46 protein-coding genes, 2 tRNA genes and 1 pseudogene (2 of these 49 cut by a window edge) are annotated in these 57,671 nt (G+C 73.6%); 17 read left to right on the forward strand and 32 right to left on the reverse strand.

From position 1 onward, the window contains the following. Positions 1-962: the final stretch of an FUSC family protein gene (locus ACZ7C5_RS33550; protein WP_470324139.1), read on the forward strand. Its footprint begins 1,036 nt before the window's first position; only the last 962 of its 1,998 coding nucleotides appear in the window; its start codon lies beyond the left edge, outside the window; the stop codon is at positions 960-962. 97 nt (positions 963-1,059) lie between these two features. Here the strand turns inward: ACZ7C5_RS33550 and ACZ7C5_RS33555 are convergent, their stop codons facing one another. From ACZ7C5_RS33555 to rsmI, 7 genes are all read right to left on the reverse strand, one after another. Continuing rightward, positions 1,060-2,907: an ABC-F family ATP-binding cassette domain-containing protein gene (locus ACZ7C5_RS33555; protein WP_470324140.1), complete on the reverse strand. Its 1,848-nt coding sequence runs from the start codon at positions 2,905-2,907 to the stop codon at positions 1,060-1,062. Between the two features lie 120 nt (positions 2,908-3,027). Then, on the reverse strand, positions 3,028-3,945 hold the full coding sequence (locus ACZ7C5_RS33560) for a 4-(cytidine 5'-diphospho)-2-C-methyl-D-erythritol kinase (protein ID WP_401091550.1): 918 nt from the start codon (positions 3,943-3,945) through the stop codon (positions 3,028-3,030). Beyond that, a complete protein-coding gene (gene rsmA, locus ACZ7C5_RS33565) occupies positions 3,942-4,850 on the reverse strand; it encodes a 16S rRNA (adenine(1518)-N(6)/adenine(1519)-N(6))-dimethyltransferase RsmA (protein ID WP_401091552.1) in 909 nt (302 codons plus the stop codon). Before rsmA ends, ACZ7C5_RS33560 begins: the two co-directional genes overlap by 4 nt. 71 nt (positions 4,851-4,921) lie before the next feature. After that, on the reverse strand, positions 4,922-5,797 hold the full coding sequence (locus ACZ7C5_RS33570; protein WP_401091554.1) for a TatD family hydrolase: 876 nt from the start codon (positions 5,795-5,797) through the stop codon (positions 4,922-4,924). 1 nt (position 5,798) lies between these two features. After that, a complete protein-coding gene (metG, locus tag ACZ7C5_RS33575) occupies positions 5,799-7,421 on the reverse strand; it encodes a methionine--tRNA ligase (protein WP_401091556.1) in 1,623 nt (540 codons plus the stop codon). Between the two features lie 84 nt (positions 7,422-7,505). Further along, a complete protein-coding gene (locus tag ACZ7C5_RS33580) occupies positions 7,506-7,931 on the reverse strand; it encodes a hypothetical protein (RefSeq protein ID WP_401091558.1) in 426 nt (141 codons plus the stop codon). Positions 7,932-8,166: 235 nt separating this feature from the next. Next, complete coding sequence (gene rsmI / locus ACZ7C5_RS33585; protein WP_401091559.1) at positions 8,167-9,036, reverse strand: 16S rRNA (cytidine(1402)-2'-O)-methyltransferase; 870 nt, start codon at positions 9,034-9,036, stop codon at positions 8,167-8,169. Positions 9,037-9,142: 106 nt separating this feature from the next. Here rsmI and ACZ7C5_RS33590 point away from each other — a divergent pair, with 106 nt between their 5' ends. Then, positions 9,143-10,924, forward strand: a complete 1,782-nt coding sequence (locus tag ACZ7C5_RS33590; protein WP_470324141.1) for a dolichyl-phosphate-mannose--protein mannosyltransferase — start codon at positions 9,143-9,145, stop codon at positions 10,922-10,924. Positions 10,925-11,110: 186 nt separating this feature from the next. Further along, positions 11,111-12,877: a penicillin-binding transpeptidase domain-containing protein gene (locus ACZ7C5_RS33595; RefSeq protein WP_470324142.1), complete on the forward strand. Its 1,767-nt coding sequence runs from the start codon at positions 11,111-11,113 to the stop codon at positions 12,875-12,877. A gap of 90 nt (positions 12,878-12,967) precedes the next feature. On the opposite strand, the gene ACZ7C5_RS33600 is transcribed toward ACZ7C5_RS33595, so the two are convergent. From ACZ7C5_RS33600 to ACZ7C5_RS33630, 7 genes are all read right to left on the reverse strand, one after another. Continuing rightward, entirely contained in the window at positions 12,968-14,401 is a 1,434-nt protein-coding gene (locus tag ACZ7C5_RS33600; protein WP_470324143.1) for a glycosyltransferase 87 family protein, read from the reverse strand. Between the two features lie 128 nt (positions 14,402-14,529). Then, the gene (locus tag ACZ7C5_RS33605) at positions 14,530-16,029 is read right to left on the reverse strand and encodes an amino acid permease (protein ID WP_401091567.1); all 1,500 of its coding nucleotides are present in this window, start codon (positions 16,027-16,029) and stop codon (positions 14,530-14,532) included. A gap of 246 nt (positions 16,030-16,275) precedes the next feature. Further along, positions 16,276-17,784: a penicillin-binding transpeptidase domain-containing protein gene (locus ACZ7C5_RS33610; protein WP_401091569.1), complete on the reverse strand. Its 1,509-nt coding sequence runs from the start codon at positions 17,782-17,784 to the stop codon at positions 16,276-16,278. Beyond that, positions 17,784-19,133 carry an FtsW/RodA/SpoVE family cell cycle protein gene (locus tag ACZ7C5_RS33615; protein WP_470324144.1) on the reverse strand — a complete coding sequence of 450 codons (1,350 nt, stop codon included), beginning with the start codon at positions 19,131-19,133 and terminating at the stop codon, positions 17,784-17,786. The genes ACZ7C5_RS33610 and ACZ7C5_RS33615 overlap by 1 nt, the downstream gene beginning before the upstream one ends. 116 nt (positions 19,134-19,249) lie before the next feature. Beyond that, positions 19,250-19,753: a DUF1269 domain-containing protein gene (locus ACZ7C5_RS33620; protein ID WP_401091573.1), complete on the reverse strand. Its 504-nt coding sequence runs from the start codon at positions 19,751-19,753 to the stop codon at positions 19,250-19,252. 172 nt (positions 19,754-19,925) lie between these two features. Further along, positions 19,926-20,612 (reverse strand): ABC transporter, encoded by a 687-nt coding sequence (locus tag ACZ7C5_RS33625; protein ID WP_401091574.1) that lies wholly within the window; start codon positions 20,610-20,612, stop codon positions 19,926-19,928. Next, entirely contained in the window at positions 20,609-21,463 is an 855-nt protein-coding gene (locus ACZ7C5_RS33630) for an ATP-binding cassette domain-containing protein (RefSeq protein ID WP_401091673.1), read from the reverse strand. Before ACZ7C5_RS33630 ends, ACZ7C5_RS33625 begins: the two co-directional genes overlap by 4 nt. Before the next feature lie 165 nt (positions 21,464-21,628). Between ACZ7C5_RS33630 and ACZ7C5_RS33635 the strand changes: the two genes are divergently transcribed. Beyond that, entirely contained in the window at positions 21,629-22,957 is a 1,329-nt protein-coding gene (locus ACZ7C5_RS33635; RefSeq protein WP_401091576.1) for a VWA domain-containing protein, read from the forward strand. Positions 22,958-22,959: 2 nt separating this feature from the next. Next, on the forward strand, positions 22,960-23,832 hold the full coding sequence (locus tag ACZ7C5_RS33640) for a peptidase (RefSeq protein WP_470324145.1): 873 nt from the start codon (positions 22,960-22,962) through the stop codon (positions 23,830-23,832). Here ACZ7C5_RS33640 and ACZ7C5_RS33645 read toward each other — a convergent pair. The 9 genes from ACZ7C5_RS33645 to ACZ7C5_RS33685 all read right to left on the reverse strand — a co-directional run bounded on the left by ACZ7C5_RS33645 (position 23,808) and on the right by ACZ7C5_RS33685 (position 31,671). After that, positions 23,808-25,073, reverse strand: coding sequence for a glycosyltransferase 87 family protein (locus ACZ7C5_RS33645; RefSeq protein ID WP_470324146.1), 1,266 nt, complete (start codon positions 25,071-25,073; stop codon positions 23,808-23,810). The two genes, ACZ7C5_RS33640 and ACZ7C5_RS33645, sit on opposite strands and share 25 nt — an antisense overlap. 380 nt (positions 25,074-25,453) lie before the next feature. Then, positions 25,454-25,527, reverse strand: a tRNA-Ala gene (locus ACZ7C5_RS33650). Between the two features lie 82 nt (positions 25,528-25,609). Then, positions 25,610-26,623: a divisome protein SepX/GlpR gene (sepX, locus tag ACZ7C5_RS33655; protein ID WP_470324147.1), complete on the reverse strand. Its 1,014-nt coding sequence runs from the start codon at positions 26,621-26,623 to the stop codon at positions 25,610-25,612. 150 nt (positions 26,624-26,773) lie between these two features. Then, positions 26,774-27,358 (reverse strand): GNAT family N-acetyltransferase, encoded by a 585-nt coding sequence (locus ACZ7C5_RS33660; protein WP_401091584.1) that lies wholly within the window; start codon positions 27,356-27,358, stop codon positions 26,774-26,776. Positions 27,359-27,396: 38 nt separating this feature from the next. Next, positions 27,397-27,900: a MogA/MoaB family molybdenum cofactor biosynthesis protein gene (locus tag ACZ7C5_RS33665; protein WP_401091586.1), complete on the reverse strand. Its 504-nt coding sequence runs from the start codon at positions 27,898-27,900 to the stop codon at positions 27,397-27,399. Further along, the gene (moaC, locus tag ACZ7C5_RS33670) at positions 27,897-28,337 is read right to left on the reverse strand and encodes a cyclic pyranopterin monophosphate synthase MoaC (RefSeq protein WP_470324170.1); all 441 of its coding nucleotides are present in this window, start codon (positions 28,335-28,337) and stop codon (positions 27,897-27,899) included. The genes ACZ7C5_RS33665 and moaC overlap by 4 nt, the downstream gene beginning before the upstream one ends. A gap of 127 nt (positions 28,338-28,464) precedes the next feature. Further along, positions 28,465-29,799, reverse strand: coding sequence for a molybdotransferase-like divisome protein Glp (glp, locus tag ACZ7C5_RS33675; protein WP_401091588.1), 1,335 nt, complete (start codon positions 29,797-29,799; stop codon positions 28,465-28,467). 34 nt (positions 29,800-29,833) lie between these two features. Beyond that, positions 29,834-30,754 carry a UTP--glucose-1-phosphate uridylyltransferase GalU gene (gene galU / locus ACZ7C5_RS33680; protein WP_188297928.1) on the reverse strand — a complete coding sequence of 307 codons (921 nt, stop codon included), beginning with the start codon at positions 30,752-30,754 and terminating at the stop codon, positions 29,834-29,836. 59 nt (positions 30,755-30,813) lie between these two features. Then, complete coding sequence (locus tag ACZ7C5_RS33685) at positions 30,814-31,671, reverse strand: GGDEF domain-containing protein (RefSeq protein WP_470324148.1); 858 nt, start codon at positions 31,669-31,671, stop codon at positions 30,814-30,816. Between the two features lie 62 nt (positions 31,672-31,733). On the opposite strand from ACZ7C5_RS33685, the gene ACZ7C5_RS33690 reads away from it, so the two are divergent. Beyond that, a complete protein-coding gene (locus tag ACZ7C5_RS33690; RefSeq protein ID WP_470324149.1) occupies positions 31,734-32,309 on the forward strand; it encodes a 5-formyltetrahydrofolate cyclo-ligase in 576 nt (191 codons plus the stop codon). A gap of 66 nt (positions 32,310-32,375) precedes the next feature. Here ACZ7C5_RS33690 and ACZ7C5_RS33695 read toward each other — a convergent pair whose 3' ends face one another. Then, a complete protein-coding gene (locus ACZ7C5_RS33695) occupies positions 32,376-35,093 on the reverse strand; it encodes a penicillin acylase family protein (RefSeq protein ID WP_470324150.1) in 2,718 nt (905 codons plus the stop codon). 241 nt (positions 35,094-35,334) lie between these two features. Between ACZ7C5_RS33695 and ACZ7C5_RS33700 the strand changes: the two genes are divergently transcribed. The 5 genes from ACZ7C5_RS33700 (at position 35,335) to mscL (ending at position 39,942) form a co-directional block, all read left to right on the forward strand. After that, positions 35,335-36,819 carry a potassium/proton antiporter gene (locus ACZ7C5_RS33700; protein WP_470324151.1) on the forward strand — a complete coding sequence of 495 codons (1,485 nt, stop codon included), beginning with the start codon at positions 35,335-35,337 and terminating at the stop codon, positions 36,817-36,819. Between the two features lie 297 nt (positions 36,820-37,116). Further along, a complete protein-coding gene (locus tag ACZ7C5_RS33705) occupies positions 37,117-38,508 on the forward strand; it encodes an MFS transporter (RefSeq protein WP_470324152.1) in 1,392 nt (463 codons plus the stop codon). A gap of 126 nt (positions 38,509-38,634) precedes the next feature. Then, positions 38,635-38,943, forward strand: coding sequence for an FmdB family zinc ribbon protein (locus tag ACZ7C5_RS33710; RefSeq protein ID WP_188296412.1), 309 nt, complete (start codon positions 38,635-38,637; stop codon positions 38,941-38,943). 279 nt (positions 38,944-39,222) lie between these two features. Beyond that, positions 39,223-39,492: a hypothetical protein gene (locus ACZ7C5_RS33715; RefSeq protein WP_401091598.1), complete on the forward strand. Its 270-nt coding sequence runs from the start codon at positions 39,223-39,225 to the stop codon at positions 39,490-39,492. 30 nt (positions 39,493-39,522) lie between these two features. Continuing rightward, positions 39,523-39,942, forward strand: coding sequence for a large conductance mechanosensitive channel protein MscL (gene mscL / locus ACZ7C5_RS33720; RefSeq protein ID WP_401091600.1), 420 nt, complete (start codon positions 39,523-39,525; stop codon positions 39,940-39,942). Between the two features lie 64 nt (positions 39,943-40,006). Here the strand turns inward: mscL and ACZ7C5_RS33725 are convergent, their stop codons facing one another. Together ACZ7C5_RS33725 and ACZ7C5_RS33730 are read right to left on the reverse strand one after the other, a co-directional pair. Beyond that, the gene (locus ACZ7C5_RS33725) at positions 40,007-40,270 is read right to left on the reverse strand and encodes a hypothetical protein (protein WP_470324153.1); all 264 of its coding nucleotides are present in this window, start codon (positions 40,268-40,270) and stop codon (positions 40,007-40,009) included. 144 nt (positions 40,271-40,414) lie between these two features. Further along, positions 40,415-41,386 (reverse strand): sigma-70 family RNA polymerase sigma factor, encoded by a 972-nt coding sequence (locus tag ACZ7C5_RS33730; protein ID WP_470324154.1) that lies wholly within the window; start codon positions 41,384-41,386, stop codon positions 40,415-40,417. A gap of 446 nt (positions 41,387-41,832) precedes the next feature. On the opposite strand from ACZ7C5_RS33730, the gene ACZ7C5_RS33735 reads away from it, so the two are divergent. Beyond that, positions 41,833-42,684: a phosphatase PAP2 family protein gene (locus ACZ7C5_RS33735; RefSeq protein WP_401091606.1), complete on the forward strand. Its 852-nt coding sequence runs from the start codon at positions 41,833-41,835 to the stop codon at positions 42,682-42,684. A 118-nt stretch (positions 42,685-42,802) separates the two neighbouring features. Next, positions 42,803-43,246: pseudogene (locus ACZ7C5_RS33740) on the forward strand (carbon-nitrogen hydrolase family protein); the annotation flags it as partial. Positions 43,247-43,401: 155 nt separating this feature from the next. On the opposite strand, the gene ACZ7C5_RS33745 reads toward ACZ7C5_RS33740, so the two are convergent. The 3 genes from ACZ7C5_RS33745 to ACZ7C5_RS33755 form a co-directional block, all read right to left on the reverse strand. Further along, positions 43,402-45,870, reverse strand: coding sequence for an FtsX-like permease family protein (locus ACZ7C5_RS33745; protein ID WP_401091608.1), 2,469 nt, complete (start codon positions 45,868-45,870; stop codon positions 43,402-43,404). 265 nt (positions 45,871-46,135) lie between these two features. Then, positions 46,136-47,860: a hypothetical protein gene (locus ACZ7C5_RS33750; protein WP_470324155.1), complete on the reverse strand. Its 1,725-nt coding sequence runs from the start codon at positions 47,858-47,860 to the stop codon at positions 46,136-46,138. A 228-nt stretch (positions 47,861-48,088) separates the two neighbouring features. Next, a tRNA-Arg gene (locus tag ACZ7C5_RS33755) sits at positions 48,089-48,161 on the reverse strand. Between the two features lie 167 nt (positions 48,162-48,328). Here ACZ7C5_RS33755 and ACZ7C5_RS33760 point away from each other — a divergent pair. Beyond that, positions 48,329-49,864, forward strand: a complete 1,536-nt coding sequence (locus ACZ7C5_RS33760; protein ID WP_470324156.1) for a glycosyltransferase family 39 protein — start codon at positions 48,329-48,331, stop codon at positions 49,862-49,864. 192 nt (positions 49,865-50,056) lie between these two features. Here the strand turns inward: ACZ7C5_RS33760 and ACZ7C5_RS33765 are convergent, their stop codons facing one another. Further along, positions 50,057-52,372, reverse strand: coding sequence for a hypothetical protein (locus ACZ7C5_RS33765; RefSeq protein WP_470324157.1), 2,316 nt, complete (start codon positions 52,370-52,372; stop codon positions 50,057-50,059). Between the two features lie 297 nt (positions 52,373-52,669). On the opposite strand from ACZ7C5_RS33765, the gene ACZ7C5_RS33770 reads away from it, so the two are divergent. The 3 genes from ACZ7C5_RS33770 to ACZ7C5_RS33780 all read left to right on the forward strand — a co-directional run bounded on the left by ACZ7C5_RS33770 (position 52,670) and on the right by ACZ7C5_RS33780 (position 55,073). Next, positions 52,670-53,410, forward strand: coding sequence for a GOLPH3/VPS74 family protein (locus tag ACZ7C5_RS33770; protein WP_401091616.1), 741 nt, complete (start codon positions 52,670-52,672; stop codon positions 53,408-53,410). 587 nt (positions 53,411-53,997) lie between these two features. Beyond that, positions 53,998-54,861, forward strand: a complete 864-nt coding sequence (locus tag ACZ7C5_RS33775; RefSeq protein ID WP_188300397.1) for a helix-turn-helix domain-containing protein — start codon at positions 53,998-54,000, stop codon at positions 54,859-54,861. Continuing rightward, positions 54,858-55,073, forward strand: coding sequence for a DUF397 domain-containing protein (locus tag ACZ7C5_RS33780; protein ID WP_188300396.1), 216 nt, complete (start codon positions 54,858-54,860; stop codon positions 55,071-55,073). The genes ACZ7C5_RS33775 and ACZ7C5_RS33780 overlap by 4 nt, the downstream gene beginning before the upstream one ends. A gap of 103 nt (positions 55,074-55,176) precedes the next feature. Here the strand turns inward: ACZ7C5_RS33780 and ACZ7C5_RS33785 are convergent, their stop codons facing one another. Together ACZ7C5_RS33785 and ACZ7C5_RS33790 are read right to left on the reverse strand one after the other, a co-directional pair. Further along, on the reverse strand, positions 55,177-56,292 hold the full coding sequence (locus ACZ7C5_RS33785) for an ADP-ribosylglycohydrolase family protein (RefSeq protein WP_401091620.1): 1,116 nt from the start codon (positions 56,290-56,292) through the stop codon (positions 55,177-55,179). 202 nt (positions 56,293-56,494) lie between these two features. Further along, positions 56,495-57,671 carry the 3' portion of a bifunctional FO biosynthesis protein CofGH gene (locus ACZ7C5_RS33790; protein WP_470324158.1) on the reverse strand. It continues 1,412 nt past the right edge of the window, so only the last 1,177 of its 2,589 coding nucleotides appear in the window; the start codon falls outside the window, past its right edge; its stop codon occupies positions 56,495-56,497.

Raw genomic sequence — 57,671 nt, forward strand, 5'->3', positions numbered from 1 at the left:
TCGGCTCGGCGGTCACCGCCAACTACCCGCTCAGCAAGAGCTACTGGGTGCCGATGACGATCGCCTTCGTGCTCAAGCCCGATCTCGGCTCGGTGTTCCTTCGCGCGGTGAGCCGGTCGATCGGCACCGTGCTGGGGGTGGCCGTGACCGCGGGGCTGCTCCTGGCCACCACCGACGAGTGGGCGCTGACGGCGATGGCCGCGGTCTGCGTGGCCCTGCTCCCGTACGCCACGGCGGCGCACTACGGGCTGAACACCGTGGTGATGACGCCGATGGCGCTGATCCTGCTCCAGCTCGGCGGGCAGAGCAGCGCCGCCGAGTTCTGGCCCCGGGTCCTGGACACCGTGCTGGCCAGCGTGATCGTCCTGCTCTTCGGATACCTGCTGTGGCCGGAACGCCCGCGCCACCGCATCGAGCCCAGGCTGGTCGACGCGACGACGGCCCTGCGGGCCTACCTCGACGCCGTCGTCGAGGACGCCACCACCGGGGCCGGCAGCGCCGGGACCGCCATCACCCCCGAGGACGCAATTGCCGAGGACGCCGCCACCGGGGCCCCCGCTACCGAAAGGAGCACGGCCGCCCGGACCGGCAGCGCCCAGGTGTGGCTGCGCCGCACGGCCTACCGGTCGCTGGCGGACGCCCGCCAGGAGGTGCAGCAGGGGCTGGCCGAACCGCCCCCGACCGGCCGGCTGGCCGAGCGGTGGCTGCCGGCGACAGCGGCGCTGGAGCGGCTGGGCGGCGCGGTGGCGGCCTTCGCGGCGCAGATCCGGTACGGCGGCCGGGTGCCGGACCCGGCCGAGGTCGACCGGGTGCGGCACGCTCTGGACGAGCTGACCGCCGCCGCCCACGCGCACCGCCCGCCGACGAACCAGGCGGCCCGTCCGACGGCCCCGCACGACCCGACCCGCAGCGCGCTGGGCCCCGCGGCGGAGGAACTCGAAACACTCCTCCGCCACGACTGAGCGACTGAGCGACTGAGCGACTGAGCGACTGAGCGACCAACGACCGAACGACTGGACCGCCGAACGACTGAACGACCGAACTGCCGAACGCCCGGTCTCAGACCTGCTCGGCCAGCTCCAGCCAGCTCATCTCCAGCTCCTCCTTCTCGTCCCGGACGGCACGCAGCTGCCCGTCCAGCTCCGCGACCTTGGAGAAGTCGGCGGCGTGCTCGGCGAGTTGGGTGTGCAGCTTGGACTCCTTCTCGTCCAGCTTGGCGATCTGCCGCTCCAGCTTCTGCATCTCCTTCTTCGCCGCCCGCAGGTCCCCGCCGGACAGCGCGGGAGCAGCGCCCCCGTCGTCGGAGGCGCCCGCGGCCGTCGAGGAGGCGGAGGCCGCGGAGGCGGCCGAAGCCGCCGAAGCAGCGGCGGCGGCCATCCGGGCGCGGCGCTCCAGGTACTCGTCCACGCCGTTCGGCAGCATCCGCATCTTCCGGTCGCCGAGCAGCGCGTGGACGGTGTCCGTGGTGCGCTCGATGAAGAAGCGGTCGTGGCTGATGACGATCATCGAGCCGGGCCAGCCGTCGAGCAGGTCCTCCAGCTGGTTGAGCGTCTCGATGTCCAGGTCGTTGGTGGGCTCGTCCAGGAACAGCACGTTGGGCTCGTCCATCAGCAGCCGCAGCAGCTGGAGCCGGCGCCGCTCGCCACCGGACAGGTCACCGACCGGCGTCCACTGCTTGTCCTTGCCGAAGCCGAACTGCTCGCACAGCTGGCCGGCGCTCATCTCCCGGCCCTTGCCGAGGTCGACCCGCGAGCGGACCTGCTCGACGGCCTGGAGCACCCGGATGGCCGGGTCCAGCTCGACGACCTCCTGCGACAGGTAGGCCAGTCGCACGGTCTTGCCGACCTTGATGACGCCCGAGGCCGGCTGGACGTCGCCCTCCGAGGCGTACGCGTCCCGCAGGGCGCGCAGCAGCGAGGTCTTGCCGGCGCCGTTGACGCCGAGCAGGCCGATCCGCTCGCCGGGGCCGAGCTGCCAGGTGAGGTTGTCCAGCAGCAGCTTCGGGCCGGCCTTGACGGTCACGCCCTCCAGCTCGAAGACCGTCCTGCCGAGCCGCGCGTTGGCGAACTTCATCAGCTCGGACTTGTCGCGCGGCTCCGGCACGTCCGCGATCAGGGCGTTGGCCGCCTCGATCCGGTAGCGCGGCTTCGAGGTACGGGCGGGGGCGCCGCGGCGCAGCCAGGCCAGCTCCTTGCGGGCCATGTTCTGGCGCTTCTGCTCCTCGACGGCCTCGATCCTGGAGCGCTCGGCCCGGGCGAAGACGTAGTCGGAGTAGCCGCCCTCGTACTCGTGCACCTCGCCGTTCTGGACGTCCCACATCCGGGTGCAGACCTGGTCGAGGAACCAGCGGTCGTGGGTGACGCAGACCAGCGCGGAGCGGCGCTTCCTGAGGTGGTCGGCGAGCCAGTTGATGCCCTCGACGTCGAGGTGGTTGGTGGGCTCGTCGAGGACGACCAGGTCGGGCGAGCCGAGCAGCAGCTTGGCGAGGGCGATCCGGCGGCGCTCGCCGCCGGAGAGCGGGCCGATCACGGTGTCCAGGCCGTCGGCGAAGCCGGGCAGGTCGAGGCCGCCGAAGAGGCCCTCGATGATGTCGCGGATCCGGGCGTCGCCGAGCCACTCGTGGTCGGCCCGGTCGGCGATCACCTCGTGCCGGATGGTGGCCTCGGGGTCGAGCGAGTCGTGCTGGGTGAGGACGGCCATCTGGAGCCCGCCCGAGTGGGTGATCCGGCCGCCGTCGGGCTCCTCCAGCTTGGCGAGCATCCGGATCAGGGTGGTCTTGCCGTCGCCGTTGCGGCCGACGACGCCGATCCGGTCGCCCTCGCTGACGCCCAGGCTGACCGCGTCCAGCAGAGCGCGGGTCCCGTAGACCTTCGTGACGGACTCGATGGTGGCGAGGTTGACGGCCACGTGTGCAGCGCTCCTGGGTTCGGCGGTCGCGGGGCGGCCCGCCGCTCGACGGCCGGGCGCCCCTCTCGGGACACCCCGATCTCCCCAGCCTAATGGGCCTGCCGGAACACCATCACCGCGTCAGCCCGCCACGGACGCCCCCGGCACCGGCCCGTGCGTGGCGTGCGCGGTCCGGCAGGTGCCGGAGGCCCGCAGCGCCTCGGCCACCGCGGCGGCCGCCTCGGCGTCCTTGACCAGGAAGGCGCAGGTCGGCCCGGATCCGGAGACCAGCGCCCCGAGCGCGCCCGCCTCGGTGCCGGCCCGCAGGGTGGCCCTGAGCGAGGGGCGCAGCGACAGTGCGGCGGGCTGGAGGTCGTTGGTGAGCGCGGTGGCCAGGGCGACGGCGTCGCCCTCGGCGAGCGCGGCGAGCAGCGCCGGGTCGGCGTCCGGGGTGGGGACGTCGGTGTCGCCGGAGCCGGTGCCGGCCTCCTCGCGCAGCCGGTCGCACTCGCGGAACACGGCGGGGGTGGACAGGCCGCCCTCGGCGACCGCGAAGACCCAGTGGAAGGTGCCCTCGACGGCCAGCGGCTCCAGGATCTCGCCCCGGCCGCGGCCCAGCGCGACACCGCCGACCAGGGCGAACGGCACGTCGGAGCCGAGTTCGGCGGCCAGCTCCAGCAGCGTCTCGACGGGGGTGTCCAGCTGCCAGAGCGCGTCGCAGGCGAGCAGGGCCGCCGCGCCGTCGGCGCTGCCGCCGGCCATGCCGCCGGCCACCGGGATGGCCTTGGCGATGTGCAGGTGCACGCCCGGGTCGGCGATGCCGTGGCGGGCGGCGAGCAGCCGGGCGGCGCGGGCGGCGAGGTTGCTGTCGTCGAGCGGGACGACGGCGGCGTCGGGACCGGTGCAGCTCAGCGTCACGCCCTCCCCCGGGGAGGCGGTGACCTCGTCACCGAGGGCGACGGCGAAGAAGACGTTGGCCAGGTCGTGGAAGCCGTCGGCGCGCAGCCCGCCGACCCCCAGCTGGACGTTGACCTTGGCCGGTACCCGTACGGTGATCACGCGTCCCCGGCCTTCGGCTTGTGCTCGGCGATCGCGGCGAACTGCTCCACCGTCAGCATCTCGCCGCGCAGCTTGTGGTCGATGCCGGCGGCCGCGAGCGCCTGCTCGGCCCCGGCGGCGGAGCCCGCCCAGCCGGCCAGCGCGGCGCGCAGGGTCTTGCGCCGCTGGGCGAACGCGGCGTCCACGACGGCGAACACCTCCGCGCGGCTTGCGGTGGTCTGCGGCGGCTCGCGGCGGATCAGCGAGACCAGCCCGGAGTCGACGTTGGGGGCGGGCCAGAACACGTTCCGCCCGATGGCGCCGGCCCGCTTCACCTCGGCGTACCAGTTGGCCTTGACCGACGGGATGCCGTACACCTTGCTGCCCGGCTTGGCGGCGAGCCGGTCGGCGACCTCGCTCTGCACCATCACCAGGGTCCGCTCGATGCTGGGGAAGGTCGCCAGCATGTGCAGCAGGACGGGCACGGCGACGTTGTACGGGAGGTTGGCGACCAGCGCGGTGGGCGCCGGGCCGGGCAGCTCGGTGACCTCCATGGCGTCGCTGAACACCAGGTCGAAGGAGTCCGCCTTGCCGGGCATCCGGGCCGCGACGGTGTCCGGCAGGTGCTGCGCCAGGACCGGGTCGATCTCGACCGCCGTCACGTGCCGCGCCACTTCCAGCAGCGCGAGCGTCAGTGAGCCGAGCCCGGGCCCGACCTCCACCACCGCGTCCTGCTCCGTCACGTCGGCGGCCCGGACGATCCGCCGCACGGTGTTGCCGTCGATGACGAAGTTCTGCCCGCGCTGCTTGGTCGGCTTCACGCCGAACGCTGCCGCCAGCTCCCGGATGTCGGCGCTGCCCAGCAAGGGGGTCCCCCCGGCCGGAGGCTGGGGGCTGCTGTCAGGGGTGGGGTCGGTGGTGCTCACGCGCCAAGGATACGGGCGCACGGGGTGCCGCCCGGACCCGCCGATCCGGAACGGCCCCCTCGGAGCGGTGCTCAGTACCCGAAGGCCCGCGCCGTGTTCGCCGCGATGGCCGCGGACAGCTCGTCCTCGGCCAGCCCCAGGGTGGCGGCCATCGCGCGCACCGTGACCGGGATCAGGTACGGGGCGTTGGGGCGCCCGCGGTAGGGGTGCGGGGTGAGGAACGGGGCGTCGGTCTCGACCAGGATCCGGTCCTGCGGGGTGGCGAGCAGGGCGTCGCGCAGCGGCTGGTTGGCCTTGAAGGTGACCGGGCCGGCGAAGGAGAGGTACCAGCCGTGCTCGGCGCAGGTCCTGGCCATCTGCGCGTCGCCGGAGTAGCAGTGGAAGACCGTCCGCTCCGGGGCGCCCTCCTCCAGGAGGACGGCGATGACGTCCTCGTGGGCGTCCCGGTCGTGGATGACCAGGGCCTTGCCGTGCCGCTTGGCCATCTCGATGTGCCGGCGGAACGACTCCTTCTGGATCTCCACGCCCTCGGGGCCGGTGCGGAAGTAGTCCAGGCCGGTCTCGCCGACCGCCACCACCTGGGGCAGCGCGGCGAGCCGGTCGATCTCGGCGAGCGCCTCGTCCAGCGCGGCGGCGCCGCCGGCCTTCCGCCGCTGCCCGGACCAGTCGTCCGGGTCGCCGAGGAAGATCCGCGGCGCCTCGTTGGGGTGCAGCGCGACGGCCGCGTGCACCTGTTCGTACTGCGCCGCCAGGTCGGCGGCCCAGCGCGAGCCGGGCACGTCGCAGCCCACCTGGACCACCGTGGTGACCCCGACCGAGGCGGCCTTCGCCAGGCCCTCGGCCGGGGTGCCGGACTGCATGTCCAGGTGGGTGTGGGAGTCGGCCACCGCCACCGCCAGGGGTTCCGGCAGCGGCGGCGGGGTCGACCGGTCGTCCTTGGCCGCCATGTCAGGCGGTCGGCTTCTCTTCGAGGCGCGGGAAGAGGATCTCGCCCTTGGTGACGGTGGCACCGACGGGCAGCCGGCCCCAGTCCGCCACGGTGGCGACGGTCTGCGCGGAGAGCGCGCCCAGCCCGGCGGCCTCGGCGCCCAGCGAGTCCCACAGCTTCTCGGCGGTGGTCGGCATCACCGGGTTGAGCAGCACGGCGGTGGCGCGCAGCGCCTCGGCGGCGGTGTAGAGGATGGTCGCGAGGCGCGCCCGGCCCTCCGCCGAGTCGTCCTTGGCGACCTTCCAGGGCTCCTGCTCGGTGAGGTAGCCGTTGACCTGCTTGACGAACTCGAAGATCGCCGCGAGGCCGCCGGCGAAGTCCAGCTCCTCGCCGATCTTCCGGTCGGCCGTCCCGACAGCCCTGGTCAGCCCGTCGGCCACGGCCTGCTCGGCGTCACCGGCGGCGGTGGCGGCGGGCAGCACCCCGTCGAAGTACTTGCCGACCATCGCGGCGACCCGGGAGGCCAGGTTGCCGAAGTCGTTGGCCAGCTCGGAGGTGTACCGGGCGGTGAAGTCCTCCCAGGAGAACGAGCCGTCGGTGCCGAACGGGATGGCGCGCAGGAAGTAGTAGCGGTACGCGTCCACGCCGAAGTGCGAGGTCAGGTCGGTGGGCGCGATGCCGGTCAGGTTGGACTTGGACATCTTCTCGCCGCCGACCATCAGCCAGCCGTTGGCCACGACCCGCTTGGGCAGCGGCAGCCCCGCGGCCATCAGCATGGCGGGCCAGATCACCGCGTGGAACCGCAGGATGTCCTTGCCTACCAGGTGGACCGAGGCCGGCCACAGCTCGGCGAAGCGCTCCGGGTCGCTGCCGTAGCCGGCCGCGGTGATGTAGTTCTGGAGGGCGTCCACCCACACGTACAGGACGTGCTTCTCGTCCCAGGGCAGCGGCACGCCCCAGTCGAAGGTGGAGCGGGAGATCGACAGGTCCTTGAGGTCCTGCTCGACGAAGCGCAGCACCTCGTTGCGGGCCGAGGCGGGCTGGATGAAGTCCGGGTTGGCCGCGTAGAACTCCAGCAGCCGCGGGCCGTAGGCGGAGAGGCGGAAGAAGTAGTTCTCCTCCTCCAGCCACTCGACCGGCCGCTTGTGCACGGCGCAGAGCTTCTCGTCCGCGGTCGCGCCGTCGAGCAGCTCGGCCGGGAGCTTGAACTCCTCGCAGCCGACGCAGTACGGGCCGGAGTAGCCGCCCTTGTAGATCTCGCCCTTGTCGAACAGGTCCTGGACGAACTCCTGCACCCGGGCGGTGTGCCGCTCCTCGGTGGTGCGGATGAAGTCGTCGTTGGCGATCTCCAGGTGCCGCCAGAGCGGCTTCCAGGCCTCCTCGACCAGCTTGTCGCACCACTCCTGCGGGCTGACGCCGTTGGCCTCGGCGGTCCGCATGATCTTCTGACCGTGCTCGTCGGTGCCGGTCAGGTACCACACCTTCTCGCCGCGCTGGCGGTGCCAGCGGGTGAGGACGTCGCCCGCCACGGTGGTGTACGCGTGGCCCAGGTGCGGGCGATCGTTGACGTAGTAGATCGGGGTGGAAACGTAGTACGCCGGGGCGCTCGCCCCGGTGGTGCTGTGGTCTGCAGTGGCCGCCATGGTCGGAAAGTTTAGTCGGGCGCGCGGACCGCCCTCGACCGAGTTGTTTCCCGGCCGGGGGCGGTCCTCCTCGTCGCCCCGGTGTCAGCCCAGCAGCCGCGACCAGAACCGGGCCCAGCGTCCGCGCGGCCGGACGGGTTCGGGCACCGGGGGCGTCCCGGCCGGCTCGGCGTGCGCCGGGTAGCCGGGGGCGTGCTGCCAGGCCTGGTCGGCGGAGGCCACCCGGCCCTCGCGCATGATCCGCACGGTGTGGCCGCCGCACCCGGGGCAGGTGGGCTTGAGCAGCGGGGACGGCACCCGGACGCCGTTGGCGTGGTACTCGAACACGACGTGCCCGTCCTTGGCCACGTGGTGCTCGATGTCGTACGCCTGCTCCCAGCCGTACCCGCAGCGCAGGCACGCGAAGGAGTAGGCCTCCCGTACGGTCTCGACGGGAGCGTGCGGCCTGCCGGCCAGGCCGGCGGTGCTCAGTGCGCTGCCGCTTCGGGGGCTACCGACAACTTCGCTCATAGCCGTCTCCCAGCGCCCGCCGGACGCTCGTCCGGCTGGGTCTTTCCCTACCAGGAAATGCCCGGACCGCCTCGGCCGATGCCCCACTTGTGAAGACTTGGATGCGGGTTGGGAAGCCCTATACGCAGGGCCTCTCCAGGACCGCCAACCGCGACCGAAACTTCAGCTCGGTGGGTGTTTACCGGGGCCTTCTCTCCACGGTACGACTCCCCGTGAGCAACGCAACCCCCGGAATTCACTCCTTTCCCGGGCCTCCCCCCAGGCCTTCCCGCTTCGCCGCCACGACCGCGTCGAAGACCTCCCGCTTGGGCAGCGAGAGCTCCGCCGCGACGGCCGCGATGGCCTCCTTGCGCCGCTCCCCGGCCTCCTCCCTGACGGCCACCAGCCGGGCCAGCTCGGCCGGGGTCAGCTCCTCGGGCGCGGCCGGCGGGGCGCCCGCGACGACGACGGTGATCTCTCCCCTGACGCCCTCGGCCGCCCAGGCCGCCAGCTCGCCGACGGGCCCGCGCTTGACCTCCTCGTAGGTCTTGGTGAGCTCGCGGCAGACGGCGGCCGGCCGCTCCGGCCCGAACGCCTCGGCCATCGCGGCCAGCGCCTCGGCGATCCGGTGCGGCGCCTCGAAGAAGACCATGGTGCGCGGCTCGGCGGCGACCGAGGCGAGCTGCCTGGCCCGGTCCCCGGTCTTGCGCGGCAGGAAGCCCTCGAAGGTGAAGCGGTCCACCGGCAGTCCGGACAGCGCGAGCGCGGTGAGCACCGCCGAGGGGCCAGGCACCGCGGTGACCTTGACGTCGGCGGCCACGGCGGCGGCGACCAGCCGGTAGCCGGGGTCGGACACCGAGGGCATGCCGGCGTCGGTGACCAGCAGCACCCGGGCGCCGCCGAGCAGCGCCTCGACCAGTTCGGGGGTGCGGCCGACCTCGTTGCCCTCGAAGTACGAGACCACCCGCCCGGTCGGGGTCACGCCGAGTGCCTGGGTGAGCCGGCGCAGCCGCCGGGTGTCCTCGGCCGCGATGACGTCCGCCGTGGACAGTTCGTCGACGAGCCGGGGCGGGGCGTCCGAGACGTCGCCGATGGGGGTGCCTGCGAGAACGAGTACTCCTGTCACGGGCCCCATCCTTGCAGCTCCCCGCCGGCGGGGGCTTTTGGTGACGATTCGGTCAGCTTCCGAGGGAGCGGACACACGTGCGAGGAGCGCCCCTACGATGTGGCGGATGAACGGCGACACGGCGGCGCAGACGCCCACTGGTACAGACCACTCCGCGCACGGCGGCGTCGGCCTGCCGTCCCCGCGCCCGCCACAGGCCGGGCCCGCCGGCTGGCGCGAACGCCTGGCCCGGTACGGCTACGCGGCCCGCCCCGTCGCGACGCTCACCGAACGCCTGGTGCCGCCGATGCCGGACGGCCCCCGGACGACGCCCCCGGACGTGCCGCAGTCGCCGCTGCTGCTGCGGCTGGGCGTCTCGCTGCCGCAGGGCCTGTGGTACTTCCTCTGCCGCTGGGCCGGCTGGCTGGGCCCGGTCGCGGTGGCGGTGTTCGCCGGCCTCCTGCGGTTCACCGGCCTCGGGCAGCCGCACGCGATCATCTTCGACGAGACGTACTACGCCAAGGACGCCTACGCGCTCTGGCACGGCGGCTACGAGATCAGCTGGCCGGAGGACGCCAACGCCACGATCATGACGCCGGGCGCGGCCGTCCCGTACCGGGCGACGCCCTCGTACGTGGTGCACCCGCCGGTGGGCAAGTGGATCATCGGCGCGGGCGAGCAGCTGTTCGGCATGAACCCCTTCGGCTGGCGGTTCGCGGTGGCCCTGCTCGGCACCCTGTCGGTGCTGATGGTGGCCAGGATCGCCCGCCGGATGTTCCGCTCCACCCTGCTGGGCTGCGTGGCGGGCCTGCTGCTCGCGGTGGACGGCCTGCACCTGGTGCTCAGCCGGGCCGCCCTGCTCGACCTGGTGGTGATGTTCTGGACCCTCGCCGCCTTCGGCTTCCTGCTGCTGGACCGCGACCGCACCCGCGGGGTGCTGGCCGCCCGGCTCGGCGGGATCGCGGACCCGGGGCCGGCCCAGCGGCTGAACCTGGGCTGGCGCCCGTACCGGATCGCGGCCGGCGTCTGCATCGGGCTGACCTGCGCCACCAAGTGGAGCGGCCTGTACGTGATGGCGGCCTTCGGCCTGCTGACCGTGCTCTGGGACGTCGGCGCCCGCCGCCTGGCCGGCGCCCCGCGCCCGTTCCTGGCGGTGCTCGCCCGGGACGTGGTGCCGGCCTTCGTGTCGGTCGTCGTGGTCTCGATCGCGGTCTACGTCGGGTCCTGGTGGGGCTGGTTCGCCAGCAGCACCGCCCCCGGCCAGGGCGGCTGGGGCCGGGACTGGGCGGTCGGCCGCTCCACCGACTTCCCGTGGATACCCGAGGGCCTGCGCGCCCTGTGGCACTACCACTCGACGGTCTACGACTTCCACGTCGGCCTGAGCGACCCGCACACCTACCAGTCCAACCCGTGGTCCTGGCTGGTGCTGGGCCGCCCGGTGTCCTTCTCCTACGAGTCCCCCAAGTTCGGCCAGTCCGGCTGCACGGCCGCCGACTGCGCCCGCGAGGTGCTGGGCATCGGCACCCCGCTGCTGTGGTGGACGGGCATCGCGGCGCTGGCCTACTGCCTGTGGCGCTGGGCGGCCCGGCGGGACTGGCGGGCCGGGGCGCTGCTCTGCGGCCTGGCGGCCGGCTACCTGCCCTGGTTCGCCTACCAGCAGCGGACGATCTTCCTCTTCTACGCGGTGGTCTTCGTCCCGTTCCTGGTGCTCGCGGTGACGATGCTGATCGGCGCCCTGATCGGACCGGCCGGCGCCTCCCGGGACCGCCGGATCATCGGCTCCACGGCGGCCGGTCTGCTGATCCTGCTGATCGTCTGGAACTTCCTGTTCTTCTACCCGCTCTTCACCGGGCAGACCATTCCGCTGGAGGACTGGCGCCGCCGGATGTGGTTCAACACCTGGATCTGATCCGGGGCCGGTGAACACCGGATTCCCGCGAATCGTCCGCATGCGGTGCACGACACGTACCAGATCCGTCACAAGTCCCCGGCGATTCGCCGACGCACCGATCCGCGCTGCCTAGGGTGGGGGGGTACCGCGTTTCCGGCACCGGCCGGTTGCGCCCCGCCGCGAGACCCCTGGGGGAGCTGCACCATGCGCAGTGGCGCGAAGATCGGCATCATCACCGGCGTGTCCATCGCCGTCCTCGCGGGCGGCGGCTACGGCGCGTACAGCCTGATGAGCGACTCGGGCGGGTCCGGCGGCAAGAAGCCCCGGACGGTGGTCGCCGATCCCCCGTCGGCCGATCAGGCGACAGCCGGTCTGAAGGACTTCCTGACCGCCTGGGCCGCCGGAGACATCGCCAAGGCCGCCTCGCTGACCGACGACCCGGCCGCGGCCACCGCCGGTCTCACCGCGTTCAGGGACCAGGTCAAGCCGAGCGCGCTGACCCTCACCCCGTTCGGTCCGACCACCCAGCAGGTCTTCTCCGCCGCCACCGGCACCCCGGCCCCGGCCGCCAAGCCGTCCGCCGGGGCCTCCGCGACGCCGGGCGCGAGCGGCACGCCGGGCGCCGGTGACTCGCCGTCCGCCACCGCCACGCCCGGGCCCACCGGCACGCTGATGTCGTACAAGGCGCGCGCCGAGTTCGCGGGCACCAGCCGGGCCTGGGACTACCAGGGCTTCCTGGGCGTCGTGAAGATGAGCGACGACACCCCGGCCGTGCACTGGGCCCCGTCGGTGGTCCACCCCCACCTGTCCGGCAACGAGACCATCGCCGTCCAGCCGGTCTTCGCCCCGCCGTCCACCGTGGTCGACCGCAACGGCAAGGCGGTCCAGGGCGCCTCGATCACCCCCGCGCTGATGAGCACCCTCCAGGACAACGCCAACAAGCTGCTGCCGCCGGACCCGAACAAGGACCAGGACGCGGGCAGCGCCGTGGTGATCTCCGACCCGGCCGGCAAGGGCGCCCAGGACAAGCTGTTCACCATCGTCGAGCCGAAGCCCGGCAAGCCGTTCAAGCTGACCATCGACAACACCCTCCAGGCCGCCGCCGAGAAGGCGATGACCGACCTGGGCGGCAAGCCCGGCTCCGTCGTCGCGATCGAGCCGAGCACCGGGCAGGTGCTGGCCTTCGCCAACTCTCCGGCCAACGGCCAGAACCGGGCCTTCACCGGGCTGCTCGCGCCGGGCTCGACGATGAAGATCGTCACCTCGGCGGCACTGCTGGAGGCCGGGGTCAACCCGGACACCGTGGTGGCCTGTCCGGAGAAGAGCAGCAACGCGCACCCGATCCCGAACTCGTTCCCGGGTGCCTTCCCGAACAACACGCTCCAGCAGGACTTCATGATGTCCTGCAACACGGCCTTCATCAACCAGGGTCTGACCAGCCTCAAGCCCGAGTCGCTGTCCGGCATCGCCAAGGACGTGTTCGGCATCGGCCTGGAGTGGAAGACCGGCCTGCCGAACGCCGACGGCAAGGTGCCGGCGACGCCGGGCAGCAAGGACGAGCAGGCGATGAACTACATCGGCCAGGGCAAGGTCCAGATGAACCCGCTGGCCATCGCCTCGGTCACCGCCACCGTGCAGAACGGCGAGTTCAAGCAGCCGATCCTGGTCGCCGACCTGCCGCAGCAGAAGGCCGCCCGCCCGCTCTCCCCGGACGTGGCCGGCAAGCTGAAGGCGATGATGGCGGCCACCGCCACCGGCGGCACCGCCCAGGGCGTGATGGCCGGGATCACCGACAACGCGGGCGCCAAGACCGGCTCCGCCGAGGTCGCCGGGGTCGACGTCACCAACAGCTGGTTCACCGCCTACCGCGGCAACCTCGCGGTGGCCTCCGAGGTGCAGGGCGGTGGCCACGGCGTGGACGCGGCCGGCCCGGCCGTCGCCTCCATCCTGAAGGCCGCCGGCGGCCGCTGAGCCCCGGAGCCACGGCTCCTCCCGGCCCGCCCGGCCCCTCGGCCGGGCGGGCCCCGGCCTTTCCCGCTCGGCCCTCGGACCCTCGGGCCCTCAGGCCCTCGGCACGGCGGGCTGCGGTCTCCCCCGCACCCGGTCCGGCGGGGCGGGGCGCCGACTGCTCCAGCGTCCGGCCGCCAGCCGGGGCCAGATCACCAGCACCACCGGCAGGGCCAGGTACCCGAACCGCCCGGCCGGGGCGAGCATGAAGGCGATCGCGAGTCCGGCGGCCAGCAGGTCGGCCGCGCCGATCGCGGAGACCGGCGGCCGGGCCAGCAGCCAGATCGCCACCCCGACCAGGGCCACGGTCATCAGCGCGAGCGAGATCGCGTGCCCGGTCGGCCCGACGCCGGCCAGCACCTTGCCGGGCAGCGGGCTGCCCGCCGGGGTGCGGATCGCGGTCATCCCGAGCGGGAAGCGCACCACCTGCTCGCGCAGCGCGCCCGCATGGGCCAGCGCGGAGGGCAGGATCACGACGGTGCTCACACCGGCGCCGATCAGCGCGGTCCTGGCGGCGGGCCGGCGGCCGTACAGCCGCCAGAGCAGCAGGACGGCCACCGGCAGCGCGGGCCAGGCCGTCCACTTCAGGGTGCAGGCGAGGGCGAGCACCAGTCCGGCGCCGACCGTACGGTCCCGCTCGGCGAGCGCCATGGCCAGGCAGCAGACCCCGATCAGCGGCAGGTCCACCCCGCCGACCGCCAGGGCCAGCGCGATCAGCGGCGAGGCGGTGAGGACGGCCAGCGGCAGCAGCGGCGCGCGCGGGTCGCCGCTGCCGGGTCGGGCGGGCCGCAGCAGCCGCCAGGCGGCCAGCAGGCAGGCGAAGAAGGTCAGCGCGAACCAGATCCTGGCGTCCCCGGCGACCCGCGCGAAGGCGGTGGAGTCGCCGAGCAGCTGGCGCGGCATCCCGAACAAGGACATCGCCGGCAGGTACGGGTTGTAGTCGGTGACCACCACCGGGTGCGGCAGGTACGGGGTGCCGGTGGTGAGCAGCAGGTGGGCCGAGCGCTCGACCACCATGACCTCGGACTGGTGGCGGCCGGTCAGGGCGAGCAGTCCGAGCGGGGCCAGCACGGCGCCGGCCAGGGCGACCCCGGCGGCGGCACGGGCCGCGAAGCGCCGCGGCAGGGTCACGCAGAGCAGTCCGGCCAGGGCGTAGGCGGGGGCCGCGATCAGGCCCCACTGCCGCTGGTTGGGCAGGTCGGAGACGAGCGGGAAGGCGGCGGCCCAGCCGGCCGCGACCAGGCAGCCGAGCAGGTGGACGGTCCGCATCGAGGCGAGCCGGGCGAGTCCGGCGGCACTCAGCCGGTTGGGCGTGGGCGGAAACGTGCTCTCGCCGCGCTGCCGGGGGAAGGGCCGCACGGAGAAGCCGCGCGGCCGCCGCCCGGGTCCGGAGGACGCCTCGGTCGCGGGGGTCTGGGCCGGTGTTCTGCCCCGGCCGGTGAAGCGGCCGCGCGGGCGGAGGTAGCCGGGCGTGCGGGTGCTCACCATGGTGGAAGGTTATGGGCGGGGGCGGGGCGCTGTCGCCATGGTCTCGGACACCGGTCCGGCGATGGCGCGAAAAGGGCCGCCGGGTGTCGTGGCGGTCGGCGGCCCTTCACGTGGGATTCGTCTGCCGGTCAGTCGGCGGTGCGGTCGGAGCCGTCCGCGGGCACCGCCTGCCGCTCGGTCTGCCCCAGCCGGGAGTGCTTCATGCTGTACCCGAAGTAGACCACCACGGCGACGACGAGGGCGATCGCGCCGGCCCGGAAGGTGTCGGCGTGCAGGCCGGTGATCAGGTAGACGCAGAAGCCGATGCTGAGCAGCGGGACGACCGGGTAGCCGGGCACCCTGAAGCCGCGCGGCAGGTCGGGCTGGGTGCGGCGCAGCACGATCACGCCGACGGAGACCACCGAGAAGGCGATGAGCGTTCCGAGGCTGGTGATGTCGGCCAGGACCCGCAGCGGGATGAACGCGGCCAGCGCGCCCACGCCGAGGCCGACCACGATGGTGTTCCAGACCGGGGTGCCGGTGCGCGGGGAGAGCTCGGCGAAGCGCTTGGGCAGCATGCCGTCGCGGCCCATCGAGTACAGGATGCGGGTCTGGCCGTAGATCACCACGAGGGTGACGCTGAAGATCGAGAGGACCGCGCCGATCGCGAAGAGCATCGCGGGCCAGCTCTGGCCGGTGATGTTCTGGAGGATCTGGGCGAGGCCGGCCTCCTGGCCGTCGAACTTCTGCCAGGGCTGGGCGCCGACCCCGGCGAGCGCGACCAGGATGTAGAGCAGGGTCACCACGACCAGCGAGATGATGATCGCCAGCGGCAGCGTGCGGCGCGGGTTCTTGACCTCCTCGCCGGCGGTGGACACCGCGTCCAGGCCGATGAACGAGAAGAAGATGCTGGACGCGGCGACCTGCACGCCGCCGATGCCGAGCGGCATGAACGGGGTCAGGTTGCCGGACTGGAAGCCGGTGAGCGCGATGCCGATGAACAGCAGCAGGATCACGATCTTGGTCGCGACCATGGCCGCGTTGACCTTCACCGACTCGCTCACGCCGCGGACCAGCAGGACGCAGACCATGAGGACCAGCAGCAGGGCCGGCAGGTTGAACCAGTGGGTGGCGTCCGGCGCGCCGGACAGCTGCTCGGGGATGCTGACCCCGAAGGCCAGGTCGAGGAACTTGTTCAGGTACTCGGCCCAGCTGACCGCGATCGCGGAGGCGGAGACGCCGTACTCCATCAGCAGGCAGATGCCGACGCCGAAGGCGACGCCCTCGCCGAGGGTGGCGTAGGCGTAGGAGTACGAGGAGCCGGAGACCGGGATCGCGGAGGCCATCTCGGCGTAGCAGAGCGCGGTGAGGCCCGCGGTGACCGCGGCGATCACGAAGGACAGGATGACGGCCGGGCCGGCCGAGGGCACCGCGGTGTTCAGCACGAAGAAGATGCCGGTGCCGATGGTGGCGCCGATGCCGATCGAGGAGAGCTGCCACAGGCCGATCGAGCGGCGCAGGTGGATGCCGGAGCGCCCGCCCTCCTCGGGCGCACCGGCCGGGAGGGCGTCCCTGCCTTCGGATTCCGCGATCAGTGTCGAGACGGGCTTGCGTCGCAGCAGACGCGCACCGATGGTGTTGCTGGCCAAAACTGCGGTCCTTCTGGGCGGGGAGGGTGTCCTGGCATTCGGTCACCCGACGTGCCAGGGGGTGTCATCGGGGACCAACCGAACAAACATGGGACAGTACCCCGCGAAAACACCAGTGTCGCAAACGAACAGTCCCAACCGGCGCATTGTCCGAATTGGCGCATATCGATGTGCATATCGGACACTTCGTAGACGGCATATTCACCTCCAGGACGTTAAAGCAGCAGCTCAGCCCGCCGGTGGAGGTCATCCGCCGAGCACCGCCCGCATCACCGACCGGGCGATCGGCGCGGCCAGCGCGCCACCCGTGACGTCCGTGGCGTCACTGTCCGCGACCACCACGGCCACCGCGACGGGCGGCACCGCGGCCGAGCCGGCCGGCGCCGCCCAGGAGATGAACCAGGCGTACGGCGTCCCGCTGTTGTCCACCCCGTGCTGGGCCGTCCCGGTCTTGCCGCCGACCACGGCCCCGGCGATCCTGGCGTTGCCGCCGGTGCCGTTCTCCACCACGTCGGTCATCAGCTTCCGCACCTGTCCGGCCACCGCCGGGGTCGTCGCCCGCCGGTACACGGACGGCTTCATCAGCTGCACGGTGGTGCCGTCGCTCCTGGTCAGCCGGTCCACGAGCTGGGGACGCATGACCGTCCCGTCGTTGGCGATCCCGGCCGCGACCATCGCCATCACCAGCGGGGTGGCCGCCGTGTCGAACTGCCCGATCGAGGAGAGCGCCAGCTGCGAGTCGTCCGTCCGGGTGTCGAAGTTCGACCGGGCCGCGCGCACCGGGACGTCCAGCTTCGCGTCGTTGAAGCCGAAGTTCCCGGCCGTCTCCGCCATCCGGTCCGACCCGGTCCGCACCCCCAGGTAGCCCAGCACGCTGTTGCAGCTGGCGGTCATCGCGGCGGCCAGCGACAGGCCCGCCCGGTCGCAGGACGAGGTGTCGTTGACCAGCGGCGTGGTCGTCCCCGGCAGCACGTACGGGAAGGGCGCCCCGGTCGGCGCGTCGAGGTCGGTGACCACCCCGCCGGCCAGCGCCGCCGCGGCGGTGACCACCTTGAAGGTCGAGCCCGGCGGGTAGGTCTGGCGCAGCGCCCGGTTGAGCATCGGCTCGTCGGCGTCGGCCTGGAGGCGGTTCCAGGCCTCCTGGTCGGCGGCGCCGTGCCCGGCGAAGGCGCCCGGGTCGTAGGAGGGCGTACTGGCCAGCGCCAGGATCCGCCCGGTGGCCGGCTCGATCGCGGCGACCGCGCCCTTCTGGCTGCCGAGCCCGCTCATCGCGGCCTCCTGGGCGGCCCGGTCCAGCGTGGTGTACACGTCCCCGCCGGGGTTCTGCCGGCGGGCGACCGCGTCCCAGACCGACCAGCCCGCCAGCCGGCCGTCGGTGCCGGTCAGCAGCTCGTCCTCGGTCCCCTCCAGCTGGGTGGTGCCGTACGCCTGCGAGGCGAAGCCGGTGACCGCCGCGTACGTCGGGCCGTCGGAGTAGCGGCGCTTGTACGCGTACCGGCCGCCGGTCGGCTCGGAGCCGGTGACCGGTTCCGTACCGACCACGATGTCGCCGCGCGGCTGGGCGTACCGCTCGATGGTCAGCCGCTGGTTGGCGCTGTTGCGGCCGAGGTCCCTCGCCTGGAACACCTGCACCCTGGTGGCCTGCGCGCACAGCGCCGCGACCAGCAGCAGGCAGAAGGTGCCCGCCCGGCGCCCGGTGACCGAGATGCCGGGCAGCCCCTGCGGGCCGTTGCCCCCGGGCCTGGTGCGCGCCATCAGGCCTCCCCCGGCACGGGCCTGCGCGCGATGTCGCTCATCCTCACCAGCAGCGCGACGATGATCCAGTTGGTGACCACCGAGGAGCCGCCCTGGGCGATGAACGGCATGGTCATCCCGGTCAGCGGGATCAGCGCGAGCACCCCGCCCGCCACCACGAACACCTGGAGGCCGACGATCGCGGCCAGCCCGATCGCCAGCAGCCGGCCGAACGGGTCACGCAGCGCGATGCCCGTCCTGAAGCCCCGCGAGACCAGCGCCGCGTACAACAGGAACACCGCGATCAGCCCGGCCAGCCCGAGCTCCTCGCCGATGGTGGCCAGGATGAAGTCCGACTTGGCGGCGAAGCCGATCAGCACCGAGTGCCCGTTGCCGAGCCCGGTGCCCAGCTCGCCGCCCCAGGCGAACGCGAACAGCGACTGGGCGATCTGGTTGGCGCCCTTCCCCGCCGCGATCGAGCCCAGCGGGTCCAGCCAGTCCGCGACCCGGCTGTGCACGTGCGGCGAGAGCCACCCCACCGTCACCGCCCCGACCGCGGCCAGGCCCAGCCCGATCGCGATCCAGCCGGTGCGCGCGGTGGCCACGTAGAGCATCACCACGAACAGGCCGAAGAAGAGCAGCGAGGTGCCGAGGTCCGTCTCCAGCACCAGGACGCCGACGAACGCCGCCCAGATCAGCAGCACGGGCCCCAGCACCCGCCCGCGCGGCAACTGCCAGCGCCAGACCCGGCGGCCGGTCAGCGCCAGCGCGTCCCGGTGCACCGCCAGGTAGGCCGCGAAGAAGACGGCCAGCAGGATCTTGGCGAACTCCCCCGGCTGGAAGGAGAACGGCCCGGCCACGATCCAGATCCGGGAGCCGTACACCGGCGGGAAGAAGATCGGCAGCACCAGCAGCACCAGCGCCACCAGCGCCCCGCTGTAGGCGTAGCGCCGCAACCGCCGGTGGTCCCGCACCAGCAGCACCACCGCGATGAACAGCGCGACCCCCAGGGCCGACCAGAGCAGCTGGGTGGAGGCGGCGCCCCGCCCCGGGGTGGCCCGGTCGAGCCGGTAGATCACCACCAGCCCGATCCCGTTCAGCAGCACCGCGATCGGCAGCAGCAGCGGGTCCGCGAACCCGGCCCGCCACCGGACGACGGCGTGCGCCGCCAGGGCGAGCACCCCGAGCGCCGCGCCGTACTCGGCCGCGTCGGCCGGGACGCGGCCGTCCAGGTTGACGCCGACCTCGACGTAGCCGAACACGGCGGTCAGGACGGCGGCGACCACCAGCACCAGCTCGGTGGTGCGCCTGGTCGGCACCGGACGGCGCGGCCCGGCGGCGGATCTCGGCGCGGTGGAGGGTGTCGCCACGGACCGTCCTGGGGGAGCGAAGGGCCCGGCGCCGCCGGCCGGGGGATGCCGGTCGGGGCGGACCGGGCGACGGGGGCCGGTCCGCCCCGACGGGAGCGGCGGTCAGGCGGAGCGGGTCAGACGGCGGTCTGGGCGCGGGAGGCGTCGACGGTCGCCTTCAGTTCGGCCTCGGCCTCGGCCGAGAGCGAGGTCTGGATGATCCGGCCCCCGTGGCGGGCCAGCGCCGGGACGACCTTGTCGGCGGTCGCCTTGCGCACCAGCAGGAAGACGGCGGCGGTACCCGGCTGGAGGTGCTCGCCCACCTGGCGCATGAAGTCGTCGTCCACCCCGATGTCGGTGGAGGCGCCGATCGCCGCCCCGGTGGCGCCGCCGACCGCCGCGCCCACCAGGGGCATGAAGAAGAGCAGGCCGATGACCCCGCCCCAGAGCGCCCCGCTCGCGGCGCCCGCACCGGTGGTGCTGACCTGCTGGTGCAGCTTGATCCTGCCGTCCGGGCGACGCTCGACGACGACCGCGTCCTCCAGCTCGATCAGCTTCTGCTTCTGCAGCCCGACCGCTTCGTCGCGCACCGCCTGGGCGGTGGCGAGGTCCGGGTAGGCGATCGCGAAGAGGTTGCTCACTGCGGGGTCCTTCCAGGGTGTCGGACAGGCCGGCCGGGTCCGGCCGCCGAGGCGGTGGCACCGGTGGCCTGATTCATCACCCTAACGAGTGCTATGCATATGTATCGACTCTTCGCTGCGGTGTGTCCGCCATTGCCGGAATCGGCCGCTCCCGCCGACTCCTGCCGGACCGTCACTCCGGCCGCCGCCCGGCCAGCACCGCCACCCCGGCACCGGCCGCGGCCAGCAGGACGACGGCGAGCAGCAGGCTCGTCCACGGCACGGCGATCCGGCCCGTCCTGGCCGCCGACACCAGGCCGCTCACCGCCGCGTTGGCCGGCGAGGCCGGCACCACCACCAGCAGCGTGGCCAGCGCCAGCGTCGCGGGGATGCCGTACTGCGGACGGACCGGCACCGGACGGTTCGCCAGCGCCCCGGCCAGCACCCCCAGCAGCGCGCAGACCACCGAGGCCGTCAGCCCGGCGAGCACCGCCGACCAGGCCTCCGGGTGCCGCGGCGCCCCCGGGTCGGCCACCGCCCCGCTGGTCCACCACACCACCGCCACCTGACCGACCGCCGGCACCAGCGACGCCGTCAGCGCCGCCAGCAGCGCGCCCAGGTGCACCCGGACCGGGCCCGCCGCCGCCACCAGACAGGCCCGCGAGGCCGGCGGCTCCGCACCCAGCACACCGCGCACGTACCAGGCACTCACCGGCAGCAGCGCCCCCGCACCGAGGCCGAGGCTGCCCAGCAGCGGGTCGCCCGCCGCCACCCCGACCACCATCAGCAGCGCGTACGCCAGGAACGGCGGCAGCCAGGCGTGCGAGCGCAGCAGGAGCTCCAGGTGGTACCGGGTCAGCGCGCCGATCCGCGCCGTCACCGCTCCCCCTCCCCGAGCCGGCGCACCGCCAGCACCCGGACGGCCGGGCGGCCCAGCAGCAGCCGGCGCAGCAACGCGTCCGAGTGCGCGGCCGGCACCACCAGCCGCACCGCCGTCCCGGCCAGCGCGGTGACCTCCGGCGCCCCCGGCAGCGGCGCGGACAGCGGGGCACCGTCGGGGACGTCCACCTCGACCGCCATCACCGGTCCGCCGTCCCGCACCGGCTCCGCCGCCCGCGCCTCGACGGCCCGCACCGCGCCGTCCGTGCCGACCAGGTAGGCGGCGCTGGTCAGCCCGGCCAGCCGGGCCGGGTCGTGATCGACGAACAGCACCGTGCCGCCCGCCGCCGCCCGCTCGGCGGCCGCCTCGTCCAGCACCGCCCTGGCCTCCGGGTCCAGCCCGGTCCAGGCCTCGTCCAGCAGCAGCACCCGCGCCTCGGGAAGCAGCGCCTGGGCGACCGCGACCTTCTGGCAGGTGCCCTTCGACAGCCGGCTCAGCGGCGTGCCCGCCCGGTCCGCGATGCCGAACCGGTCCAGCCACTCCCCCGCCCGCTGCCGGGCCCGCTCCGCCGACAGCCCGTGCACCCGGCCCACCCGCAGCAGGTAGGAGGCGGCGTCGAACGGCAGCGCCGGAGGGAAGCGCTCGGGCACGTACGCCGTCGCTCCCGGCCGCACCACCCGGCCCGTGCTCGGCCGCTCGATCCCGGCGGCCAGCCGCAGCAGCGTCGACTTGCCGCTCCCGTTCCGCCCGGCGATCCGCACCAACTCACCCGGCCCGACGGCCAGGTCGACCCCGCGCAGGATCCAGGGCCCGCCCCGCCCGTACCGTTTCCCGACCGCTGTCAGCTCCATCACGCCCCCGCTCCGGCCCGTTGCCCACAGCAGGCTATCCAGCCCGGGTAGGACCGGCGTGAGCATCGACTCCCCCTTCACGCGCCGGAGTTCACGCCCGAGCGGGTCGAGGCACGATCCGGGCTCGTTTCGCCACGGCGAACTGATGATCCCTAGGATCGGCGGGTGACTACCGGACGACGACCACAGACCAGGCTCGGCAGCCTGCTGGCGGCACTGGCGATAACGGGAGCCTCGCTGCTCCTCGGCCTGCCCGCCCACGCCGACGAACCATCAGCCGGCGCCGCCACCGCGCCCAGGGAGGCCCCCCGGGTCGATCTCGTCCTGGACGTCAGCGGCTCCATGCGCGAGGCCGACATCCAGGGCAAGAGCCGCATCTCGGTGGCCCAGCAGTCGCTGAACGAGGTGATCGACGCGCTGCCCGCGGAGACCGAGTTCGGCATCCGCACCCTCGGCGCGACCTACCCCGGCAACGACAAGGCCCAGGGCTGCCTGGACACCAGGCAGCTCTACCCGGTCGGCAAGACCGACAAGGTCGAGGCCAAGACCGCCGTCGCCACCCTGCGGCCCACCGGCTTCACCCCGATCGGCCTGGCCCTGCGCGGCGCCGCCCAGGACCTCGGCAAGGGCGAGACCACCCGCCGGGTGGTGCTGATCACCGACGGCGAGGACACCTGCACCCCGCCCGACCCCTGTGACGTCGCCCGCGAGCTCGCCTCCCAGGGCATCCACCTGGTGGTCGACACCCTGGGCCTGGCCCACGACGACAAGACCCGCCAGCAGCTGCTCTGCATCGCCAACGCGACCGGCGGAACCTACACCGACGTGCGCACCCAGGAGCAGCTCACCGACAAGGTGAAGCAGCTGGTCGACCGCTCCAACGACACCTACACGGTGGCCCCGGTCAAGACCGCCGGCACCGACAAGTGCGAGAACGCCCCCGTGCTCGCCCCCGGCGTCTACACCGACCGCGAGAAGTTCTCCGAGCACCGCGTCTACAAGGTCCCGGTCAAGTCCGGCCAGGAGCTGCGCGCCTCCGTCAGCGTCGCCCTCGACCGGCCGGTGGCCAGGGACTACGGAGTGCTGCTCCAGGCCACCAGCGCGACCGGGCAGGAACTGGTCCGCGGCACCGACGCCGGCAGCGGCCGCACCGACGTGGCCTCCACCGGCCTGCGCTGGTCCACCGACGACTCCAAGGGCTACGTCACCGCGAGCCCCACCGCCTCGAAGGACTCCAAGGAGAAGCCGGAGACCACCGTCTGCCTGGTCGTCAGCAACTCGCTGGCCCCGCAGGCCGGCGTCCAGGCCGACCCCGGCCTGCCGCTGGAGCTGACCGTCGACCTGGCCTCCGCCTCGCCCGCGCCCGAGGGCGCCGCGATGGGCCTGGGCCGCGGCTGGATCCTGCTGCTCACCCTCACCCTGGCCGGTCTGGCCTTCGGCCTGCTCTTCGGCTGGATCGCACGCTGGCGGATCAGCGTCTGGCGGGAGAACTGACCATGCGTACGACGCTTCGCGGCGCCCTCGCCGCCCTCGCCCTGCTGCCCGCGCTCGCCCTGGGCACGCCGGCCGCCTCGGCCGACTCGCCGTCCCCCACGGCCGGCACGAGCGGCACCCCGGCCCCGGCGACCAAGGCCGGCACCTCCTTCCTGACCGCGGTCAACCTGTCCCCCGGCCAGGACGCCAACGTCTCCGTCTCCACCGGTGACTACCTGTACTGGGCGTTCGGCGCCTCCGAGGGCCAGACCCCGACGGTCGGCCTGACCGTCAACCTGGCCCCGGCCGCCGACCGGCACGGCCCGCAGACCTGGTCCGTCGAGGTCTTCGACGGGCTGCGCCGCCGCCAGTCGTGCACGGCGGGCACCCAGAACGCCACCGCCGACCAGAGCGCCGGCACCCTGGCGCTGAACTGCACCCTGCGCGAGGTCCGCACCTGGGCCGAGCCGTGGTCCGGCGACCCGCTGCCCGGCACCTACTACGTGCGGCTGTCGGTCAACGACGTCCCGCAGCCCGACCTCGGTCTGGCCTCCTCGGTCCGGCTGCACGTCACGGCCAAGGGCGACGCCGACAACGCCCAGCCCGAGGGCGGGGAGCTGAAGGCCCCGCTGGTCCCGCCGGCCGGCGGCGGGGCGAGCACCGCCAAGGCGGCCGCCCCGGTGGCGCCGGAGGAGCACTGGTACACCGGCTGGTTCTCCGGCTGGAACAGCCGCTGGTACTGGACGATCGGCGGCGGCTTCCTGGCCGCGCTGGCCGGCGTCCTCGGCTACAACCTGACCCGCCACCCGCGCGGGCAGCGGCCGGGCCGCTACGGCGCCGTCCCGGCCCAGGGCGCCCACCAGAGCGGCAGCTACATGGGCTCGGACCGCCCCTGAGGCACCCGGGAGGGCCGGCCGGACGTCGTTCCGGCCGGCCCTCCCGCATGTCCGGACCCACCCGGCTCCGGCCCGGCGGCCACCGGCGCCCCGGCCCCGCCGCCGGTGCCGGTGCCGTCCACGGCCTGCCGCCGGGCCCGGTACAGCCGCACGCCCAGGACGGCCAGGACGGCGATCGCGATCGACGGGTAGACCGCGCCGGGCAGCTGCCAGTACCAGGCGACCCCGCGGCCCCACCGCATGGAGAACGGCACCCTCCACATGGCGTGGGAGAGGAACACCAGCACGGTCAGGCCGAACAGCACCTGGCGGACCCTGCTCCCGGCCTCCGACGCCAGCAGGGCGATGAGCGGGACGCACCAGACCCAGTGGTGGGTCCAGCTGATCGGCGAGACCAGCAGCGCGGTGAGCGCGGCGCAGACCGCCCCCCAGGCGTCGGCCCTGCACAGCACCCGCGCCGAACGCCCGGCCGTCACCGCCACCCCGAGCCCGAGCGTCCCGGCCAGCGCCGGGGCGACGAGCCCGACCAGCCCGGGGTCACCGGCGTCGAGCAGCCGGCAGACGGCTCCGCGCAGCGACTGGTTGTCCACCAGGACGGGCGAGCCGACCCGGCCCGGGTCCCAGAGGTAGCCGGTCCAGAACCCGTACGAGGCGTCCGGCAGCACGGCCCAGCCGGTCAGGCCGGCCGCCAGGAAGGCGCCGGCCGAGACCAGGGCGGCCCGGACCCGGCCGGTCAGGAGCAGGTAGACGGCGAACAGGCCGGGGGTGATCTTGACGGCGGCGGCCAGGCCGATGCCCAGGCCCTTGCGGCGGTCGCGGTCCGGGCGGGTCAGGTCCCACAGGACCAGGCAGAGGATGCCGAGGTTGACCTGGCCGTACCGGAAGGTGGTGAAGACCGGCTCCAGCCAGATGCCGAGGCCGGTCGCCAGGACCACCACGGCCGCGCGGTGCCGCCCCGGCCGGCCGGCCAGTTCGAGCGACAGGTGGACGGCCGTCGCGAGCAGCGCGTAGTTCAGGAGCATCACCAGGACGCGCAGGGTGCTCACGTCGAACCAGGTGCTCGGCACGAAGAGCAGCGCGGCGAACGGCGGGTAGGTGGCCGGCAGGTCCCAGCCGGGCAGCCGCATCGCGTACAGGTCCTCGCCGCGGACGACGGCCCCGCCCTCGGCCCGGTAGACCAGCATGTCGACCATGGTGGCCCCGAGGGTGTGCCGGAACCAGGCGAACACCGCCAGTGACACGGCCGCCACGCAGACGGCGGGGAGGATCCGGGAACCCGGCCCGCCGGCTCCCGCGGCGCCGCCGGACCCCTCCGGGCCCGACCGCCGGGCCCACCGCTTCAGACCGAACTCGCGCACCGCGCTGGCACCCCGTCGAGATGGACCGGATCGTCTCCTCGCCAGCCTCCGGGCCCGCCCGCCGCGACCGGCGCCCCTGGAGCCCAAACGGCGTCAGAATCGAACCCGGAAGGGTGGTGTGATCTCCCCCACAGCCGGCCGCGGCCACCCGCGACCACCCCGGAATCGCCCCAGCCGCCCGGCCCGGATCCCAAAACGCGAAATCCCCCCGGGAGTTGCCTCCCGGGGGGGATTTCGTCGACCGGCTGAGCCGGCCTGTTGGGTGGAGCTGAGGGGATTCGAACCCCTGACCCCCTCGATGCGAACGAGGTGCGCTACCGGACTGCGCCACAGCCCCAACGAGAAGAAACTCTAGCACCTTTCGAAGGTGGTCCGTGACCACCCCCCGACCGCGCTGCTGGTCGGGGGGTGGCCGGCCCTCATTCGTTGGCCGCGCGCGGGCGCGACTCGGGAGCCTGCGGCTCGGCGTACTGGTCGAACAGCGGGGTCTTGCGGGACTCGGCGGGGCGGCCCGCGGTCCAGGTGCCGGGAGCCGACAGGTCGAGGCCGCGGGAGACCCGGGGGGCGACCGGAGCGGTCACGTAGGTCGGCAGCGGGACGGGCACCGGCTCCCAGGAGTCCGGGCCGGCCGCACCGCGTTCACGCATGCCGTCGACCCACTCCTCGTGCTCGGTCGCCTCGGCCACCGCGGACGCCGAGGACACCGAGGACACCGAGACGGTGACCTGCTCGGGGTCGGCGGCCAGCCGCAGGTGCGGACGGCGCGCGGACCGCTTCCCGGCGGGCGCGGCCCGGACGGGCTCCGCGGCGGCGGCAGGGGCCTCGGCGGGGGCGCCGTCGGGCGCCGGAGCTTCGGCCCGCTGCTGCTCGCGCTTGCGCAGCCGCTCGGCCGCCTGCGCCGCCCGGACCCGGTCGAGCTTCACCTCGTACCGCTGGCGCTCCAGCTTGCGCAGGTGGCCGATGTAGAAGGTGAGGAGGACCGCGGGGACCGCCGGGACCCAGAGGAAGGTCAGCCCGGCCACCGCGGCGACCACCGCGCCGAGCGCGAAGGAGAAGAAGAGGGCGGTGACCATCCGGCGCCGCCGGGCCAGCAGTCTCGCCCGGCGGTCGATGCCGGCCCTCGGGGCGGGGGCCGGCCGCTCGGCCGGGCGCTGTGCCGGGGGTTCGGGCTCCCGCGCGGGGTCGCCTGAGGCGGCCCCGTCCCGTTCGGGAGGACCGTCGTCGTTCTGCTCGTCGTCACGCGGTTCGTCGCCCAGGGCCCGGGCTGCCCGCCGCTCCAGCCCCGAACGCCCGGCCAGCAGGCGGATGGCGGTGCTGAAGCGTTCCGTCGGGCGCGCCTCGTTGAGTTCGTCCTGCCTGCGGAGCCACATCGGCACCAGATAGGCGGCCCAGGCCCCTACGATGACGGCGTAGATAAGGCCGCTACTGCTCACGATTCACACCGTACGGGCGCACGGGAAGGCCTGGCAGCAATTTGGTGCGGCGTGTCGTGTGATCAAGCTGATTCTCCGACTATTTTGCCGCTATTTGTGGGGGTCCGGTGCCCTGCCGATGCCATATCGATATTTCTTTCGAACATACATTCAATTACGTGGCTCACACCCGGAACTGAGCGCCCGCCAGCGCTCCAGCATCCCCTCCGGGACCTCCTCGTCGGTCAACGCGTAGACGAGGTGGTCGCGCCAGTCGCCGTCGATGTGCAGATAGCGCGGACGGATTCCCTCCGAACGGAAGCCGAGCTTTTCCACCACCCGCCGGCTCGGGCGGTTCTCCGGACGGATGCAGACCTCGATCCGGTGCAGTCCGAGCGTACGGAAGCAGTGGTTCACCGAGAGCGCCACGGCGGTCGGGATGATGCCCCGGCCGGCCACCCCCTCGTCCACCCAGTACCCGATGTTCGCCGAGCACATCGATCCCCAGGTGATCCCGCCGACGGTCAGCTGGCCGACCAGCTGCCCCTTGTGGAGCACGACGAAGGGCAGCATCCGGCCCGCCGAGGCCTCGCCGCGCAGGAAGCGGACCATCTGCCGGTACGTCGGCCTCGGGCCCGCCGCCCGGCCGGCCGGGCCGGGCGGCACGGTGGCCTCCCAGCGGCGCAGCCAGTCCCGGTTGCGGCGGCTCACCTCCTGCCACTCGCGCTGGTCGCGGGCCCTGATGGGGCGCAGCACGACCTCCCCCTCGCGGAGTTCTACCGGCCAGCCGGCGTTCAGTGCGCGCTCCCGGTTGCTGGGTCGTCGGGCCGGGGGTGGTCCCCGCCGCCGAGCTGGTCGACGGCGTGGGCGAGCAGCGGCTCCAGGACGGCCAGGCCGTCCTTGACGCCGCCGGTCGAGCCCGGCAGGTTGACGATCAGGGTACGTCCGGCGAGCCCGGCGAGCCCGCGGGAGAGCGCCGAGGTCGGCACCTTCTCGCGACCGTACGCACGGATGGCCTCGGCGATCCCGGGGACCTCGCGGTCGATCACCCGGGCGGTCATCTCGGGGGTGAGGTCCATCGGCGAGATGCCGGTGCCGCCGGTGGTCAGCACCACGTCGTAGCCGGCCGCGACGGCCTCGCGCAGCACGGCCTCCACCGGCTCGCCGTCCGGGACGACCCGGGGGCCGTCGGCGGTGAAGCCCATCGCGGTCAGGCCGGCCACCAGCAGCGGGCCGCCCCTGTCCTGGTAGACCCCGGCCGAGGCCCGGTTGGAGACGGTGACGGCGAGCGCTCTCATGCGCCCACCTCGGGGGCGAACCAGTCGCCGCTCTTGCCGCCGGTCTTGCTCAGCACCCGGACGGACTCGATCGTGGCACCCTTGTCCACCGCCTTGACCATGTCGACCACGGTCAGCGCGGCCACCGCGACGGCGGTCAGCGCCTCCATCTCGACGCCGGTGCGGTCGGCGGTCTTCACGGTGGCGATGATCTCGACCGCGTCGTCCGCGACCGCGAGGTCGACCTTGACCCCGGAGACGGCGATCGGGTGGCAGAGCGGGATCAGGTCCGGGGTCTTCTTGGCGCCCATGATCCCGGCGATCCGGGCCACCGCGAGGGCGTCGCCCTTGGGCACGCCCTCGCCGCGCAGCAGCTCGACCACCTGCGGGGAGACCCGCACCCGGCCGGCCGCCACGGCGGTGCGCGCGGTGGTGGCCTTCTCGGAGACGTCGACCATGCGGGCCGCGCCCTGGTCGTCGACGTGGGTGAGGCGGTCGCCGGGGGGAGGTGTCGTCACGGGTAACTCCAGAGGCGCGCAGGTCGAATACCGCGCTACCGTACCGTTCCCCGGTCCTGAGACCCGATCAGGAGTCCAGCAACACCACGTCGACCTCGCTGCCCGCGGGCAGCGCGGTGACGTCCTCGGGGACGGTGATCAGGCAGTCCGCCCGGGCCAGCGCGCCGACCAGGTGCGATCCGGCGCCGCCCACGGGCTCGACCGTGCCGTCCGCCGCCGAGTACCGGCCGCGCAGGAACTGCCGGCGCCCCGCCGGGGAGCGCAGTGCCGCCGGGCAGAGCGCGCGGACCACCGGGCGGTGCACCTCGGCGGCGCCGAGCATGGTGCGGATGACCGGGCGGACGAAGAGCTCGAAGGAGATGTAGGCGCTCACCGGGTTGCCGGGCAGGGCGAGCAGCGGCACCCCGGCCGCGCCGCCGATCCGGCCGAAGCCCTGCGGCTTGCCGGGCTGCATCCGCAGCCTGCGGAAGTCCACGCCCCCGTAGGACTCGAAGACCTCCTTGACCACGTCGTACGCGCCGACGCTGACCCCGCCGCTGGTGACGATCAGGTCGGCCCGGCCGAGCTGGTCCTCCAGGACGGCGCGCAGCCGGTCGGCCTCGTCCGGGACGGCGCCGACCCGGTAGGCGATGGCGCCGGCCTCCTGGGCGGCCGCGGTGAGGGTGAAGCTGTTGGAGTCGGTGATCCGTCCCGGGCCGACCGGCTCGCCGGGCTGGACCAGCTCGCTGCCGGTGGAGAGCACCACGACCCGGGGGCGCGGGCGGACCTTCACGGTGGCCCGGCCGATCGCGGCGAGCAGGCCGAGCTGGGCGGGGCCGAGCCGGGTGCCGGCGTCCAGCACCCGGTCGCCGGCCGTGACGTCGCTGCCGCGGCGGCGGATGTGCGCGCCCTCGGCGACCGGGCGCAGGACCCGGACCTCCTCGTCGGGGACCGGTGCGGTCATCGCGGCGGCGGCGACCCCGGTGCCGGTGCCGCCGTCGGTCCACTCGACCGGGGCGACGGCCCGGGCGCCGGGCGGCAGCGGGGCGCCGGTCATGATCCGGGCGGCCTGGCCGGGACCGACCCTGGGCAGCTCCTCGGCGCCGGCGGCGATGTCGCCGACCACCGAGAGCACCGACGGGTAGGTGTCGGTGGCGCCCTCGGTGTCCGCGGTGCGGACCGCGTAGCCGTCCATCGAGCTGTTGTCGAAGGGCGGCAGGTCGCCGTCGGCGACCACGTCCTCGTCGAGCCGGCAGCCCTGGGCGTCGAGCAGTTGGAGCTCGATCGCGGGCAGCGGGCCGACCGAGGCCAGCACGTCGGCGAGGTGCTCGTCCACCGTCCAGAGGCGAGCCGCCGGGGCCGGGTCCGCTCCGGCGTCGCAGCAGGCGCTGGGCGTGGTGCTGTGCTCGGTGGACCCGGTCATCGGCGGCTCGCTCTCTGTCGTGGTCGGTGCTGCGTCAGTCCTGCATCTCGGTACCGACGTACTCCCGCAGCCAGGTGCGGAACTCCGGGCCCAGGTCGTCGCGTTCGGCGGCGAGGCGGACGATGGCGCGCAGGTAGTCGGCGCGGTCGCCGGTGTCGTAGCGGCGGCCCTTGAAGAGCACGCCGTGCACCTGGCCGCCGTCCGCCGGCTCGCGGGTGGCCAGCTCGCGCAGGGCGTCGGTGAGCTGGATCTCGCCGCCGCGGCCGGGCGGGGTCTCCCGCAGCACGTCGAAGACCAGCGGGTCGAGGACGTAGCGGCCGATCACCGCGTAGTTCGACGGGGCCTCGCCGGGCTCGGGCTTCTCGACCAGGTCGGTCACCTGGAAGACGTCCTCGCCGAAGCCGTTCGCCTTGACGGCGGCGCAGCCGTAGAGGTGGATCTGGGCGGGGTCGACCTCCATCAGGGCGACGACCGAGCCGCCGAGCTCCTGCTGCACCTCGATCATCCGGGCGAGCAGCGGGTCACGCGGGTCGATCAGGTCGTCGCCGAGCAGGACGGCGAAGGGCTGGCCGGCGACGTGCTGCTCGGCGACCGAGACGGCGTGGCCCAGGCCCTTCGGGTCGCCCTGGCGGACGTAGTGCATGTTGGCGAGCTCGACGGACTCGCGGACCCTGGCCAGGCGCTGCTCGTCGCCCTTGCGGACCAGCAGCTCCTCCAGCTCGTAGGCGCGGTCGAAGTGGTCCTCCAGGGCGCGCTTGTTGCGGCCGGTGACCATCAGTATGTCGGACAGGCCCGCGGCGGAGGCCTCCTCGACGACGTACTGGATCGCCGGCTTGTCAACGACCGGGAGCATCTCCTTCGGGGTGGCCTTGGTCGCCGGGAGGAAGCGGGTGCCCAGTCCGGCCGCGGGTACCACGGCCTTGGTAACCGGAACTCGGGAGTTCGTCGTCGTCATGCGTACACCTTACTCAGGCACGTTTTCGCCCGGCCGGGCGCAGTCGGACGGACGGACCGCTAGGAGAGCACGTCGCGGGGCCCGGCCACGGTGGCGGGCGATGCGCCCGGACGGTCGGGTCCGGTGTCCGGCCCGTGATCGGGGGTGCGGTCGGCCGGTTCGGGGCGGTCGGCGCGACGCGGCTCGGCGTCCGTGGCGGGTGCCGAGAGCCGCCAGCAGTCGCCGCCGGCGTCCCGGGCGGCGGCCAGCGCCCGGTCGGCGGCGCGCAGCAGGACGGCCGCGTGGGTGCCGTCCTCGGGCAGGACGGCGATGCCCGCGGCGGCGGTCAGGCCGTTGCCGTCGGCGGGGCGGGACTCGCGCGGACCGGAGGACCAGTCCAGCAGCAGGTGCCGGCGGACCGACCAGACCAGCCGTTCGGCGACCTGCGCGGCGCCCTCGGCGCCGGTGTCCGGCAGCACCACCAGGAACTCCTCGCCGCCGTACCGGCCGAGGGTGTCGGCCCGGCGGATCTCCATCGCGAGCCGCTGGGCGAGGTCGCGCAGCACCGCGCCCGACCTGGCCCTGCCGTGCTCGGCGACGACCGCGTCGAAGCCGGTGATGGCCAGCATCAGCACGGCGAGCGGGCGCGGCCCCTCGGCCTGCTCGGTGTGCTCGGCGCGGCGGGCCCGTTCGATCTCCCGGTCGAGGGTGAGCTGGAGGTGGCGGTAGTTCCACACGCCGGTGAGCGGGTCGCAGGAGGCGGTGCGCTCCAGCTCGGCGCAGCGGTCCTCCAGCTCGGCGATCCGGCCGCGCAGCCGCTCCGCCCCGGCGGCGGCCCCGGCCCGCTCCCGCCGGCCGCGCACTCCGAGGACGGCGGCACCGGCCAGTGCGGGGGCGCTCAGCCCGGCCAGGGCCTGGACCAGCAGCGGGGTGGTCAATGGGGGCGCCCTTTCGCGTGTCAGGCTCTGCGCGTCGACGGTGCGGAGACCAGGAGGATCGGATGCACAACGAGAAGAGCGGCCTGAGGACACGGCTGTTGACGCGACGGCGCGAGCTGGCCGCCGGGGAGCGCGCCGCGGCGGCCGACGCGCTGGCCGGGCACGCCGGGGAGCTGGCCGGTCCCGGTGCCACGGTGGCCGCGTACGTCTCGGTGGGCTCCGAGCCGGGGACGCGGCCGCTGCTGGACGCCCTGCGGGAGCGCGGGGTGCGGGTGCTGCTGCCGGTGCTGCTGCCGGACAACGACCTGGACTGGGCCGAGTACGCGGGGCCGGAAGCACTGGCCCCGGCCGGGCGCGGGCTGCTGGAGCCGGTCGGCCCGCGGCTCGGGCCGCAGGCGGTGACGGAGGCCGCGGTGGTGCTGCTGCCCGGCCTGGCGGTGGACCGCGCGGGGCTCCGGCTGGGCCGGGGCGGCGGCAGCTACGACCGGGTGCTGGCCCGGCTGGCGCGGGCGGGCGTGCGGCCGGTGCTGGCGGTGCTGCTGTACGAGCACGAGCTGCTGGAGCGGGTGCCGGCCGAGCCGCACGACCGGCCGGTGGACCTGGCGGTGCTGCCCTCCGGGGTCCGCGCGCTCGGCTGAGGGGTGGGAACGGCGGCGGCCCCGCTCCCTCGGGGGAACGGGGCCGCCGTACGGGCCGGACGGGCGTCAGCCGGTGGTGAGCACCAGCTTGTGCTTGGTGGCCTTCTCGACCGCGTCCGGCGTGTAGGCCCAGGTCAGCAGCTTGCCCTTGAGCCAGAGGTCGGTCTGGTCGTTGTAGTTGTCGTGGAAGGCGTGGCCGGAGGCGCCGCCGACGTTGACCCAGCGCGAGGAGTCGAGGTCGTTCAGGTCGACCACCATGCGCATCGACGGGATCCAGTCCACCTCGTACCCGGCCGCCGCGTTCCAGCCGGCCGCGTCGACCGCCGCCGAGCCGCCGGAGAGCCGGTACGGGCCGCGGTTGAGCAGCTTGTGGACCGCGCCGGAGGCGATCGAGGAGTCGTCGGTGCCGAGGGTCTGCTCGCGCAGCTCCAGCTTGTGCAGGCGGCCCCAGCTCCAGGTGGAGACGTCCTTGCTGAGCAGCGAGGTCAGCTCCTGGCGGGCGTTCTTCATCGCCTCCTGGAGCAGGTTGTCCAGGCCCTTCTGCTCCTTGTGCTGGTCGTCGATGTACGTCCACCACGAGCTGTCGGGCTTCTCCAGCTGCTGGCGCACCACCTCGGTCCAGCGGTCGCCGCCGTCCGGCTGGGCCTTGCCCGGGTCCCGGGTGCCGCACTCGGTGACGATCTTGGTGGCACTGTCCGGCTTGGTCGGGTCGTCCTGCTGGCGGACCAGCAGGCAGTTGTCCTTGGCCCGCAGGTCGGCCGGGAACTTCTGGCCGAAGGCCAGGATCAGCAGCTGGCGCCAGACGCCGTTGTAGTAGGCGGCGGCGGCCGAGTCGGCGTCCTGGTGGAAGTTCCAGTCCTTCAGCAGGTCCTGGGCCTCGCGCACGTACGGGTCGCTGACCGGCTGCTTGAGCAGCAGCGGGACCAGCGTCTTGGCCATCACGCTGGTGTTGTCCAGCTGGAGGGTCTGCATGTCGTCCGGCGAGATCTTGCCGTTGTTCTTGAGCAGGCCCTCGATCTGGTCGGTGATCTCCTTGGCGCGGGTGCCGTACTCCCAGTCCTTGGTCAGGTTGTACTTGTAGCTCGGGTCCACCACGGCCTGGTTGGCCGTGACGATGTAGCCGGCCGAGGGGTTGAGGCTCCAGGGCAGCGCGGAGAAGGGGATCGGGTCCTTCCACTGGTAGGCCGGGTCCCAGCCCAGCGCCGGGTAGGTGCCGTCGCCCTTGCCGCGGACCGGGATGTTGCCCGGGGCCTGGTAGCCGATGTTCTTGGCGTCGGCGTAGATCAGGTTCTGCGCGGGGACGGTGAAGTCCTTGGCCGCGGCGCGGAACTCCTCCCAGTTCTTCGCCTTGTCCAGCTCGAAGACGGCGTCCATGGTCTTGCCCGGGCTGAGCGCCGTCCACTGGAGGGCGACGCCGTAGCCGCTGGTGCCGCGGTCGGGGGCGGAGGTGCCGTTGGGGGCGTACTTGCCGACGTTCTGCTGCTCGCTGCGCTGGTCGGAGATCAGCGGGGCGCCGGTCTGGGTGGTGCGGACGGTGATGGTGCGGTCCTCGCCGCCGGCCACCTTGATGGTCTCCTTGCGGAGGTCGAACTTCACGTCCTTGCCGTCGTACTGGTAGGTCTCCGGTCCGGTGACCTTCTCCAGCACGAGGTCGGTGACGTCCGCGCCGAGGTTGGTGAAGCCCCAGGCGATGTCCTTGTTGTGGCCGATGACCACGCCGGGCATGCCCGCGAAGGTGAAGCCGGAGACGTCGAACTGGCAGGCCGGGGAGCTGGTCCGGCAGTGCAGGCCCATCTGGTACCAGACTGAGGGCAGGCCCGGGCCCAGGTGCGGGTCGTTGGCCAGCAGCGGCTTGCCGGTGGTGGTGTGCGTGCCGGCGACCACCCAGGAGTTGGAACCGATGCCCTGGCCGGGGCGGCCCAGCAGCTGCGGCATCGCGTCGATCCGGTCGGTCAGGCCCTGCAGCAGCGCCTTGGTGGTGGCCGCGCCCTGGGCGGTGGCGGCGCCGGCGGCCGCGCCGGACTGCGGGGAGCCGTCGGCGGGGCGGTAGTTGTCGCCGGCCACGGTGCCGGTCTTCACGATGGTGCCGTTGCGGGCGTACGGGTAGTCCGGGTACAGCTCGGCGATCTTGTCCGGGCCGAAGTCCTGGGCCAGCAGCGAGCGGTCGATCTCCTCCTGGAGGTTCCCGGAGAGGTTCCAGGCCATCGCCTTGAGCCAGGCCACCGAGTCGACCGGGGTCCACTGCTCGGGCTGGTAGCCGCCGTTGACGACGCCGAGCAGCGAGTACTCCAGCGAGGCCTTCGAACCGCCGGGGTGCTCGGCGAGCCAGGCGTTCACGCCGTCCGAGTAGGCCTGGAGGTACTTCTTGGTCTCCGGCGACAGCTTGGTGTCGAACTCCTTCTGCGCCACCTGCCGCCAGCCCATGGTGCGGATGAAGGCGTCGGTGTCGACCTGGCCGTCGCCGAACATCTCGGAGAGCCGGCCGGCGGTGACGTGCCGGCGGACGTCCATCTCCCAGAAACGGTCCTGCGCCTGGACGTAGCCCTGGGCGCGGAACAGATCATCGGCGGTGTCGGCGTACAGCTGCGGGATGCCGTTGGCGTCCCGCTTGACGTCGACGGGCGCGCTCAGGCCCGCCACCTTGACGCTGCCGTCGACCTCGGGGAAGGAGGCACGGACCGCGGAGACCCCGCGGTAGCCGCCGTAGCCGGCGCCGGCCACCAGCAGCACGACCAGCACGATCACGATCAGACGGGCGCGCCGGAACTTCTTCGAGCGGGGCATCTGGGTCCTTGCGGTCCTGACTTCGGGGCGGGCGGGGCGTGTCCGGGGCCTGCGGCCGGGACAGGGCACCACATTAGGCCGAGTCGGCCGAGCACCGTGAACGGGGGACCAAGCTAAAGATATGGCAAAATGTTAGACTGCGTAACGATCCGCAAGAGGAGCATTGACGACTTCTTAACGGGTCACCCCCACAGCACCACCAGACACCCCGTCCGCCCTTGCCTGCCCGAGGTGCCCCTGCGTGAACATCTCCCATCTGAACCAGCTCCTGCTTGAGTCCTCCGTGATCCTGCTGTTCGCGGTGGGCGCCGTACGCCTCTCCACCCGATCAGGGCTGCCCAGCCTGCTGATCTATCTGGGGATCGGTGTGGCACTGGGCCAGAACGGGATCGGTGTCACCTTCAACAACGCCGAGCTCACCCAGGTGCTCGGCTACGCGGCGCTCGTCGTGATCCTGGCCGAGGGCGGCCTCAAGACCAGCTGGCGCGAGATCAAGCCGGTGATGCCGTCGGCGACCGTGCTCGCCACCGTCGGCGTCGGCGTCAGCGTGTTCGCCACCGCGGCCGGCGCGCACTGGCTGGTCGGCCTGGACTGGCGGACCTCGCTGCTGCTCGGCGCCATCGTCTCCTCGACCGACGCGGCCGCCGTCTTCTCGGTGCTGCGGATGGTCCCGCTGCCGCACCGGCTCACCGGCCTGCTGGAGGCCGAGTCCGGCTTCAACGACGCGCCCGTGGTCATCCTGGTCGTCGCCTTCGCCACCACCGGGGAGCTGGACTCCTGGTACGTCCTGCTCGGCACCATCGCCGCCGAGCTGGCGATCGGCGCGGTGACAGGCCTGGCCGTCGGCAAGATAGGCGCCTACGGGCTCAAGCACGTCGCGCTGCCCTCCTCGGGCCTCTACCCGATCGCCGTGATGGCGCTCACCGTGCTCGCGTACGCCGGCGGCGCGCTGCTGCACGGCTCCGGCTTCCTCGCCGTCTACATCAGCGCGGTGATTCTCGGGAACTCCAAGCTGCCGCACGGCCCGGCCGTCCGGGGCTTCGCCGACGGGCTGGCGTGGATCGGGCAGATCGGCATGTTCGTGCTGCTCGGACTGCTCGTCACGCCCGAGACCATGGGCGACGCCGTGGTGCCCGCGCTGGTGATCGGCGGGGTGCTGGTGTTCCTGGCCAGGCCGCTGTCGGTGATGGTCTCGCTGACGCCGTTCAAGGTGCCGGCCCGCGAACAGGCGCTGCTGAGCTGGGCCGGGCTGCGCGGGGCGGTGCCCATCGTGCTGGCCACCATCCCGGTGGTGTCGGGCGCGCACCGGGCCGAGGACGTCTTCAACATCGTCTTCATCCTGGTCGTCGTCTTCACCCTGCTCCAGGGGCCGACCCTGCCCTGGGTGGCCAAGCGGCTGCGGATCGACGAGGGCGACATGGGCCAGGACCTGGGCATCGAGTCCGCCCCGCTGGAGAAGCTGCACGGGCACCTGCTGTCGGTCGCGCTCTCCCCCGCCTCGAAGATGTCCGGGGTGGAGGTCAGCGAGCTGCGGCTGCCCAAGGGGGCGGCGGTCACCCTGGTCGTGCGGGAGGGGAACTCCTTCGTGCCGGACAAGGCGACGGTGCTGCGCGGCGGGGACGAGCTGCTGGTGGTCACCACGGACGAGGTCGGCGAGGCGGCGGAGCGGCGGCTGCGGGCCGTGGACAAGGGCGGCAAGCTCGCGGGGTGGCTGAACGGGCGGTGAAACCGGCACGGCCCGGCACAGCCCTGCCGGGCGGTGCCGGGCCAGGTTGCGCCTGGTGCCGTCTACGCGCGTAACTGTATGCTGGTTCGAACACGCCGTATGACTACCGCTAGACCACACCCAGCATCTGCCTGACGCAGAGTTGGCGCGACCGCTCGGCGGCCGCGGTCCGGCCCCCGGCCACCACGCCGGGCCGACCCGGTATCTACCCCGGTCGACGCGCGAGAGGACGACTCTCGGCGCCGTCGGGGCCACACCATGCCCTGCCGCGCTACCAGGCAGCAGGAAGGACCGACCGTGACGGCGCGCCGAACGGTCGACACCGCCGCGGATCCCGCGGCCACCACCGCAGCTCCCGCCCCCGCCCGTGTCGGGTACGGCGAGCTGCTGCGCACCCCCGGGGCCTGGACGTTCCTGTCCCCCGCCCTCGTCGCGCGACTGCCTTACGCGATGCTCAGCATGGGCATCCTGCTGCTCGTCACCCAGACCCACGGTTCGTACGGCACCGCCGGTACGGTCACCGCGGTCGCCGCCGTCGCCCAGGCCCTGGTCGGGCCGCAGACCGGGCGGCTGGCCGACCGGTACGGCCAGGCCTCGGTGCTCGTCCCGACCGTCCTGGTGCACGCGGTCTCGGTCGGCGCGCTGATCGCGCTCGCGCTCGGCCACGCGCCGGCCTGGAGCCTGTTCCTGGCCGCCGTCCCGGCCGGTGCGAGCGTGCCGCAGATCGGCGCGATGGTCCGGGCCCGCTGGGTCGCCGGGTTCGCCGCGGACGGCGCCTCCGACGCCTCGGCGGCCCGGGTGAGCACCGCCTTCGCCTTCGAGTCCGTGACGGACGAGTTCACCTTCGTGATCGGCCCGATCCTGGCCTCCGGCATCGCCGCCGTCGCCAACCCGGCCACCGCCCTGGTCACCGAGGCCTCGCTGACCCTGGTGGGCGGCCTGGCCTTCGCCGCCCAGCGGCGCACCGCCCCGGCCCGGATCGTGCCGCGGCCCGGCGTCAGGCGCGCCTCGGCGCTCGCCTCCCCCGGCGTCCGGCTGCTGGCCGGGGCCTTCCTCGGCGTCGGCGCGGTGTTCGGCGGCATGCAGGTGTCGGTGAACGCCTTCGCCGACTCGGTCGGCCGGCACGACGCCGGCGGCACGGTGTACGGGATCTTCGCCGGCGGCTCGATGCTGGCCGGCGTGCTGTACGGCGTGATCGCCTGGCGGCGGCCGGTGCAGCAACGGATGCTGATCAGCTACGCGCTGCTGGTGCTGGGCTGCTCGGCGCTGTGGGCGATGCCCGACCTGGTCTCGCTGACCGTCGCCGGGCTGGTCTGCGGGCTGGCCATCGCACCGACCCTGATCAGCGGCTACACCCTGGTCGAGACGCTGGTCGCGGACGGGGCCAAGACCGAGGCCTTCACCTGGCTGACCGGCGCCATCGGGCTGGGGCTCGCGGTCGGCTCGATGGCTGCGGGGCAGCTGATCGACGGGCACGGGCCCTCGACCGGGTTCCTGGTGCCGGTGACCGGGGCCGGGCTGGGGCTGATCGCGCTGGCCTCGCTGCGGCACCTGCTGGTGGCGCCGGGGACCGGAGCCTCCGGGACCGGCACCGCTGCCGGTACTGCCGTCGGCGCCGCTGCCGACCGGGTCGCCGCCACGGCGGAGCACGGCGGTGCCGCACGGCTGGTGGGCGCGGCCGAGCGCTGAGCCGGCGGCGGTCCCGTGGCCGGTCCCGGCCCATCTCACACCGGAGTCGCTGGACTGATCCCGCGGAATGCCGCATCATTGACCATCGTTAGCACTCATCAGGCGAGAGTGCCAGGAGGAAGACAAGTGCCCACGTACCAGTACCAGTGCACCGAGTGCGGCAACGGCCTGGAGGCGGTGCAGAAGTTCACCGACGAGGCACTGACCACGTGCCCCGACTGCCAGGGACGGCTCCGCAAGGTCTTCTCGGCCGTGGGCGTCGTGTTCAAGGGTTCGGGTTTCTACCGGACCGACAGCCGCTCCTCCTCCAGCAGCACGGTGGGTGCCGGGTCGTCGTCGACCCCCTCGGCGTCGTCCACCCCGTCCACTCCCTCGTCGTCGTCGTCGGGCTCCGGCTCCTCGGCCTCGTCCAGCCCGGCTCCGGCCGCGGGCTGACACCGGCACCGGGCCTCCTCGGCCCGGACGCCCCGCAGCACCCCGGAAGGCCCGTCGACCCCGCTCCCACGCGGGGACGGCGGGCCTTTCCGCATGCCCGTGGGTGGCTCGTCAACTCGGACAGGCCCGACCCACTCGTGCGGGTGTACGAAGTTATCCACAGGGGCGGGGTTTTCCACAGGCCTGGGGAAAGAGCTCACGGAGTTCGCCGGGAACGCCCATCGTGTGGATCGTCCGGTCCGCGAGGGGCCGGTTCGCCGACACTCCGGAGGTGCGTCGATGACGACCGTGAGCTTCTCCCTCCCCCTGCCCGCGCCGACGGTGCCACCCCGGCAGGAGCTGCCGAGCTTCCCGCCGATCCGGCGCGGGTGCGGCGGGTGGCACCGCTGGCGCAGCGCGGCGCGCCGACGGGCCGGGGTGCCCGTGCTGGTGCTGCTCGCGGTGGCGGCGGCGCTGGCGCTGGGGCCCGCGCGGGCCGGGCTGCCGCCGCCGGGCGGCGCGCTGGGCCGGACGGGTTGTCAGTCCGGCCCTGCGGAAGATCACCCGTGACCAGGAATCGACTTCGTCGTTCGAGGCGGCATGAAGGGCTTCAAGGAATTCCTGCTGCGTGGAAACGTCGTCGAACTCGCCGTGGCCGTGGTCATCGGCGCGGCCTTCACCACCATCGTCAACGCCTTCGTCAAGGGCGTGATCAATCCGATCGTCGGCGTGTTCGGGTCCAAGGACCTCGCGTCCTACAGTTCCTGCCTCAAGGGGCCCTGCGAGGTGAGCACGACCGGTGAGGTCACGTCCGGAATCCTCATCCTGTGGGGCTCGGTGCTCAGCGCCGCGCTCCAGTTCCTGATCGTCGCGGCCGTCGTCTACTTCGTCCTGATCGTGCCCATGAACAGGCTGGCGGCCCACCGCAAGTCCGATGCCGAGAAGGCGTTGGAGGCCGAGGCCAAGGAGGTCCAACTGCTGACCGAGATCCGCGACGCGCTGGCGTCACCGCTGCGCTGACCGGCAGGCTCCGCTCGCCCCCGTCACCGGTTCCCCCGGCACCGATCCCCCTGTCCCCGATCCCTCACCCGCCGTGGTGCGGCGGGCGCTGGCTCAGGTACCAGTCCAGCCCCCGCCCACCGCTCTCCCCGGCCCCGGGGCGGTCGCCCCAGCCGGCGTCGGTGTCGTCCGCGGACTGCTGGTCCAACGGGTCCCGGAAGACCAGCCGGGCCTTGGCGACGGCGGTCTCCCGCGGCTCCCGGCCGTGCTCCCGCACCTGGTCCTCGTCCCGGTCCTGGCCCTGGCCCTGGCCCTGGCCCCGGTGCTCTTCCTGCCCCTGCTCGCTCACGCTGTCCACTCCGTTTGTCCGTCCCTCCCCTCCAGCCTAAGAGCCCCGCGGCACGCCTCGGGCCCCGGTGCGGAACTCCGCGCCAGGGCCCGGTGAGGGCTCGGCCGTCAGGCCGGCAGGTCTGTCGGGCGGCCGACAGGTCCGTCAGGCGGCTTCGAAGCCCGCGTGGTCGGCGATCTTCTTCAGCTCGGCCAGGGCGTGCTTCTCGATCTGGCGGATCCGCTCACGGGTGAGGCCGTGCTGCTTGCCCACCTCGGTGAGGGTGCGCTCGCGGCCGTCCTCCATCCCGTAGCGGGAGCGGATGATCGAGGCCGTGCGGTCGTCCAGCCGGCCGATCAGGTCGTCCAGTTCCTCGCGGCGGAGCATGACCATCACGGCGTCCTCGGGGGACGTGGCCCCGGTGTCCTCGACGAGGTCGCCGAACTGGGTCTCGCCCTCGTCGTCCACCGACATGTTGAGGCTGACCGGGTCGCGCGCCCAGTCCAGCACGTCCTTGATCCGGGCCTCGGTGGTGTCCAGCTCGGCCGCGATCTCGGCCGGCTCGGCCTCGCGGCCCAGCTCCTTGGACTTCTCCCGCTGCACCCGCCGGATCCGCCCCAGCTCCTCCACCAGGTGAACGGGCAGCCGGATGGTGCGGGACTGGTCGGCGATGGACCGGGTGATCGCCTGCCGGATCCACCACGTCGCGTACGTGGAGAACTTGAAGCCCTTGGCGTAGTCGAACTTCTCGACCGCGCGCACCAGGCCCGCGTTGCCCTCCTGGATGAGGTCCAGCAGGGGGAGGCCGCTGCGCGGGTAGCGCCGGGCGACGGCGACCACGAGCCGGAGGTTGGAACGGATGAAGACGTCCTTGGCGCGCTCCGCGTCGGCGGCTATCGCCTCCAGCTCCTCGCGCGTGATCCCGGCGGGGAGTTCGTCCTCCTCCAGCAGGTGCTGGGCGTACACCCCGGCCTCGATCCGCAGCGAGAGCTCGACCTCCTCGGCGGCATCGAGCAGGGGCGTCCTGGCGATCTCGTCGAGGTACATGCCGACCAGGTCGCGGTCGGCCTCAAGGTTGGTCGGGCGGGCCGCGCGACTCCGGTCGGCCCTGTCGCGAACGACGGCACGGGTGGCCATGCTTGCTCCCTTTGCTGGTATTGCCGAGGTCTGCCTGCCTGCCTCGTGAGGGCAAGATGTGCGGGCCCCTGGGGCCTCACACGTAACGATCCAACGAACAGATTCCGGACAACATTCCCAAGTCGCTCAGATTCTTCCCGGCGATGCAGTATGCTGCCGATTTTCTCCCCGCCCTTGGACACTGGGTGACCGATCGGACACGCTCGGTATCGCCGGGGGCCGTTCCGGGAGTGATTTCTCCACTCGACCCACACGCGCCCGCCGCCCATCCGTTGAACCCGCGAACGGTCGCACACGTTCCCCGGGCGCGCCCCCTTCCGTTCACGCTCACGCCCCGCCTCCGTCCACGCCCACACCCCGACGCACGCAGGTCCTCCGCACAAACGATGCCGAATCGCTATCGCTCCGGCTCTTGCTCGGCACGGGACACTGGGAAGGTGTCAGCCATGCACCTGACCAACAGCACGACCTCCGTCACTGCGCGTCATCGCAGTCTCCTTCGGGACGCCGCGCTCGCGCTGGGCTGTGCCGCGCTGTTCGGCCTCCTGGCGGCTCTGGTCACGGGCCAGTGGCGCCCGCTGGAGCGCTTCGACCAGGAGTGGATCGGCGAACTGCACATCTACGCCCGGGACCACCGGATCTGGACCGCCTCGGTGCAGACGCTCTCGGACATCGGCGGAACCGTCACGATGCGTGCGCTCCTCGGGATCGCGGCCGGGTGGCTCTGGCTGATCGGCGCACGGGTGCTGGCCGGCTGGGTGGCCGCCCAGACCCTGGTCGGCTGGGGCGCCCTGTGGGCCCTGAAGCTGTCCTTCGACCGCGGCCGCCCCTCCTTCTCCGATCCGGTCTCGCACGCCGGCGGCCCGGCCTTCCCCTCCGGGCACGCCATGGCCTCCGCGATCACCTGCGCCGTCCTGGTCGGCCTGCTCTGGTACCGGGTCCACCGGCGCGGCCGGACCGCCGCCTGCGTGGTGGCGGCGGCCACGGTGCTGACCATCGGCTGGACCCGGGTCGCGCTCGGGGTGCACTGGCCCAGCGACGTGCTGGCCGGCTGGCTGGCCGCCGGGATCGTGCTGGGTGCCGTGACCGCCGTGATCCAGCTGTGGCGCCCCGGCGCCCTGGCCCGGGACGTACGGCGGGTCAACTGGCGCACCAGGCCCCGGGTACAGCGGGTCCTCGTGTCGGGCGGCCGGTCCGCGCGCACCGCCGCACCGCTCGCGGAGGACGCACCGGGCGGCGCCGGGGCCGAGGACCTGCTGGGCGGTCCCGCCGACCGGCCGGACGAGCCCGTCCGCTGACGCCGAGTCACCACGCCGACCCCGGCAGGCCCCCGCGCCGGCGTGACCGCCATGCCCGAGACCTCCACCTCCTCCACCGTGCCCACCGGCTACCCCGAGCGTCCGCTGCGACCTGCGCATCTCCGCCCTGGTCCTGGGCCCGGACGGCGGCTTCGTCACCCGCTACGACAAGCAGCACCTGTTCAGGTCCGAGCGCGACCGCTTCGGCCCCGGGTCGGCCGGCTGCACCCTGGAGCCGGACGGCTGGCGGCTCGGTCTCGGCGTCTGCTACGACTCCGGCTTTCCCGAGCACGCCAGGGCCGCCGCACTCGACGGCTGCCACGCCTACCTGGTCGGTGCCCTGTTCAGCGTGGGGCACGGCCACCACGAGTCCCGCACCTGGTTCCCGGCCCGCGCTCTCGACAGCACCCTCCCCACGGTGCTCGCCAACCACATCGGCCGCACCGGCGGTCGGCACACCTGCGGCGGCAGCGCGGTCTGGGGCCCGGACGGCCGGCTGATCGCCGAGACGGGCGAGGACCGGCGCGAGCTCGTCGTCGTCGGCCTCGACCCGGTCTTCCTGCGCGGCACCCGCGAGCGCGAGACCCTCCTCGCCGACCTCGCCCTCGTGGGCGGCCGGCCGCGCCCCGGGCGCGGTTCACCGTGGCCTGAGCGCCCGGCACCCGGCACCCCGCCGCCGGCTCCCGACTCCCGGATGCCCGCCGGTGGGCATCCGGGTCAGGAGGCCCGCATCGCGGCCACCGCGGTCATCCTCCCGACCCGGCGGGCCGGGAGGACCGCGGCGGCGAGGCCGACCAGGACGGTCAGGACCAGGGCACCCAGCACCGGCAGCACCGGCGGGCCGCCGACCGTCCCCACCACCGAGGTGACCGAACGGGCGGCCGCCCAGCCGTAGCCGATGCCCAGTCCGGTGCCGACCAGGCCACCGGCCAGCGAGAGCAGCAGCGCCTCCAGGGTGAGCATCCGGCGCAGCTGCTCGCGCGACATCCCGATCGCCCGCAGCATGCCGATCTCGCGGGAGCGCTCGCTGATGCTGAGCATCAGGGTGGCCGCGACGCCGAGGCCGGCGATGGCGACGGAGAAGGACAGCAGGGCCATGCTGACGGTCTTCAGCCGGTCCAGCAGGGACCCCAGGGTGTCCGCCTGGGCGGCCGTGTCGGTGACGGTCACCTGCGGGTGGTCGGCGAGGGCGCGGTCCAGGGCGCGGCGGGCGGTCGGCCGGTCCCCGCCCGCGGCCGGGCTGATCCAGGCCGTGGTGACGGGCGCGCCGGGGGCGAGCCGGTCCAGGGTCGCGGGCGTGACCAGCAGGGTGGCCCCGCCCTGGAGGGTGAACGGCAGGCTGCTGCGGCCGGGTTGGAGTCGCAACTCGACACCGCCGGCCCGGCGCGTCCCGGTCTCGCCGAGCCCGCTGAGTGCGGCGCCGTCGGCCAGCGAGCGGGCCCGGTCCACGTCGTCCACCGAGGAGTTGAGCAGGGCGGGGTCGGCGGCGGCGACCACGGTGGACCGGCCGTCGAGGTCGACGGTGGCCGAGCGGACCGGGGTGACGGTCAGCCCGTGCTCGGCGGCGAGCGCGCCGAAAGCCCCGGCGGGCAGGGCGGTGCCGCCGGTGGTGGTTGCCGAGAAGACCCCGGGCTGGCGCCCGGACATCGCGGGGACCAGCGACTGCGAGGTGACGTCCAGCGCGGTGACGGCGCCGACCATCACGGTCACGCCGAGCAGCAGCGCCGAGCCGGTGGCCCCGGTGCGACCGGGGTTGAGCCGCAGCTGCTGGGTGGCGAGCCGTCCTGCCGTGCCGCCGAGCCGCCGGGCGGGCCGGCCGAGCACGGCGACGACCGCGGGCAGCACCCGGTGGGAGAGCCGCAGCACCCCGAAGAAGCTCGCGATGGCACCGACGGTGACGCCGAGCAGCGACAGCGGCGGCGGGGCCAGCGCCCCGGCCACCAGCAGTGCCGTCCCCCCGACCAGCAGCACGGAGGTCCACACGGCGGCCCGTACCCTGGCCGCCCCGTCGGCCGGTGCGGGCGCACCGCCGAGCGCGGCGACCGGCGGCACGGCCGCGGCGGCCTTCGCCGGGCCGCGGACGGCCAGCAGGGTGAGCAGCACGCCGAACAGCCCGGACAGCAGACAGGTCAGCGGGGCGGGCAGCAGCGACAGGTGCACGGGACCGAGGTCGAGCGCGCCGACCACGGCGGTGCCGAGCGCGCAGAGCGCGACCCCGAGCAGCACACCGGCCGTGGAGGCGCCCAGGCCGAGCAGCAGGCCCTGGCGGCGGATCAGCCGGCGCAGCTGCTGCCGGTCGGCGCCGACGCAGCGCAGCAGGGCGAGCTGACGGGTCCGCTGGGCCAGCACCACCGTGAAGGTGTTGCCGACCACCATCCGCGCCACCGCGAGCGCGATCAGCACGAAGGAGAGGGCGGCGATCAGCACCACGCCGTACATGGTGCCGCTCTGCCGGGTCGCCTCGCGGACGGAGGCCTCGCGGGTGTGCACCTCGACGCCGGTGCCGAGGGCGTCCCGCAGGGCGTCGACGGTCCGTGCTCCGGAGGCGCCCGGGGCGGCCCTGACGTCGAGCCGGTCGACGGTCACACCGGTCGCGTACCCGGCGACCGCGTTCGCCGGGACGCCGACGATCGGGACTCCGGCGAGGCTCGGGGCGCCCCGTTCGTCCAGGGTGCCGACCAGCCGGGCGGTGGCGGCGGTGCCGTCGGCCCTGGTCAGGTGCACCTCGGCGCCCACGGCGGCGTCGAGCCGCTGCGCGGTTCCGGTGTCGAGCAGCACCTCGCCGGGGCCGGCGGGCCAGCGGCCGTCCTTGAGCAGCTGCCAGCGCAGCGCCGGGTCCTCGGCGACGGCGCTGACCGCGGCGGTCCGGTCGAGCGGCCGCCCGTCGGCGGTCAGCACGCCGCCCTTGCCGGTCAGCCTGGGGGCCACCGCGGCCACCCCGGCGGTCCGCCGCACCCGCTCCGCGGTGGCCGCGTCCAGCCCGCCCGCCCCGGCGGACCCGGTCACCTGGATGTCGCCGGGGCCGACCTCGGCGGCCGCGGTCTGGCTGTAGGAGTCCACCAGCGCCCCGCTGCCGCTGACGGAGGCGATCAGGAAGGCCACTCCCAGCGCGATCGCGGCGCCGCTCAGGAGCAGCTGGCGCAGCTGGCCGCGCAGCTCGGCCACGGTGTATCGGTACGTCGTCATGGTTCCCCGGCTCGTCCACCCTGACCAGGCACGATGCTCCGGCGGGGTCTCGTCGAGCCTAGAAGCCGGGGTGGCCACGGGACATCAGCTCACGGTCTGCTTCATGATCATTCCGCAGGCGGAGGGCCGCTCACCGCCGTCTCCTCCCGGAGAGGTAGGCCGGCCCCGACGCCGGTCGCGGGGGAGGCGGCGGACGTGCCCGGGACCGGCGCCGGCCGCCCGCCCCCGGAGGGACGGACGGCCGGCGCGCGGTGCCGACGCGGCGTCAGTACCTGTCGTACACGCCGACCAGGTCGACGATCAGGTCGGTCGGCTCCCAGCCCCGGTTCCAGATGTCGACGGCCTCCACGTTCTTGATGTCGGCCTGGACCAGGTTGGAGACGGTGGCGCCCTTCGTCCAGTTCAGGACGGAGGAGTCAGGCGGGGTCGGCTTGGCGCCGCCCAGGTCGACCGGCTCCGGAGCGACCGCGAGGTGGCCGCTGCCCTGCGGGTTGGTCACCGTCGTGTTCAGGACGAGGGCTTCGAGCGCCCGGCCGGACGTCCACACCGTCGCGCGGTGGTAGTTCTGGCCGGAGAGCGGCGACCAGGGCCGGGAGTCGTACATCCGCCGGGGCTCCTCCGGCAGGTAGGCGGCCTTGCCGTCGGCGCCGTAGTAGCCGGTGACGTCCACGATCACGTCGGTTCCGGCCCAGGCGCCGTTGCGGAGGGTGATCCGGCCGTCGGGGCCGACCGGCACGATCACCGCGTTGGCGACCGTCTGCCCCGTGGCGAAGTTCAGGTTGGACGTGGCCGACGGCAGCTCGCCGCTCGGGAACACGGTCAGGTGGCCGGGGCCCTTCGGGTCGGTGACCGTGACGTTGAGCGCCACGGCCGTGACGCCCTGGGCCGGCAGCCCGCCCCGGCCGGCGACCTGCACGCCGAAGGTGGTCTGGCCGGCGGCCTGCCCCTTCGGCGCGCCCAGGCCGTCACGGGTGTCGGCGATCCGGGACGGCTTCACCGAGGTGTACCCGCTCGCCGCGGACTTGGTGAAGTAGCCCGTCACGTCGGCGATCAGGTCCACCGGGCCGCCGCTGCGGTTGGCCAGCTCGACGTACCCGTCCTCGCCGACCGGCACGATCGCCAGGGTCGGCACGGTCTGCCCGGCCACGAAGTTCACGTTCGAGGTGGTCGGCTGCTTCGTGCCGGAGGCGAACGCGATGACGTGCCCGTCCACCGTGGTGTTGGTGGCGGTGATGTTCAGGGCCACCGCCGTCACCCCCGCCGGGATGTCGCCGTTGCCCGCGATCCTCACCCGGGTCGTGGCGTACGGGGCGACGGCCCCGGCGGCCGCGGCCCCGGTGCCGTCCCGGGTGTCCAGCAGCCGGGTGGGCGAGTGCGGGGTGAACTCGGAGCCGTCCACGACCACGTCGCGGACGGTGTTGGCGGTCAGCTTGTTGAGCAGCTCCGTCGCGGTGACCGTGATCTTGTGGGAGCCGACCTCGGCGTACGTGTGGTCGAAGAACACGACCTCCTTGAGGAGGCCGATCTCCGTGGAGGTGGTGCCGTCGCCCCAGTCGACGTCGTAGCTGATGACGCCCTGGGTCACGTCGGTGCTGACGCCGGCCGCCATCCCGACGCCGTGCGCGTTCGAGTTGGACATGCCGGTCGAGACCTCGAAGTACGGCTGCGCGGCCGCCGGTGCGCCGGACCCGGCCGTCGCACCCGGCGCCGCCGCCGCGGCCTTCGCTCCGGCCCTGGCCCTGGCGGCCTCGGCGTTCTTCGCGTCCTTGGCCGCGATGTCCTTCGCCGCGGCGTCCTTCGCGGCCTTCTCGGCAGCGGCCTTCGCAGCGGCGTCCTGCTCGGCGGCGGCCTTCCCTGCGGCGGCTCCGGCAGCCCCGGCGGCCGGCGCGGTGGCGCTCGCGGCCCGGCCGGGACCGGCCGACGGGCCCGCCGCCTGCGCCGTGGCGGGTACGAAGCCGACGACTGCCGCGACGACGGCGGCGGAGATCATGACACGGTGACGGTACACCGGCCCCCCAATTCCTGAACTCGTTCAAAAACCCTTGCCCGGAGCCTACCCCCCGGACGGTTCGCACCCCACGGAATATCCGGCCACCTCCCGGCATCGGCCCGCGAACGCCGGGGAGAACACCCGGGGCCGGCCGGACGGGCGGGGCCGGGAAGCGCCTCAGGCCTCCCGCCGGTATCGGCAGGAGGCCTGTGACCTGTGTCTTCGTTGTGCCCCAGGCAGGATTCGAACCTGCGACACCGGCTTTAGGAGAGCCGTGCTCTATCCCCTGAGCTACTGAGGCGCGGCCCGGGGTGCACCGGGCCGCTCACAGCGTACCGGATCGGGGGTGGGGCTCGGGGGACGGATGGGAAGCGGGTGGCCGACGAGGTGTCAGGGCGGGTCAAGTAGCCTGCCGGGCAGGGTGGGATCCGCCCCCGGCACACCGCGTTCAAGGAGACGAAGGACCCGATGAGACCTGCTGTGCGCCCGGTGGGCCGGCTGTTGGGGCAGGTGTGGGTGTGGCCCGCGGTCGTCATGACGGTGGTGGGCGGGTACCGGCTGGGGACGCCGGACCTGTGGCGGGACGAGATCGCGACCTGGACGGTGGCCACCCGCTCGCTGGGTGACCTGCTGCGGCTGCTCCAGCACATCGACGCCAGCAACGGCGTGTACTACCTGCTGATGCACGCCTGGACGACGGTGTTCGGCGACTCGACGGTCGCCCTGCGAATACCCTCCGTGCTGGCGATGGCGGGGGCCGCGGCGTTCGTGGCGCTCACCGCCCAGCGGCTGTTCGGCAGCCGGGTGGCGGCGGTCGGGGCCGGGCTGCTGCTCGCGGTGCCCCCGGAGATCTCCAGGTACGCCCAGGAGGCGCGCTCCTACGCGCTGGTGACGTGCGCGATCGCGGCGGCCTCGTACTTCCTGCTGCGGGCGCTGGAGCGGCCGACCTGGCGGCGCTGGGCGCCGTACTGCGTGGCGATGGCACTGGCCGGGGCGGGGCACCTGGTCTCCTTCAGCACGGTCGCCGGGCAGGCGGCGCTGCTGGGACTGCACCTGTGGCGCACCCGTCCCGAGGCCGACCGGCGGCTGCTGTGGCGGTTCCCGGTGGCGGTCGCGGTGTCGGCGCTGCCGGTGCTGCCCGTGGTGCTGCTGGGCAGCCGGCAGTCGGACCGGCAGCTGGGCTGGATACCGACCCCCTCCCTGCGCGGCCTCGGCTACTTCGGCGAGCGCCTGTTCGGCTCGGGTCCGGTCTTCTACGCGTTCGCCCTGCTGGCGCTGCTGGCGCTGGCGCTGCCCGGCCGGCGGCTCCAGGCCTGGCAGCTGCTGCTGCTCGCGGAGCTGCCGGTGGTGGGCGTCTGGCTGGTGTCGCGGCTGGGCGACACCTCGTACTTCCTCGGACGGTACCTGCTGTTCACGGTGCCCGCCTGGGCGGTGCTGGCGGGCGGCGGGGCCGGGGCGCTGTACGGCGCGGTGAAGGCCCTGGCCCGACCGGACCGGGCACCCCGGCGGAGCGTCGCGGTGGCCGGGCTGCTGACCGTCGCCCTGCTCGCCCTGCCGGCCGTGGAGGCCCTGCCGAAGCAGCCCGCGGTGCGGTACACGGGCTCGCACAACGGCTCGGAGGAGCCGTTCAGGGCGGCGGCCCTGGAGATCTCCGCCGACTACCGCTCCGGGGACGGGATGGCGCCCCCGCTGGGCGACCAGTCCTGGGCGATGGCCTGGCCGGGCGTCAGCTACTACCTGCCGCCGGACGTCCGGCCGTACCCGGTCTTCGTCGCGCGGAGCGCCGACGACGCCGAGGACCTCTCGCCGGAGCCCTGCCCGCAGCCGGCGGACTGCCTGGGCGAGGTGTCCCGGATCTGGCTGCTGGTCCTCGGCGACACCACGGACCCGCTGGGCGAGATGCCGACGGACCAGGCGCAGGTGCTCCGCACCCGGTACGGCGCCCCGGACCGGGTGACGCCGCTCGGCGGGCTCACCCTCGCCCTGCTCGACCGGGACACGTAGGCCCCGGGGGCACGGAGAACCCGGGGAACGCGGGGAACGCGGGGGCACAGCGGCCCGGGGACACGGCAACCCGGTAACACAGCTACCCGGGGACACAGCGCCTCGGGGACACGGAGAAGGGGAGCCGGTACGGGACCGGCTCCCCTTCTCCTTTCCGCTCTGTACGTCGCCTCGGCGCCCCGGCTCAGCGCCTCACAGCGTGCGCAGCAGCCGGGACTGGATGGACGGCGGGGTCAGGCCGGACTGGAGTGCCACCGGCACCTCCACCCGGTCCTCGCCCGCGCCCACCCGCAGCACGCCGACCTCCTTGCCGGCCTGCTCGGTGTGGCCGATCTTCGAGGCGTCCAGGGTGACGGTGCCGGAGATGCCGGGGAAGCCCGCCACCACCAGGTCCTTGGTCGCGACGAGCGCGACCTTGCCGCCGAGCCCGTCCTCCACCGAGCCGACGACGTCGCCCTTCTTCACCACGGTCTGGCCGGTCAGGCCGTTCTGCGCGGCCTGGATCTGCTTGCCGCTGACCTTCAGCACGGTCGGCAGGATGCCGTCGCCCGGGTTGGGCGAGGTGGCCTGCTGGCCCAGGGTGACGCCGAGGATCAGCCGCCGCACGCCGCCGATCTCCTTGTACGCGGCCCACATCAGGCAGCCGCCGGCCGGAGTGCTGGAGCCGGTCTTGACGCCGATGACGCCGGTCTTCGGGTTGATCAGGTTGTTGGTGTTGGGGATCTTCGCGTTGTTGAAGTTGGTCTCCGGGGTGGAGACGATCTGCCGGAAGATCTCGTCCTGCATGACCTGCTCGGCCAGCTTCAGCTGGTCCTTGGCGGTGGACTTGGTGTCCGCGTTGAAGCCCGCCGGGTCAGCGTAGATGGTGTTGCTCATGCCGAACTTGGTCGCGGTGTCGTTCATCGCCTTGACGAACTCGGCCTCGGAGCCGGAGTGGAAGCGGGCGAGCAGCCGGGCCACGTTGTTGGCCGAGGGCAGCATCAGCAGTTCCAGTGCCTGGTACTCGGTGAGCACCTGGCCCTCGGTGAGCGTCACCTTGGACTCGTCGACGTTGCCGGACTCCTGCGCGGCCTGCTTGTCGACGGTGATCTTCGGGCCGCTCTCCCCCTTCTTCAGGGGGTACTTCTGGAGGATCAGGTAGGCGTTCATCACCTTGGTGACGCTGGCGATCGAGGCCGGCGTCTCCGGGCCCGAGCTGCCGAGGCTGCCGACGCCGACCACCTCGGCGGCGGACTGGCCCTTGGCCGGCCAGGCGAGGTCGAGCTGGTCGCCGGAGAAGGTGTAGCTGCCCGCGGTGGTCGTCTTCAGCTTGGGATCCGGCAGCGGGCGCAGCAGCTGGGCCACCGCGAGCGCGCCGAGCACCACGGCGAGGAAGACCGTCCAGATGGTCACCCGCTTGAGGGCGCGCCGCAGCGGCGAAACCGGGCGGGCATTGAGGGAGGCCAGGACCTCCATCGCCTCGGCGGTGTTCTCCGGCGACGGCATCGGCTCGGGCGCCGGCAGCGGCGGGACCGGCGGCACCGGGCGCGGATCGGGCTCCGGCAGCGGCTTCGGGGCCGGCACGGGAGCGGGCTCGGGGGTCGGCCTCGGCAGCGGCGCCGGGCCCGGGGTGGGCTCGGGCTCGGGGACGGGCCTGGGATCCGGACGTGGCTCGGGCTTCGGCTCGGGCACGGTGCCGGCCGGGGGGACGGTGCCGGCCGCGGGGGCGGCGGAGGCGCGCGGCGGCGCGGGCTTCTCCAGCTTCTCGGCCTGACCCGACGGCTGACCAGGCTGCCCGGTCTTGGTCAGCGCGAGGGTCAAGGCGCCGGTCGCGGGAGCGTCCTCGGATTCCTCGGAGCGCTCGGCGTCCTCGGCCTTCCCGGTCTCACCGGTCTCGTCGGCCGCCTTCTCGGCCGACTCGGCTCCGGGCCCGGAGGTGCCCTCGGCGTCGGTCTCCTCGGACGGCTCGGCCGCCTTCTCCGCGACCTTCTCCGCCGCCTGGTCCGCCGCCTTGTCCGCCACCGCGACGGCCGTCCGGATGGCGAGACGCGGGTCGGCGCCGACCGGACGCCCGGCGGGCTCCTTCACCTCCTCGGCTTCCGCCGCGGCCCCCGCCTGCTCGTCCCCACCTTCGGAACTCCCCTTGCCGGCAGCCTTCACCAGCTCCTCGGGCAGCCGCAGCGCGGTGGTCCTGTTGTCCACCGGCAGCCGCAGCATCGTCGTCCTGCTGTCCACATCCCGGACGCGGAGCTGTACGGTCGAGCCGCCCTTGGCCCCCGCCGCGGGGGTGTCGGCGGACGCCTCCGCGGGCGTCTCGCCGGAGGCCTCCGCAGGGCTGTCCGAAGCGGTGTCCGAGGAGGTCCCGGCGCTCGCCCCGGCGTCGGCCGCGACTGACGCACCGTCAGCATCCGGGCCGGAACCGCCCTCGGCGGGACCGGCGGCACCGGCCGCCGCACCGCTCCGTTCGCGCTCGCGGTCCCGCTGCCGCTCGTCGCCGTCCCTCAGCACCCTGTCGGGGGACTCGCCCACGTATCCCAGCCTCCTCAACGCCCCGCGGGGCACCGGCGAACCCGATTTCGGGAAGCCGACGCCCCGCCCGTGTACCTGTACAGTCTCCGCCACCGGAGGCCGATCCGGCCGCGCACACCCCGCCCGACCGGCGCGTATTGTCGTCGCCCGGCCGCTCCACGGTCTGTCCACCGGTCAGACGCAGGGCCCCGCGCCGCCGGTTCCGCGCCTTCACCGCAAGGTCACGATTCGGAGGCGTACTCGACAAGCCCGTGTGAGAGGCGTCACCCTGTCTCTCATCCACGCGGGGAGGCTTGGATGGGCAAGAGCCGCAGAACTGTTCCCGAGGAACTCTTGCTGCTCGCTTTGGACCCGACCACGGGTACCACGGCGCAGCCGCAGACCCTCGACCTCGGACTCGCCGGGGCCCAGCTCGTCGAGCTGTCCCTGGCCGGACGGATCGTACCGGAGGGAGACCGGATCGCCGTCGTGCTCGCACGGCCGACCGGCGACCCGACCCTCGACCACGCACTGGAACTGCTGCGCCGACGCGGCAGTCCGGTCCGCGCGGCGCACTGGATCGGCGGGCCCCGGCTGGGGCTGCGGCAGACCTATCTGGCGCACCTGGAGCGCTGCGGCATGGTCACGGCCGTGCCGGGCCAGGTGTGCGGGGTGCTGCCGACGATCCGGTACCAGGCGTCCGACGACTGCACCAACGCCGCGATCAAACAGCGTCTGGACACCGCGATCCGCACCGGTGTCCCGCCGGACCCGCGGACGGCGGCGCTGGCGGCGCTCGCCCACTCGGTCGGACTGGGCAAGCACCTGTACCCGGGCAACGAGGGCCGGTCCTCGCGGTCGCGGCTGCGCGACCTGATCCGGTACGACCCGCTGGGCGGGATGGTCGCGCACGCCGTGATGGACGTGCAGAACGGCCTGCCCGCGCAGCAGAACCGTTCTTCCCAAGGTTCCGGGGCCGCCGCCGGCCGTCCCGGCGCCCGTACGGCGGGCCGGGGTTCGGGCGGGCGGGTCTCCGCCTCCCGGGTCGGCGCCCGCTGACCGGAGCGGTCCGCGGGGCCCGGCGGGCAGCCGCCACGGCGCCCGACGCCACCGGCCGCGCACCCGACGGCGCCCGCCGCCCCGTTCACGCCGTCCGACGGCGCTGAGCGGCCCGGCGTACGACCGGTGCCACCGGCGCCAGGAGCACGACGGGCACCGGACGCACCGGACGCACTACCGGCACCACCCGCGGCACCGGAAGCAACCGGCGCCACCAGCAGCACCGAGGGGCGGTCGCCCCGCGACGCGAGTCGCCCGGCGACCGCCCCTCAGCCGTCCCCGGACGCTGACGGCGGACCCCCGGCAGCGACCCTCCCCCGTACGTGCCGGGGGCGCGTACGAGCCGGTCCGGGGGCACCCACCGCAGCACCTGTCCGAGTCGCCGAGCCGCATTACCACCTGGGGGCTTTCGCTGTCTCGCGGAAGTGCTATTCCGATGATCTGTCCTATCGCGCTGCCGTGATTCCCCGACGCCGACCTGGCCCAAGGTGACATGCTGCTCCAAGTCAGGGGGGTTGGTCCCTATGTCCGAAGTGTTCCGAGGGTCGCCGTTCCAACGAGCACCAGAGGTCCGGCCGGAGGTCGAAGTGTCCGCCAACGTCAATCCCACCGTTCGCCGCCGGCGCCTCGGTTCGGAGCTGCGCAAGCTCCGCGAGGGCCTGGGCATGACGGCGGAGGAGGTCGCCGGCCGCCTGATGGTCTCCCAGTCGAAGATCAGCCGGCTGGAGAACGGCCGCCGCAGCATCAGCCAGCGCGACGTGCGGGACCTCTGCGACGTGTACAACGTGCCCGACGACCAGTTGCGCGCCAGCCTGATGGAGATGGCCAAGGAGTCGCGCCAGCGCGGCTGGTGGCACGACTTCAACGACATGCCGACCCCGTACAGCGTCTACATCGGACTGGAGGCCGAGGCCTCCTCGATCCGCGCGTACGAGTCCTCCTTCGTCCCCGGTCTGCTGCAGACCGAGCACTACGCCGAGGCCGTGGTCGAGGGCACCCAGCCGGACACCGACGCGGTCGCCGTGCAGCGCCGGGTGCAGGTCCGGATGAAGCGCCAGGAGCGCATCCACGGCGAGAACCAGCTGGGCAGCCTGTGGACCGTCATAGACGAGGCGGTGCTGCGCCGTGAGGTCGGCAGCAAGGCGGTGATGGCGGCGCAGCTGCGGCAGATGCTGGACCTCAGCCAGCGTTCGAACATCACCATCCAGGTGATCCCGTTCTCGCACGGCGCCCACCCCGGCATGACCGGGACATTCTCGCTGCTGGAGTTCCCCGAGTCAGCCGATTCCACGGTTGTCTACTTCGAAGGTGTGACGAGCGATCTCTACCTGGAGAAGGAGGCGGACGTGCGCCGCTATACCGGTCTGTACGACTACCTGAGAGCGGCCGCCCTCGGCGTCGCGGAGAGCCGGTCGCTGATAGCCGACATCGAGAAGGAATTCCACGAATGATCACCCCGTCCGAGTACGGAACCCCCTGGCGCAAGAGCAGTCACAGCGGAGGCCAGGGCGCCTGCGTGGAGATCGCCGTCCCCGGCTCGGGGGAGGTGGCGGTCCGGGACTCCAAGGACCCCCGGGGCCCGCAGCTGCGCTTCTCCGCCGAGGCCTGGAACGCCTTCGCCTCGTCGGCGGCGGGCGGCGCCTTCGGCGGCCTCCCGGGCTGACCGGCCCACGCGGTTCCGTACTCGGACCAGTTGCCCGTAGCGGTGTCCGTCGCCTTCAGGCGGCGGGCGGTGCTCCGGGCAACTTCCGTGTCGGGGGCGGTTCTCAGCCCGCCACCGGGTAGCGGGCGGTCCAGTTGACGCCCTCCGGGGTCTGCCGGTCGTGCAGTTCGGCCCCGTGCACCAGCTCCATCACGAAGTCGTCGGCGAGTTCGAGGATCGCCCCGCGCCCTTCGAGCCCGGCCAGCAGACCGGGCGGCAGGGCGGTGTCCCCGTGCAGCACCCCGAGCAGGTTGCCGCAGATCGCGCCGGTGGCGTCGCTGTCCCCCGAGTGGTTGACCGCGAGCAGCAGGCCCGAGCGCACGTCGTGCGCGACCAGGGCGCAGTAGACCGCGATCGCCAGCGCCTCCTCGGCCACCCAGCCCTCCCCCAGCGCCTCGACCCGCTCCGCGGAGGGCTCGCCGGCCCGCACCGCGTCCAGGGCGGCCCGCAGCGCGGCGGTGGTCTCCTCATGCGCGGGGCGCTCGGAGAGCAGGGCGAGCGCGAGGTGGACGCCCTCCTCCAGGGTGCCGCCGCGGGCCACGGACTGGACGATCACCGCGAACGCGCCCGCCGCCAGGTAGCCGGTGGGGTGGCCGTGGGTGAGCACCGAGCACTCCACCGCGAGCTGGAACACCAGGCTCGGCTCCCAGGTGGTGAGCAGCCCGAAGGGCGCCGCCCGCACCACCGTGCCGCAGCCCTTGGAGTGCGGGTTCTTCGGCAGCTCCAGGGTGCCGAGCCGCTCGGCGTCGGCCCCGGTGAGGCCGGACAGGCAGCCCTGGCCGGGGGCGCGCTGGGCGTACAGCCACTCCTCACGGCCGAGCCAGCCGAGGTCGGGGCGGCGCTCGTCCGGGCCCCAGTCGCGCTGGGTGGCGGCCCAGCGGAGGTAGGCCAGGTGCAGGTCGGTGGGCGGGTGCCAGCTGCCGGTGTCGCGCCGGATGTGGGCGCGGATCAGTCCGTCGACGGTGAAGAGGCTGAGCTGGGTGTCGTCGGTGACGGCGCCGGCGCGCCCGTACGCGGGGACGTAGCCGGTGACGCCCTGCGGGCCGTGCCGGTCCCGGATCTTCTCCAGCGACTCGAACTCGACGCCCGCACCGAGCGCGTCGCCGATGGCACCGCCGAGCAGACAGCCCCGCACCCGGCTGCGGTAGTCCTGCTGCTGGGCGCGTGACCACAGTGGCATCACGACGGGGCGCCTTTCGTCGGGTGTGGGGGCCGCGCGACGCTCGGCCGGCCGCGCGCCCTCGCACTGTACTTCGACGCCCCTTGCGGATCGACGGCATCCCTCGAACTCCGGTGCCCCCGGCCCGGCCGCCGCGCGGGCGGCGGCCAGGCCCGGCCCGGCCGGTCCGGCACAGCCGGTCCGCACGGTCGGTCCGGCGCGGTCAGTCCAGCACCGGCAGCAGCTCCGGCAGGTGCCCGTCCGAGGCCAGTGCCGCGGCCCGCCGCTCGGCCGGCACCTCGCCGTAGGTGGTGGTGCGCTGACGGTGCGGACGGCCCGCCGCCTCGGCGATGGCCTGGAGGTCGCGCACCGACTTGTAACTCCCGTACGCCGAGCCGGCCATCCGGGAGATGGTCTCCTCCATCAGCGTGCCGCCCAGGTCGTTGGCGCCGGAGCGGAGCATCTCGGCCGCGCCCTCGGCGCCCAGCTTGACCCAGCTGGTCTGGATGTTGGGGATGTGCGGGTGCAGCAGCAGCCGGGCCATCGCGATCACGGCGCGGTTGTCCCTGGCGCTCGGTCCGGGACGGGCGATGCCGGCCAGGTAGACCGGCGCGTTGGTGTGGATGAACGGCAGGGTCACGAACTCGGTGAAGCCGCCCGTCCGTTGCTGGATCCCGGCGAGCAGCCGCAGGTGGCCCAGCCAGTGCTTCGGGGTGTCCACGTGCCCGTACATCATCGTGGACGAGGAACGGATGCCCAGCTCGTGCGCGGTGGTGACCACCTCGACCCAGGTGGCGGCCGGCAGCTTGCCCTTGGTGAGCACCCAGCGGACCTCGTCGTCCAGGATCTCGGCGGCGGTGCCGGGGATGGTGTCCAGGCCCGACTCCTTGGCCCGCTGGAGCCAGTCCCTGATCGAGAGCCCGGTGCGGGTCGCGCCGTTGACCACCTCCATCGGCGAGAAGGCGTGCACGTGGATGCCGGGCACCCGCTCCTTCACCGCGCGGGCGATGTCGAAGTAGGCGGCGCCGGGCAGGTCCGGGTGGATGCCGCCCTGCATGCAGACCTCGGTGGCGCCCACCTCCCAGGCCTGGGCGGCCCGGTCGGCGACCTGGTCCAGGGAGAGGGTGTAGGCGTCCGCGTCGGTGCGGCGCTGGGCGAAGGCGCAGAAGCGGCAGCCGGTGTAGCAGACGTTGGTGAAGTTGATGTTCCTGGTGACGCAGTAGGTGACGTCGTCGCCGACGGCGTCCCTGCGCACGTCGTCGGCGATCCGGCAGAGGGCGTCCAGGGCCGGGCCGTCGGCGTGGAACAGGGCCAGCGCCTGGTCGTCGGTCAGCTTCACCGGGTCGTCCGCGGCCACCGCGAGGGCCTCCCTGAGGTCCCCGGTGAGGCGCTCAGGGGCG

The organism is Kitasatospora sp. NPDC036993 (assembly GCF_055607525.1).

Excerpts from the sequence above, each read along its gene's own strand:
- ACZ7C5_RS33570 (WP_401091554.1), bottom strand. The coding sequence starts at position 5,797 with ATGGCGGCCAAGGACGACCGGTCGACCCCGCCGCCGCTGCCGGAACCC.
- metG (WP_401091556.1), bottom strand. The coding sequence starts at position 7,421 with ATGGCGGCCACTGCAGACCACAGCACCACCGGGGCGAGCGCCCCGGCG.
- ACZ7C5_RS33580 (WP_401091558.1), bottom strand. The coding sequence starts at position 7,931 with ATGAGCGAAGTTGTCGGTAGCCCCCGAAGCGGCAGCGCACTGAGCACC.
- ACZ7C5_RS33590 (WP_470324141.1), top strand. The coding sequence starts at position 9,143 with ATGAACGGCGACACGGCGGCGCAGACGCCCACTGGTACAGACCACTCC.
- ACZ7C5_RS33595 (WP_470324142.1), top strand. The coding sequence starts at position 11,111 with ATGCGCAGTGGCGCGAAGATCGGCATCATCACCGGCGTGTCCATCGCC.
- ACZ7C5_RS33600 (WP_470324143.1), bottom strand. The coding sequence starts at position 14,401 with ATGGTGAGCACCCGCACGCCCGGCTACCTCCGCCCGCGCGGCCGCTTC.
- ACZ7C5_RS33610 (WP_401091569.1), bottom strand. The coding sequence starts at position 17,784 with ATGGCGCGCACCAGGCCCGGGGGCAACGGCCCGCAGGGGCTGCCCGGC.
- ACZ7C5_RS33630 (WP_401091673.1), bottom strand. The coding sequence starts at position 21,463 with ATGGAGCTGACAGCGGTCGGGAAACGGTACGGGCGGGGCGGGCCCTGG.
- ACZ7C5_RS33640 (WP_470324145.1), top strand. The coding sequence starts at position 22,960 with ATGCGTACGACGCTTCGCGGCGCCCTCGCCGCCCTCGCCCTGCTGCCC.
- ACZ7C5_RS33665 (WP_401091586.1), bottom strand. The coding sequence starts at position 27,900 with ATGAGAGCGCTCGCCGTCACCGTCTCCAACCGGGCCTCGGCCGGGGTC.
- moaC (WP_470324170.1), bottom strand. The coding sequence starts at position 28,337 with ATGGTCGACGTCTCCGAGAAGGCCACCACCGCGCGCACCGCCGTGGCG.
- glp (WP_401091588.1), bottom strand. The coding sequence starts at position 29,799 with ATGACCGGGTCCACCGAGCACAGCACCACGCCCAGCGCCTGCTGCGAC.
- galU (WP_188297928.1), bottom strand. The coding sequence starts at position 30,754 with ATGACGACGACGAACTCCCGAGTTCCGGTTACCAAGGCCGTGGTACCC.
- ACZ7C5_RS33690 (WP_470324149.1), top strand. The coding sequence starts at position 31,734 with ATGCACAACGAGAAGAGCGGCCTGAGGACACGGCTGTTGACGCGACGG.
- ACZ7C5_RS33695 (WP_470324150.1), bottom strand. The coding sequence starts at position 35,093 with ATGCCCCGCTCGAAGAAGTTCCGGCGCGCCCGTCTGATCGTGATCGTG.
- ACZ7C5_RS33715 (WP_401091598.1), top strand. The coding sequence starts at position 39,223 with ATGACGACCGTGAGCTTCTCCCTCCCCCTGCCCGCGCCGACGGTGCCA.
- mscL (WP_401091600.1), top strand. The coding sequence starts at position 39,523 with ATGAAGGGCTTCAAGGAATTCCTGCTGCGTGGAAACGTCGTCGAACTC.
- ACZ7C5_RS33730 (WP_470324154.1), bottom strand. The coding sequence starts at position 41,386 with ATGGCCACCCGTGCCGTCGTTCGCGACAGGGCCGACCGGAGTCGCGCG.
- ACZ7C5_RS33735 (WP_401091606.1), top strand. The coding sequence starts at position 41,833 with ATGCACCTGACCAACAGCACGACCTCCGTCACTGCGCGTCATCGCAGT.
- ACZ7C5_RS33745 (WP_401091608.1), bottom strand. The coding sequence starts at position 45,870 with ATGACGACGTACCGATACACCGTGGCCGAGCTGCGCGGCCAGCTGCGC.
- ACZ7C5_RS33750 (WP_470324155.1), bottom strand. The coding sequence starts at position 47,860 with ATGATCTCCGCCGCCGTCGTCGCGGCAGTCGTCGGCTTCGTACCCGCC.
- ACZ7C5_RS33760 (WP_470324156.1), top strand. The coding sequence starts at position 48,329 with ATGAGACCTGCTGTGCGCCCGGTGGGCCGGCTGTTGGGGCAGGTGTGG.
- ACZ7C5_RS33770 (WP_401091616.1), top strand. The coding sequence starts at position 52,670 with ATGGGCAAGAGCCGCAGAACTGTTCCCGAGGAACTCTTGCTGCTCGCT.
- ACZ7C5_RS33780 (WP_188300396.1), top strand. The coding sequence starts at position 54,858 with ATGATCACCCCGTCCGAGTACGGAACCCCCTGGCGCAAGAGCAGTCAC.
- ACZ7C5_RS33785 (WP_401091620.1), bottom strand. The coding sequence starts at position 56,292 with ATGCCACTGTGGTCACGCGCCCAGCAGCAGGACTACCGCAGCCGGGTG.